Here is a 57,671-nt window from a genome sequence, read left to right on the forward strand (position 1 = left end):
CCTAGAGCTACCTACTGGGCAATTGGAATCATCAGCGGTTTGTTCGCTGTGGTTTCCTTCGCCATGGTTACTGGCATGGGCGCTGGTGCAATCATCGACCAGGTTGTCGAGCGCTCAAGCGGACTAAAAGACCCTTCTGCTGTTTTGTTTAGCTTGGCAGCCGAGTACGTGTCACCTGAAATTGTTTTGGTAATGGCACTGCTTGTTGTCACCAGCTTGTTCGCCGGACTATTGGCGTTCCAGAACGCTGCAGCAAGGTACTTCTTTGCTATGGGCCGCGGTGGCGTTATGCCTTCAGCGTTGGGTAAAACCAACGATGCTGGCGCGCCACAAAATGGAGCACTTCTAACCTCTGCAATTGCAGCAGCTGTGATCATTGCATTTGCCGTAGCTGGGTTAGATCCATTCCTAAACTTGTTTAGCTGGATGAGTGGTGTCGCAGTTATCGCTGTGGTGGCCGTTGAGATCATGGTTTCAATCGCAGTAATTGCCTTCTTCCAGAAGGACGGTAGTGGTAACCTGTGGAACTCCAAGATCGCACCTGGACTATCCATCGTGCTTCTTATCGCAGGTCTTTACATGCTGATGGCCCGATTCAACTTGCTGGCTGGAACTGCTGCAGATGGAGTAGACCCATCGCTACCAGAGTCTGGTTGGGCGTTGAGCGGACTGGGCTGGTTCCTAGTGCTGTCCCCATTCATTGCATTTGTTGTTGGCTTCGTGGTGTCATCCACCAAGAAGTCCAAGAACGCTGCTTTGATCAAGGACTTCGCTTAAGAAACAAACTAGAAGCGATCAACTGGGGGCCAATACAAAAATTGGCCCCCAGTTACTTCCAGAAAGGGTTTTCGTGGACAACGAGTTTGACCTTGACGTCACATTTGATGAGCAAGCCGATGAGTCGCTGATTGCTTCTCTAAGCCCTGGGAAGTTATCTAAACTCATCGAGAATCTTCCTCAAGATCTAGTTGAGGCAGCAACCGGAATTCTTATGCAACGCAGAACTTACTCGGATGTTTCCCAGGAGCTTGGCATAAGGCAGTCAGAGTTGGTTAGAGCAGTTCATCGCGCAAAAGTAATGATCAGTGAGTTCCAGAACTAAATTGAGTAAGCCACTAATTGGACTAACCACATACCGCCAGCGAGGCCAATCCGGCATCTGGGATACCGAGATGGCTTTTATTCCAAGTTTCTATATCGATGCCGTTGAAAAATCCGGAGGAGTAGCGGTACTGCTTCCACCTCAAAGACTTTCTCCCCTAGAGGCTTGGGAGACCCTGCAGAACCTTGATGGACTTGTTGTCACCGGCGGAAGGGATCTTAATCCCGCCAGGTACGGCCAGGAATCTGCGCCTCTTACCGATGAACCAGACCTTCTTCGAGACGAGACAGAAGCAACCTTGCTCAAAGCCGCAATTGACAACAATTTCCCATTCCTAGGTATCTGTCGCGGAGCACAACTGCTCAACGTAGTTATGGGCGGAACTTTGATTCAGCATCTGCCCGATGTAATTGGAACCGAGAAGTACCAGATTGAAAGGGGAGTTTTCAATCCAGTGCCGGTTCAGATAGAACCAGGCAACAAGTTGTTTGAGATGGTTGGCTCTGAAGTTAGCAATGCACTTATGTATCACCACCAGTCAGTAGACCAACTAGGTAAAGATCTTGTCGTAACAGCCAGAACCACCGATGGCGTCATCGAAGGCCTAGAACTTCCCAATCATCGCTTCGGTGTAGCAGTGCAGTGGCACCCAGAACAAGACCTAGAAGACTTACGAATTTTCACCTCGTTTATCAAAGCCACAAAGACAGTCTGAGAGAGCCCAAAGTGAGCTACACCCTGATCAACCCAACCACCGAAGAATCGATGGAAACAATTGAGCACCTTGATGTTGGTCAAACCGACCAGGCAATTGACAGGGCTGAAAAGGCTCAGCAAAAGTGGGAATCCTTATCGCCAGCAGATAGAGCAAAACTTCTGAGACGTTTTGCAATTGCAGTAGATCAAGACATTGAAAACCTCGCTCAACTGGAGGTTAGAAATTCTGGACACCCAATCGATCAGGCTCGCTACGAAGCCGCCAATGTTTGCGATGTTTTGGAATACTACTCCGGTGCCCCAGAAAGACTAATGGGAAAACAAATTCCTGTGTCCGGCGGAATAGCAGTTACCTTCCACGAGCCAATCGGTGTGGTCGGAATGATCACACCTTGGAATTACCCAATGCCCATCGCGGGATGGGGATTTGCTCCAGCACTTGCAGCTGGTAATGCGGTGGTGCTAAAGCCGGCCGAGTGGACACCGCTAACTTCAATGCGCCTCGCAGAATTATCCCTCGAAGCAGGTCTTCCCGAGCACTTACTCCAGGTTGTAAACGGGAAAGGCCAAGTTGTTGGAAACCGATTGGTCACCAATGAGAAGGTCGGCAAGATAGTCTTCACCGGATCAACCGCAGTTGGCAAGAACATAATGAGCCAGGCCGCAGATCAGGTAAAGCGCATAACTTTAGAACTGGGAGGCAAAAGTGCAAATATCATTTTTGATGACGCAGACATTGCAAAAGCGGCCAAGAGTGCTCCCTACGCGGTATTCGAAAACGCCGGGCAGGATTGTTGTGCAAGATCAAGAATTTTGGTGCAGGCAAACGTGTTTGACAAATTCATGACCGCACTCGAACCAGCGGTTGCTGGCGTAAAGGTTGGAAACCCAAGTCTTTCAGGAACCGAAGTTGGACCGCTGGTAAGCAAAGAGCATCTCGAGACCGTCAAAGGCTTTCTAGATGGTGCTGACGTGGCCTTTAGAGGAAGCGCTCCATCGGGTAAGGGCTTCTTCTTTGCACCAACGGTAGTCGTAGCTAAATCCCTAAACGATCGTTGTATGGCCGAAGAAATCTTTGGCCCGGTTGTGACGGTATACAAGTTTGAAACCGAAGCCGAGGCAATTCAGATCGCCAACGCAACCGAGTATGGCTTATCAGGTTCTATTTGGACCAAGGACAGTGCTCGAGCAATCAGAGTCGCAAGATCTGTAAAGAGCGGCAACCTTTCTGTGAACTCTCACTCTTCTCTCAGATACAGCACACCATTCGGAGGAATGAAACAGTCAGGTATGGGACGAGAGCTTGGCCCAGATGCGCCGCACCACTTCACTGAAGAAAAAGTTGTCTTCTTTAGTCAAGAAGACTAATCACTTTGGCGAGAAGCTAAGCCGCTGGCCAGCTCCAAAACAGTTAGCGCACCAAGTCGAACAGTTCTGCCATCAGCACTATCTGCCATCGCGTCTATCTCGGTAATGTCGACAGATTTCACTTGCTTGGCTTTTCCAATTTCAAATGCGAATTGTCTTAGTTCATCTGCGGAAATTCCACCTGGCGCAGCAGCTGGGCACGCAGGAACAACAGAGCGGTCACAAACATCCATGTCAATATCAACATGCAGTTTCTTGTTGCCTAGAAAATCAAGTGCTTCGTTCAAGACACTTTCAACAGATCTGTTTCTTAGAGCAGATCTTGGAATTACATGAATTCCGTAATCCTTTGCTCGCTTGGCATAGTCAGCCGAATTCGAAAAATCATTTATGCCAATTTGAACAACGCTTGACCCTGGTAATCCTGCTTCAATCAATCGTCTTACAGGTGAACCGTTAGATACTCCATCACGAAGATCGTGATGGGCATCAAGTGTTATCAGCCCTGCAGAAGAAAGCTCTTCAGCAAAAACTCCTCGCATCACCGCATAGGTAATTGAGTTATCGCCGCCGAGCGCAATTGATAGATCTGTTTGCGTTGAAACTTTGTTTGCGAGAGCTCTGGTTCTTTCTTCACCGTCTTTTGAATCAGGAGTTTCTGAGTCACCAAAATCCAAAAACTTCAGCTGTCTAAGATCTTGGTTTTGGCTGTGACTAAAGGTTGAGTACCTGGCTAGTGCGACTCGAATTTCTGCTGGGGTGGCATTGGCTCCGGTAGCGGAAATGGATGTCTCGGAGGCTAGGACTCCAAATAGTCCTAGCTCAGCCCTCTCAGAGCCAGCTGGCTGGAGCCAGCTGGAGGCTCTTGGCCAGAGCGGATCTTCGGTCATTTCCGCTCCATTTCAGACTGGGTAATACTCGAATTGATTTGAGATTACCCTGTTATCAGGCACAAGAAAACATCAAAGTTGATGGAGGAACCAAATGACCCAAGCAACACGTGGCGCACTTCACGCAGCCACTGGCTCGACCATGACCGCGAAGGGTTGGGGTCAAGAAGCAGCTATTCGCATGCTTCACAACAACCTAGATCCAGCAGTTGCCGAGTATCCAGAAGAACTTATTGTTTATGGCGGTAGCGGTAAGGCAGCAAGAAACTGGGCCAGCTTTGATTCGATTGTTAAAACTCTCACCAACTTAGAAAACGACGAGACCATGCTGGTCCAGTCTGGAAAACCAGTTGGTGTTTTTAGGACTCACGAGTGGGCACCAAGAGTCTTGCTTGCAAACTCCAACTTGGTTGGTGACTGGGCTAACTGGCCAGAGTTCAGGCGTCTTGAGCATCTTGGACTAACTATGTATGGACAGATGACCGCGGGTTCTTGGATCTACATCGGAACCCAAGGAATCTTGCAGGGTACCTACGAAACTTTTGCAGCAGTTGCTGCAAAAAGATTTGGCGGCACTCTTGCTGGAACACTTACCCTAACTGGTGGTTGTGGCGGTATGGGTGGAGCACAGCCTCTTGCTGTGACCATGAACGAGGGAACCTGTTTGATTGTTGACGTTGACGAATCACGTCTTCGCAGAAGAATTCAAGATCGCTACCTAGATGAACTTGCAGACAACTTGGACGATGCAATCGAACGTGTAGTTAGGTACAAGTCTGAAAAGAAAGCGATATCAGTCGGTCTTGCTGGAAACGCAGCAACTATCTTCGCTGAGCTTCTAAAGCGCGATGTTCCAATCGATATCGTGACTGATCAAACCTCCGCTCACGATCCGCTCTATTACATTCCTGAGGGAATCAGTGTCGAAGAATCCCGTGCCTATGCGGAATCCAGCCCTGAGGAATTCACTCAGCGGGCTGAGGCTTCCATGGCTAAGCACGTAGAAGCCATGGTTGGCTTCATGGCTAAGGGTGCCGAAGTATTTGACTACGGAAACTCCATTAGAGATGAAGCTAGAAAGGGAGGCTATTCAAACGCCTTCAAGTTCCCTGGTTTCATCCCCGCATACATCAGACCGCTGTTCTGTGAAGGCAAGGGACCATTTAGATGGGTAGCGCTTTCTGGAGACAAGAAAGACATCTATCGCACCGACCAGGCCATCTTGGAACTCTTTCCTGAAAACGAACACTTACACCGCTGGATCAACATGGCCCAGGACCGGGTTCAGTTCCAAGGACTCCCTGCAAGAATTTGCTGGCTCGGTTATGGCGAAAGAGATAAAGCTGGAGCTGTTTTTAACGACCTAGTCAAAAAAGGCGAAGTGTCGGCTCCGATTGTTATCGGTCGTGACCACTTGGACTGTGGATCGGTAGCAAGCCCATACCGCGAATCAGAAGACATGCTAGATGGTTCAGATGCAATTGCTGACTGGCCACTACTAAACGCCATGATCAACATCGCTTCCGGTGCCTCATGGGTTTCCATTCACCACGGTGGTGGTGTTGGAATCGGAAGATCAATTCACGCAGGTCAAGTTTCCGTCGCTGACGGAACAGACCTTGCCGCTGAAAAACTAAACCGCGTTCTGACTAACGACCCAGGCATGGGTGTCATTAGACATGCCGATGCTGGTTACCCACAAGCAGAGAGTGTGGCAAGAGCAAAGCACGTGCACGTGCCTATGCTCGATACCGAATAGCTAAATGTCAACTGCAATAACAAACATTGGTTCTTTGGTCACCAACGATCAAACTCTTGGTCTCGGTATCCTCGGAGAAATCGAATACGCTGCCGTAGTTATTGAAAATGACAAAATCGCTTGGGTTGGCAGCACTAGTGATGTTCCTGACGCTGATCAGAAATTAGACGTCGCCCGCAAAGCTGTAATTCCAGGCTTTGTAGATTCCCATGCGCACTTACTTTTTGCAGGAGAAAGATCAAAAGAATTCCAAGCTCGCATGAAAGGCGAGAAGTATTCCGCTGGCGGAATCAAATCAACCGTTGCAGCCACCCGCGAAGCAACAGATGAAGCCCTAGAGCAAAACATGCTCAGGCTGGTTCGTGAAATGCAGAAATCAGGCATCACAACATTTGAAACCAAATCTGGTTACGGGCTAACTACCGCTGACGAAACAAGAGCACTAAAAATTGCTTCAAAGCACACGACAGAAACCACATTCCTTGGAGCGCACGTCGTTCCGAGTGAGTACTCGGGCAAGGAAGATAAGTACGTCGAACTTGTGTCCGGAGAAATGCTTGATTCGGTATTGCCTCACGCCAAGTGGATAGACGTGTTCTGCGATCAAGGAGCATTCGACGTCGATCAATCTAGGCAGATCTTGCAGGCCGGTAAAGACAAAGGCCTCTTGCCGCGCATTCACGCCAACCAGTTAACCCAAGGCGGGGGAGTTCAGCTGGCTGTTGAGCTGGATTGCGCTTCGGCTGATCACTGCACTCATCTTTCTGAAAGCGACATTGAAACCCTTGCGGGATCAAACACTGTGGCAACACTGGTTCCAGGAGCTGAGTTTTCAACAAGAGCAACCTATCCAAATGCAGCTAGATTATTTGACGCAGGCGTTACTGTTGCACTCGCTACAGATTGCAATCCGGGTTCTAGCTACACAACTTCGATGCCTTTTTGCGTCGCACTAGCAATTAGAGAAATGGGTTTTACCCCAGAGCAAGCTTTATGGTCGGCAACGATGGGTGGTGCCAAGGCCCTTCGCAGAAACGATGTCGGCTCCCTGTCTGTTGGCCAAAGCGCGGACCTAGTTGTCTTGAACGCACCAAGCTATTTGCACCTTGGCTACAGACCAGGTGTGGATCTGGTTAGTGGAGTGTTCAAATCAGGTAAATCTATCTATCAGGAGAAAAAGTGAGCGTAACTCTAAATTCAAGTGGCCTATCAATGGACGAGGTAGTTCGGGTAGCAAGACACGGTGAGAAGCTTGAGATCTCCAAAGAGGCACTTGAGAAGATGGCAGCTACCCGTGCGCACATCGAATCTTTGGCTGCTGCCGAAACTCCTGTCTATGGAATCTCTACCGGCTTTGGTGCACTCGCTAATAAGCACATCGCTCCAGAAGACCGAGTGCAATTACAAAAATCCTTGATTCGCTCCCATGCCGCAGGTATGGGTGATCCAGTTGAAAAAGAAGTTGTTCGTGCACTGATGCTTCTTCGAACAAAGACTCTAGCTAGCGGCAGAACTGGAGTTAGACCCGTTGTTGCCCAAACATATGTTGACCTACTGAACTCTGGAGTCACACCGATCGTTCACGAGTATGGCTCACTTGGTTGCAGTGGCGACCTTGCACCACTGGCTCACTGCGCGATGGTGTTGATGGACGAGGGAAGAGCAACTGGTAGTGACGGGGTAGAAAGAGATGTTCCAACTCTCTTGAAGGAAGCTGGCATCAAGCCAATCGAATTACAAGAGAAAGAAGGCCTCGCACTTATCAATGGAACAGATGGCATGCTTGGCATGCTGATTCTGGCATTGGCTGATCTAGAAAAACTCTGCGACCAGGCAGATGTAATTGCCGCGATGAGCGTAGAAGCCCAAATGGGAACCGATCAAGTCTTTAGGCCAGAACTACATGAAGCCCTAAGGCCTCATCCAGGTCAAGCGAAAAGTGCCGCAAACATGTTTGCTGCCCTTGCTGGTTCTGAGGTCGTTGCCTCTCACAGAGAAGGGGACGACAAGGTTCAAGATGCATATTCGCTTCGCTGTGCCCCGCAGGTCGCAGGAGCCGTTAGGGACACCGTCACTCACGCGAGTCTTGTTGCAACTAGGGAGCTTGCTTCAACAATCGATAACCCAGTGGTTCTGGAATCCGGGGAAGTTACTTCCAATGGAAACTTCCACGGGGCGCCAGTTGGTTACGTTCTTGACTTCCTTGCTATCGCAGCAACTGATCTTTCGTCTATTTCTGAGCGTAGAACGGATCGCATGCTCGACAAGTATCGCTCGAGCGGCCTAAGTCCTTTCTTGGCAGGAGATGCTGGTGTTGACTCAGGACTAATGATCGCTCAATACACCCAAGCTGCACTAGTTTCCGAAAACAAGAGACTCTCTGTTCCAGCAAGCGTTGATTCGATTCCTTCTTCTGCGATGCAAGAAGATCATGTATCCATGGGCTGGCATGCGGGAAGAAAACTTAGAAAAGTAGCGGACAACCTTCGTCGGGTTCTAGCCATAGAGCTTGTGACCGCAGCAAGATCGCTAGAGATGCGCGCTCCGCTAAAGCCTGCCAAGGTCACAGGTGAGATGTTGTCCAAGCTAAGAAAAGTAGTTCCAGGTGTTGGACCAGACAGGTTCTTGGCTCCCGAACTAGAAGCCGCTGAAAGCCTGCTTCGTTCCTAGTCGATATCTCTTCTCATGCTTGTAACGAGCGCAACTATTGAGAACACTGCTCCATAAGCAAGTAGCACCAAAATCGCTACGCCCGGAGTTAAGTAATCTGACGTATCGACTCCAATAGCAACAGACTCAAATTCAATCGCGAGCATGCCTGTTATTGCACCGGTAGGTAACCACTTACCAGCATCAACAAAGAGCAACAGAATGATTGGCTCAACAACAAACAGCCACACCAGAGTGGAAACAATTGCAATCAACTGGTTTCTAATTAGTGACCCAATTGCGACACCAACAACCCCAAGAACTGCACCGGAAAGTAGTGCTGCAAGGAACAGGTTTACAAAGACTGATTCGCCAGGTTCAGCAACATCTTCAAACAGGCTCAAGGTATACCAACCGGCGACAACGGCAATGCCAGCGGAAATGATCTGCATTAGGGCTCCAGCAAAGGCTGCAACTAGCAGCTTGGCTCCAAGAACCCGAGCTCGCTTAGGAGAGGCCAGGAAAGTAGCAACTGCAGTTCCGTGCCTGAACTCACCAGACATAATCAAGATTCCAAGAATGATTGCAAAAATGTATGAGCTAACGGCGTTCGCGTAAACGGCATCGACTATGGCCTGATCTTGTAATGACCCAAACAGTCCGGTTTCATCATCCACGATAACTAGTGGAGTTACCACAGTGCTAAGAACAGCAATAAAGATACTGGCAAGAGTCAAACCGTAGGTTGATTTTGAATAGCTGAGCTTTCTAAGCTCTGCGAAAACTAGCTTCATTTGTCTCCTCCAACAGCAAGCTTTAGAAACGCCTCTTCCAGAGTTCCAGCCCCAATAACTTCCCTTAAACTTCCCTGAACCATCAATTCACCATTGTTGATGATGATTACATCATCGACCGTGCTTTGCATCTCTGCTAACTGGTGCGATGAAACCAAAATTGTCTTACCTTGACTTGCTAGTTCCCTAAGGAATCCTCTCAACCAAGCAATACCAACTGGGTCCAAGCCATTTGCAGGCTCATCTAAAATCAACACCTTTGGGTTTCCAAGTAGTGCCCCTGCTAAACACAAACGCTGCTTCATTCCCAGCGAATACTTCTTGGCTGGTTTTTTCGCCGCGTCTTCGAGATCAACTAGTTTTAGGACCTCATCTACTCGCTCGTCTTGGATACCAGCTGCCGCTGCCATCACTTTCAAGTTTTGTCTTCCGGTTAGGCCTCCGTGAAAACCACGAGAGTCTAGAACTGCACCAATTTGGCTAAGCGGGTTTGTGAGCTGTTGATAAGTGCTACCAAGGATCTTGGTGCTTCCGGATGTCGGAGTAGCTAAGCCGAGTAGGCAGCGAAGGGCTGTTGACTTCCCGGCACCGTTCGGACCCAAGAGCCCAGTTATCTTCCCCGCGGCAACAGTGGCACTCAGATCGTTCACTGATGTGACTTTGCCGTAGCGCTTGACTAGGCCTACGAACTCAATTGCAGCCAACTCTTACCTCTTCTAATTTCGTGGTGGACTTCTTGTCAACCAATTAAGTCTATCTAACCCGCTTTTTCTCGCGCGCAGCGTTTTATCTCGTGCCAGAATAGAGCAATGACTACACATACACATGTTGCTTCAATCAAAACTAACCACGGCGAAATTAAGGTAAACCTTTTCGCCCTTCACGCGCCAAAGACAGTTGAGAACTTCGTAGGTCTCGCAACTGGAGCCAAGGACTGGGTTCACCCAAGTCGCGGTCCTCAGGCAAAAGGTACGCCGCTTTACAGCGGAGTAATCTTTCACCGCATAATTCCTGACTTTATGATTCAAGGTGGAGACCCAACCGGAACCGGAATGGGCGGCCCCGGCTACCAGTTCGGTGACGAGATTCACCCAGAACTTACCTTCAACGAGCCTTACAAGCTAGCCATGGCTAACGCCGGACCTGGCACCAACGGCTCACAGTTTTTTATCACCACTGCCCCAACGACTTGGCTCTACGGCAAGCACACCATCTTTGGTGATGTTGTTGACGAGGCTAGCCGCAAGGTAGTGGACAAGATTCAGGCTGTTGACACCAACGCGTCTGACAAGCCGCTTGATGATGTGGTGATTGAGTCCATCTCAATCGAAACCATCTAGAGCTTTCTCTTGGCAAGATTGAAATCTGCTCAGCCAAAAGTTACTGTTTGGCTGATCTCGATCAATCTGCTGATTTGGCTAGCTCAGGTCATTCCTGGCTCTGGTGTGACCAGCGCCTTGCTCTATGCGCCTCTTCTAACAACTGTCGAACCGTGGCGAATGCTTACGGCAGGCTTTGTTCACTCGCCGGATAGCCCTTGGCACATTTTGATTAACGCCTACTCGATCTACATCTTCGGTCGAGTGATAGAGCCGATGCTTGGGCCAGCAAGATTTTTGGCGCTCTATCTAATTTCCATCATTGGCGGATCGGCGATGGTTTTGTGGCTTGGAAGCCCTATTACTCCAGTTGTTGGAGCATCGGGTGCGTTCTTTGGACTAATGGGTGCGTACTTCATCATGCTGAAAACAATTGGGGATAAGAGCGGTCAGCTGCTTGGATTGATTGCCGTGAACTTAGCTTTTGGGTTTTTCTTCCCAAACATCTCTTGGCAGGGTCACCTGGGAGGTTTACTTGCCGGAATGGCAGTTACTGCCGTTTACGCCAGTACCAGATACAAGCCTGCGCTAACCCAAAAGATTCAAGTTTTGGGTGTGCTGGTTCTGATTCTTGCGTTTATCGCGGCTGGAGTATTTTTTCGGTTAGTACCGATGTTTTCCTAGAGCGTTACTTCCAGCGAGTCGACATCATGAAGCCGACCATGGCAATTCCAAAACCAATCAAGATGTTCCAGTTGGAGAGATTAAGTGGCGTTCCAGCTCCTAGCGGGTACTGCGCGCTGGTCACGTAGTAAGTGATGATCCAGAAAAGCCCGACAATCATGAAGCCAAACATCACAGGCTTGAACCAAACCGGGTTTAGGGCGTCTTCAGAATTCTTAGTCTTGGCCACTTTTTCAATCTTTGGCTTGCGCTTAGGAAGCTTTAGGGAACGTTTTTTTGGTAACGACGAGTCGTCTTCAGGGGTCGCAGTCAATTTAGGCATGGTCATAATTCTACAAGTAGGCTTTCAGTAAGATGACCAAGATTCTCGTGCTGGATAACTATGACAGCTTTGTGTATACGCTCAGTGGCTATTTACAGCAGCTTGGAGCCACAACCGACGTTGTGAGAAACGATGCCGTTAGCGCCAAAGAGCTTCCAGAACTAATGAAACAGTACGACGGAGTGTTAATTAGCCCAGGACCTGGAACCCCTAAGGACGCAGGACTCAGCATCGATGTTGTGAAGAATGCGCTGGAAACCAATCAGTCCGTTTTTGGAGTTTGCCTGGGTCATCAAGCAATCGCTGAGGCAATGGGCGCAACAGTTACCAGCGCTGAAGAGTTAATGCATGGAAAAACTAGCGAAGTTGAACACGACAACAGTCTGGTATTCAAAGATGTTCCTAAATCCTTTAGGGCTACCAGATATCACTCGCTGGCTGTAGTCGACGGAACAGTTCCTAAAGAATTGGTTGTAACTAGCCGAACCAAAGGCGGAGTAATCATGGGATTACAACATCTCACCAAACCGATTTATGGAGTGCAGTTTCATCCTGAGAGTGTGCTCACCGAAGGTGGGTACCAGATGCTTGGAAACTGGCTAGAGTCAATCGGCCTCAAGGGAGCAGCAGCTAAAGCTAAAGAGCTTTCGCCAATGATTAAGTTCTAAAAGCTACGGTGTTGGAGTAGGTGTTTCCGAAGGCGTAGGTGTTGGCGAAGGAGCAGGCGCTGGAGTGCACAGCAGCGTCAAAGTAACAGTTTGCTTTTGTTCTGCAAGACCTGCCGGCACCGACTGGAAAGCAATAACTGAACCAACGGTTCCTGTGCAGCCCGCAGGAGACTCAATGACAACTGTGAACCCAACGTCAGGACCTTCCATTGCGCGTCTTGCCTCAGCCGCTCCCAGGGTCAGTACCGATGGAACCTGCACTTTGCCGTCTGAGACCAGAAGCTTCACAGCAGTTCCCTCTTTGACCCCTGCGTTTGCCTCTGGCAAGGATTCAATAACAGCTCCCTTGGCAATAGTTGCGGAGTTAGCAGATGTTATTCCACCAAGAACTAATCCAGCATCCTCCAAAGCTTCCTTAGCTTCAGTTTCTGTCAAACCTTCCAGGAACGGAACAGAAGTTTCTGGTTGACCGGAAGATACATAAATTTCGATGGTTGAACGAGCTGCAAGTTTTGTTCCGGCTGGCGGGTCAGTCTTTATTACGACACCTTCTTCAACCGTGTCGCTTGTCTCCAAAATTCTTAGGACCAAGAAACCTTGATCCTCCAGGACCTTGCTACCGTCTTCATACAAGGCGCCGCTAATGTCGGTTACCTCAATGCTGCCAGTGTTATTTGGATCCACTGGGGTGAAGGCTCCACCCAAAGCGATAAGCCAAATAATCAGTCCTACGAGTGTTACAGCAACTCCAGAACCAATACCCCAAAGCAACTTAGCCGAAGGCTGATCCTTCGATGGGCGATCACGTAACTTGATGGAAGTTGTTGGTTCACCGGTTGTGTATTCAACACCAATTTCTTTGAAGAAATCTTCTGGATCAATATTGCCAATAACTTCGGTTGGAGATGCTTCTTGTAAAGGCGCAACTGTGGTTTTTGGTGTGAAACCAGTTTTGGGAAGTGACTCGCCACGAACTGCTGCCATAAGGTGCTCTCGGAACTCCTCAGCGGTCTGGAAACGCTCTTCGCGATCTTTAGCCAGTGCGTTTAGAACGACCTGGTCTAGTTCGGGGCTTATTTCTGGATTGTGCTCTGAAGGAAGTGACACCTGCTCGCTGACATGCTGGTACGCAACTGAAACAGCAGTGTCACCTTTGAAAGGCGGCCTTCCCGCCAACATCTCAAACAACAACACACCCATTGAATAAAGGTCAGTTCGAGAATCAACTGTTTCGCCTCGAGCTTGCTCGGGAGAGAAGTACTGAGCGGTTCCAACAATTCCGGCGGTGTGTGCCTGAGTCTCTGAAGAATCAGAGATTGCTCTAGCAATACCAAAGTCCATTACCTTTACTTGACCCTCTGTGGTAATCATGATGTTGGAAGCTTTGATGTCGCGATGAATTATTCCGGCCTTGTGTGAAATCTCAAGGGCTGTAAGGACACCCTTGGCAAAGTCAACGGCTTCTTTTAGTGTCAACTTCTTTTCGTGCATCAGATCACGTAGGAGTTTTCCATTTACGTACTCCATGATGATAAATGGAGTCTTGATTTGGTTACCGTTACTGTCAGTGGAAAGCTCTTCACCGGCATCGTAGATACGAACAATGGTCGGGTGAGTCATCTTGGCAGAGGCCTGAGCCTCTTTGGCAAAACGCGACTCGAAAGCGTCATCGCTAGCTAGATCGGATTTTAGAAGTTTGATAGCAACCTTGCGCCCAAGGCGCAGATCGACACCTTCAAACACATCGGCCATACCCCCACGACCGATTAGCTCGCCCACTTGATAGCGGCCAGCTAGGACGCGTTCTTGCTCAGACAATGATTTCTCCCCAGTTCTCTACCTCTAATAATACCAATCGCATATGAGCTAATCTCCGTTCGAAGTCGGCGAAGGGCTCACCGAACCAGTAGGTGTTGGGGTCACACTAGGAGTAGGTGAAGGGGTAACAGTTGCTGTCGGAGTTGGAGTCGGCTGTGCTTCCCCCTGGATGTAGTAGAAGATCCTGACAACTGAACCAACAGGCACTTGTCCTAGGCCTTCGGCCTGATAAACATCAAGAATCCTCGAATCACTTGGGTCAAGTGCCTCGCCAGGAATTGCTTCCACAACCAATCCCTTTTGAGTCAGGATCACGGAAGCATCGGCAACCTTTTTACCAACGACGTCAGTCAAGAACACGCTTACAGTCCTATCCTGTCTTTGGTCTGGAGGAACCGAGGGTTGCTTGGAAACAGCAATCGAAGGCGTTGGGCTTGGGGATGACTCTGAAACCAAACTCACCACGATCGCAATCATCACTCCAGCTGCCGCCACAACCAGCACTCCGATAAGCGCAAGCCAGGGCCAAACAACCGGAAGCTTTGTCAAGGGTTCTGTTTCAGGGGTTGATTCCAAATCGTTGACCCTTGTGACGGGAGCACTTTCTGGATCAAAAACCTCTGTTGCTGAAATACCTTCTAGCTGTAATCTCAGGGCCCTTGCTCTGTTTGATAGATCAAGAGCGGTACCAGGTCGCTGGTTTGGTTTCTTAGCCAGGCAGGACATCACAAGTTCTTGAACTCGCTTGTCTATGTCATCTCCAAATGGTGGCGGCTTGTCGTTGATTTGAGCCATGGCAATAATCATTTGTGATTCACCAGTGAACGGTCGTCTTCCGGTCAGCGCCTCATAGGCGACGATGCCGAGTGAGTAAATGTCTGTGGAGGGAGTCGCGGGTTTTCCAGTTGCCTGCTCGGGAGCCAGATACTGAACTGTTCCCATAACCTGACCAGCTGCGGTTAGGGCAACTTGGTCAGCAACCCTAGCAATACCAAAGTCGGTAATCTTCACTTTGCCCGACGGGGTAATCAGCAAATTTCCTGGCTTGATGTCCCTGTGAACAAGGCCATCCTCGTGAGCTGCGTGCAGGGCCTTGGCAGTTTGCTCAATAATGCTAAGGACTTCTACCTCGGTAAGCCTGATTCGCTTTTCAATAATGCGTGCCAGTGAATCACCGGCAACAATTTCCATAACCAGATAAGCAGAGCCAGAACCCTCACCGTAGTCGTAGACATCTGCAATACCAACGTGGTCAACCCTGGCTGCGTGACGAGCTTCGACTCGGAATCTTTCAAGGAAACCAGGGTCTCCCATGAACTCAGGCTTCAAGATCTTGATGGCAACATCTCTCAAGATCACTTCATCGTGCGCTCGCCAAACTTCTCCCATACCGCCAATAGCTATGCGATCAACTAGTCGGTAACGGTTTCCGTAAATCTGTCCAGCTTCTGGCTTCATGGACCAAGCACCGCCTTGAAAAATGACCTTGCAACAGGGGCGGCAGTTGCGTTTCCACCTGATCCACTGTCTCTACCGCCACCATCTTCGATCACAACGGCAATTACAAACCTTGGATTTACTGATGGCGCGAATCCGGTGAACCAAAGTGTTGGGCGGACACCCTCACCGTTCTCGGCTGTTCCGGTCTTACCAGCCACCTCGATGGTCTCAAGCTCTGCGTTAGAAGCGACACCGTTTTTGACTGACTCGACCATCATCAACCTGATGCTCTCGGCGGTTGCTGCTGTTATTGGTTGCGAGAGAACGCTGGGTTGTGGAGCATCGATTACAGAAAGATTTGGGCTGATGACACTTTCGATAAGGTTAGGCTTCATAACCACACCCCCGTTAGCAACCGCTGCCGAGACCAGAGCCATCTGGAGCGGGGTTACTCTCACGTCGTACTGACCAAAAGAGCTCAAACCCAATTGAGCATCATCTAGATTTGCTGGGAAGGTACTAGGTGTCACAACCATTGGCACTCTAAGTTCTTTACCGAAGCCGAACAATTCCGCCTGAGCTCGCAAGCGATCTTGACCAAGAGCTAGTCCAAGCTCAACAAAAGGCACATTGCAACTAAGCGACAAGGCATCAATCAGTGAAACCGTTGGTGCTGTTCCTCCGCAGGGACGCTCGGTTGAATTAAAAACCTCCGCAGTTGAGCCAGGGAGCTGAACGGAAACTGGGTTCTGGAAAGTGGATTCGTTTGTGTAAAGGCCAGACTCTAAAGCCGCCGCCGCCACCACAAGTTTGAATACTGAACCGGGGTGATACAAGTCACCAGAGATTGTTTTATTTATTAGAGGATTGTTGGGGTCTTGTTCTAACCTGGCGTAGTTATCGGCAACAGATTGATTGTCGTGACCGGCAATCTCGTTGGCATCAAAACTTGATTTGGAAACCATGGCCAGAATATTTCCAGTTACCGGGTCAAGTACCACGACCGATCCTTGAAGATCCCCCAGAGCATCCCAGGCAGCCTGCTGCATTAGTGGGTCGATTGTTAGCTCAACCGCTGCACCCGATACTGGGTTTCCAGATAGCACTGCGTTGAACTTTTCAAAAAACTGCGATGAGCTTTGACCCGACAGGTAGGAATTCAGCGCAGCTTCGACTCCAGTTGCGCCGCGGAAGACAGAAAAGTAGCCGGTGACAGCTGAATACATGTCATCTTCGTATACACGCAGGTATCGGTACGCGTCATCCGATTCCACCGAGGTTGCTATGGCCTTACCGTCAACAAGAATCGGACCGCGCAGGGTTTTGTAGCTTTCGTAAAGGTTTCTAACATTTCTTGGATCCTCAGCTAGGGCCTCACCATCCAAAGCTTGAATGGCTGATGCCGAGATAAACAGCGACAAAAACATTGCAGCTACCACCAACGAAACTCGCCTGAGTTCTTTAGTCATCGGATCACCAACTTAGATGCATGATCTGTTGTGGAGTCAGAAAGTCTTAGCAGCATCGCAATTATTACCCAGTTGGCCAAAAGTGATGAACCACCAGCTGCAAGTAGCGGTGTTGTAAGTCCAGTTAGTGGCAAGATTCTGGTAACCCCACCGATAACAACGAATACTTGCAAAGCGATTACGAATGCAAAGCCCACAGCAAGCAGCTTGGCAAATTCATCTTTGTGACTGAAGCCAATTTTTAGTCCTCTTGCTACCAAAAGGAAATACAGAGCCAAGATCGCAAAGAACCCAATGAGACCAAGTTCTTCAGCGAGGCTAGAAATAATGAAGTCGCTTTCGGCTAGTGGAACAAGTTGCGGGACACCGCCACCTAACCCAGAGCCAAAGATGCTTCCGTTGGACATGCCAAAGATTCCCTGAACGGTTTGGTAGCTTCCGCCGACCGCGTTGTAGTTTTCTTCATCAAATGGGTTCAGCCAAGTCTCGAATCTTCGTGCCACGTAGTCCAATACCCTAGATGCCACTAGCCCCCCGGTTACCAACATCGCAATACCGATACCGGCGTAGAAAGCTCTTCCGGTGGCGACGTAGATCATCACTAGAAATAATCCGAAGTACAAAATGCTGGTTCCAAGATCGCGTTGCAAAACTAGAACGCCGATACTGGCAAGCCAAATCAAGAGAATTGGGCCAAGGTCTCGTCCTCTAGGGATTCTTACTCCCGAAATCTTTCTTCCAACTACCGCGAGAGAGTCTTTGTGATTTACGAGGTACCCGGCAAAGAAAATAATTAGAGCCACCTTGGCAAGCTCACCTGGTTGAAAAGTGATTCCGAATATAGAAATCCAAAGACTTGCACCATTGATGGTGGTTCCAATCACCGGAAGCATCGGCAACAGAAGCAGCACAATTCCAATAAACATCGCGGTGTATACGTAACGTCGCAAAAACAGTTGTGACGGTATGAAGTAGATAACTAGTGCGGCAATTGCCATCGCCAGCGCCGTCCACATCACCTGCCTGGATGCAAATAGCTCAGTACCACCAGAAGCAAGAGTTGCCAGATCTAATCGGTAAATCATCGCGATACCCAAACCATTTAGGACAAAGGCAATTGGCAAAATCAGCGGATCTGATTCTGAAGCTTTCCTGCGCAAGATAAAGTGCACAACCAAAACAAAGATCACAGGCGGTAGCCAGTAAGTAAAGAGGTCAACTGTCATCTTTTCCAGAATTGAAAGTTGAATCTGGGCTAGCTCAAACGCATTTAGACCAGCTGCAAAAAACAGAAGCAACGCTTCTAGATTTCTACTTCTAGGAACAATCTTGATCAGCTTGGATATCTGCAGTGAGCCAGTAAATGAACTCATTTACTCACCACCAAGCTGAGAAACGATTCTTTCCGCTTCCTCTACAGACTCTGCTGAAATTGAGCGCTCGAGCGCTTCGCGCTGGAAGTCGGTCAGTGAATCAACCGAAACGTTGGTGACCTCGTAAACGCTGGAGAACTTGAAGGGACCCAGCTCTTCTTTGATGCCCTTGTAGATAACTACATAACCTTCATCGATTCCTACGAAGTAGCGGGTTTGGGTGTAGTCGATTGCAAGAGATACTCCATAACCAGCTATACCTATTAGCAAAAGATAAGTTGCGATCTGTCTAAATCTTCTAGCCCTGACTCTTCCCTTAGTTTCTTTCAAAATCTTTTCGAGTAGCTCTTCGGATTCCGGGGCAAAGCGCACGGGGTCTTCAGGCTTTTGCAGAAGTTCAAGTAGTGTCAGCGGGTTTAGTAACCTCAGCACCTGCATACCCTTGCGCTGTTCGATAACCACGTCGTTAGCTGCGGAACCAACAAGGTTTCGAGTAGGAGAAAAATCGATCTCGTCTTTGGCGTCGACCACGTCTACCAAAACAACAGTGACGTTATCAGGAGCTCCAAACTCCAAAGCTTCACCAACTAATAATTGACAAGCTTCTTGAGCGTCAACCTTGCTAAGCAAAATGTTGTTCATGAGTTGATTTGGAACTACACCTGAGAGCCCATCACTGCAAGCCATCCATCGATCGCCTGGCTTGGTCTCGTAGGTGTCGATGTCTACCTCTGGGAATTTTTCGATATCTCCCAGCACCCTCATCAAAACACTTCTGCGCGGGTGAGTGAGGGCTTCCTCCTCGGTGATTCGTCCAGTATCAACAAGTCTTTGAACAAAAGTGTGGTCGGAGGTGATCTGCTTCACAACACCATCGCGTGCGAGATAAATTCTTGAGTCACCGATGTGAGCGATTGTTACCTTGGTGCCCGTCACCATTAAAGCCGAAAGGGTTGTCCCCATTCCTGCAATTGCAGGGTGCTGCTTGACGCTGGCGTCAATTTTTTGCTTGGCTTGGTAAATGTAGTCAATAAGCTTTTGCTCAGCCTCTGCATTAGTTCCTAGTGGTTCATCAGCCAGTGCGAGATGTTGGGAGGCAATTGCGGAAGCGATGTCTCCTCCGGCATGACCACCCATACCGTCGGCTACAAAAAACAGATTCACACCGGCGTAGCCTGAGTCTTGGTTTGACGACCTAACTCGACCGATGTCGCTGGCAGCAAATGAAACTGTTTTTATAGCCAAGAGTTAGGCCCTTAGCTCGAAGGATGTTTGGCCCACTCGGACCTGAGTGTTCATTGGAACTACCGAGGTTGTTCCAACTTTCTTGCCATCAAGCAAAGTTCCGTTAGTCGAGTCAAGATCTTGTATCAACCAGTCTCCGTTGATAAATACCAACTTGGCGTGATGGGTGGAAGTGAATTCATCGTCAACAACTAGGTCGCTGTCTCCAGCGCGGCCGATGGTTAGCTGTCTTCCGGCAAGGGCAATTTCGGTTCCAGTTTTTTCACCAGCTGTTACAACAAGCTTGGTGGCTTTTTGCTCGGCCGGCTTTGCGCTTCCTGGCACAGAGCCGGCTGCTGCAACAAAAGTGTTTGGAAGATTTGCCGAAGCGACCTTAGAAACCACTTTTTGCCCGAAGAGATCGGCTCGAATCACCGAGATAATGCTGAAAATGAATATCCACAAAAGTGCCAGAAAACCCGTTCTAACCAGAAACAGAGCTAATTCACTCACTTGGCCCTCGCTATAACGTTGAACAGAAAGTCAGTTCTTCCTGCTGAAAAAGTGGTCCCGTTTTGGAGAACCACTTGGTCAATCTTCCTACCGTTTATCTTTACTCCGTTGGTGGACCCTAAATCTCGCAACACCGCGCTGGAGCCATCCCAAAGGATTTCAAAGTGCTTTCTACTTAGACCATTGTCCCCGATTTGGATGTCTGCCGTGGAATCTCTACCAACAGTGGTTTTTGAAGAAACCAGGGAATGGGCTACTCCCGCTACCTCAAGAACTGGCACCCAGGCTATATCCAATTTCTTGCTGCTGGAAACTACAGATAGCTGGCCCAAGGCCAAGGAAGCATCTGGGGTAAGGGAAAGCTCAAGAACTTCACCGAACTGGAATCTTTGGTTCTTAGCGTGCTCTGAACAAAGCCTAGTTAGCTCGTCAATAAGCGCTTCACCCAAATCGCTTAGCCGTTCATGGTCTTGGGGGCTCAGCTGAACCAAGTAGCTATTGGGCACCAGGATGCGATCGCGGCTAAGGATGGATGCCTTGGCATCCATATCTTGCTTGATGGCCGATGCTATCTCTACTGGCTCTAGGCTTGACTTGAAAGTTTTGGAAAACAGTCCAGTGACTTTCTTTTCAAGACCTTTCTCGAACTTATCTAAGAATCCCAAGACATTCCCTTGTTCGGCGGTAAGTGTTCAGTTTACCAACATCACCAGTGATCGACTGGTAAAAAATTAGCCACAACACCTAATAACTGCCCGAAACGCGCTTACTTGATTGATTTAGGATTCTCTACATGAAGAAAATACTGATTTTTCTGGATGAAGTACGATCCGCAATCCGTGAGGGAACGTATCGGCAAAACATGAAGATTTATTTTCTACACAGAATCGCAAAAGTAACAGTCAGCATTCTTGCCTTGGCTTCCAAGCTACCGGGAATTTCTGGGCTCCTTAAATTCCAGCCTGGAAAGTTCGGTTTTTTTGTCAGAGACACTTACTTTCTTACATACAACGCAGGACTAATGTCTTGCAGCACAACTGCTTTGTCTGACATCACCGCATCAGGTAGAAAAGTGACAAAAATCAAATCAAACTTTGGTATGAGTCTTTACAAGAAATGGCTACTGAGAAACAATTGGAAAAGTTTTTTTCAAACGCCCACACAGGAGAACTCTCCTGAATTTGTGTTACCCGAGGGTAAAACCTACCCCAAAGACATTCATGACTGGTGGGGTAGGGACTACGCGGGTGTTCCATTCAAAGATGTGCTGGACGCTGTCGGTTTGATTTTTCGTCTTTCGCCAAAGGTTGTGAAACTATCTGATGGCTTTGTCGAAAAATACGGGATCAACTTGGAAGAAACCATCGGTGTGCACTACCGAGGCACTGATAAGCAAACTGAGATAGAAACCCCAAGCCTCGCCGAATTCATTTCTCAAACAAGGCAGTTCATGCAGCAAATGACTAACCCTAAGATTTTGCTGCTAACCGATGAGCCTGCTGTCGCCATCGGCTTCGAAGCCGCTTTCCCAAAAGCTGTAATTACGATCACTGAACTTGCAACGCCGGGTGGTTCAATTGGCGCCCACATACTTGATTCGAAAAATCCTGAAGTCCAAGGTCAGATATTTCTTGCGATCTTGTCTTTGGTTTCTAAATGCAAAAAGGTAGTCACTCACACTGGAAACGGAGCACTCTGGGAAGTGCTGTTTAGGGAAAGTACCGAAGGTCTAAAGCAGGTTAGGACCTAAAAGCCTTAACAGCAAAAAAGTTGCCGGTGGAAGCTTTACTATCCAACCGTTGCGCCAATGCGCTTACCCCTGGTGTGTGAGGGGCTGCAGGCTAGATTTTCAGGAACTTGCACGCAATCGTCACATAGCAATATTAAATCTCTACAGGCCAGAGAAGAGCAGTCACGGAATTTCTTGGTTGGCCCATCACACGCTTCACACTTACCAATTACCTTGGCATCTGACGAGAAGTCGATGTCCATGCGGTCATCAAAAACATAGAGTGAACCTTCCCAAAGTCCTTTGTCCCCAAAAGCTTCTCCGTAACGAACGATTCCACCCTTGATTTGATAGACCTCCTGAAAGCCACGGTTTTTCATAGCAACAGAAAGAATTTCGCAGCGGATACCGCCGGTGCAGTACGTGACAACAGGCCTGTCTTTCAGGTGATCAAACTTTCCTGATTCGATTTCCTTTACAAAGTCATGGGTAGTTTCAACATCTGGCACCACAGCATTTTTGAACTTTCCAATTTTTGACTCAAATGCATTTCGGCCATCAAAGAAGACGACTTCGTCGCCGCGTTCTTGAACTAGTTGATTTACCTCTTCTGGCTTTAGGTGTTTACCGCCGCCTATAACTCCACGGGGTCCAACTTGAAGCTCCTCGGGAGCTCCGAATGCGACCAGTTCTGTTCTTGATCGAACGCGAAGCCTTGGAAAGTCGTTACCCGTGCCATCGGACCACTTGAAATCGATGCGGTTAAATCCCGGGTACTCCTTGGTGGCTCTGGCGTACTTCTTTAGTGCGGCCATGTCTCCACCCAAGGTGCCATTGATACCGTGCTTGGATATAAGAATTCGACCCTTGAGGCCTAGAGATTCACACAGGGTCCGCTGCCAAAGCTTCATGGCCTCAGGGTCGGGCACCGGAGCAAAGCCGTAGTAGAGGATTATTTTCTGGAGTTCCACATGAAAAAGCCTAGCCTCTAGAACCTTCTAGGATGAAGTAATGAAATTGACTCCAGGCATTGACACCAAAGCACTAAATCCCGCAACTAGACCCCAAGATGACCTTTTTAGGCACGTCAACGGCAAGTGGTTGGACACTACTGAGATTCCAGAGGACAAGGCCATCTATGGGTCCTTTCATATGCTTGCCGATGCATCCGAGGAAGCAGTCAAGCTGATCCTGGAAGAGGCATCGGCAAATCCTGCCCCGGGAGTCAGTCAGCAAATCGGAGATCTTTACGCATCGTTTTTGGATGAGGACAAAGCAAACGCTCTAGGCGCAAAGCCAATCGAGGCAGATCTTGCTCGTATCAAAGGCCTGAACAATCTTTCACAGGTAACCACGATGCTCGGTGAGTTTGAGAGAACCGAAGTTAGTGGTCTGTTTGGAATGTATGTCGATAATGACCCAAACGATCCAACCCGTTACTTGGTGAACCTATACCAAGGTGGCCTTGGACTTCCTGACGAAGCGTATTACCGCGAGGAAAAGCACGAGAGCATTCGCGAGGCTTACGTAGTTCATATTCAAAAGATGCTTGAGCTAGCTGGCTGGGACCAAGCTGCAGCTAAACAAGCAGCAGCAACCATCTTTGAGTTTGAAACCAAGCTGGCTTCAAATCACTGGAACAACGTTGAAACCAGAGATGCCGAGAAAACCAACAACCTCACCGATTTTGATTCTCTTAAGAAACTCACCTCAACTTTCGATTGGAACCTGTGGTTCGAGGGCGGAAAGATTAGCCCGAAAGTTCTAAACGAGTCGATTGTCATGATGCCTTCATTCTTTGAATCATTGAAAGAAACTTTCTCCGAAGCAAACCTAGAGGCCATCAAGGCGTGGATGAGCTGGAAACTAATTAGCCAAGCAGCGGCCTATCTGTCTCAAGATTTTGTAGATGAGAGATTTAGCTTCTATGGAACCACATTGACAGGAGCACCGGTAAATCGCGCTCGCTGGAAACGAGCGGTGAGCCTAGTTGAAGGATCTCTTGGTGAGGCTGTTGGAAAAATCTACGTCGAGAAGTATTTCCCACTTGAAGCCAAAAAGCGCATGGACGAGTTGGTTCAGTATCTGATTGACGCATACAAAGACAGTATCGAGAATCTCTCTTGGATGAGCGATGAGACCAAGAAGAAAGCCCTTGTCAAGCTAACCAAGTTCACACCAAAAATTGGTTACCCGGTGAAGTGGAAGGACTACTCGAGCATCAAAATCGATCGCAACGATTTGATCTCTAATGTCAAAAACGTAACTTCTTGGAATCTAGATCGCGAGATGAAGAAAATTGGCTCGCCACTTGATCGTGATGAGTGGTTCATGACACCACAAACTGTAAACGCCTATTACAACCCTGGTTTCAACGAGATTGTTTTCCCAGCAGCTATTTTGCAGCCACCGTTTTTCTCTTTGGAAGCTGACGACGCGGTGAACTTTGGTGCCATTGGTGCAGTAATTGGCCACGAGATTGGTCACGGCTTTGATGACCAGGGATCAAAGTATGACGGCGATGGGGCACTCATTAGCTGGTGGAGTGATGAAGACAGGTCAGCTTTTGAGAAACTAACCTCTAGTTTGATTTCTCAGTTCAATGAACTTTCTCCTGAGCAACTATCTGATGACAACAAAGTTAATGGTGAGCTCACAATCGGTGAGAACATCGGAGATCTAGGTGGCCTGGGGATTGCATATAAGGCTTACCTGATGTCACTGGGAGGAAAAGAACCCGAGCTAATCGATGGACTAACTGGCAAGCAAAGACTATTTCTGTCTTGGGCACAAGCTTGGCGCACCAAGGGACGAGATGAGATGGTTTTGCAGCGCCTAGCTACCGACCCACACTCACCGCCAGAGTTTAGGTGTAATCAGATTGTTCGAAACATTGATGCTTTCTATGAAGCATTCGAACTGTCTTCTTCTGACAAACTTTGGTTAGAAGAGTCCAAGCGAGTGAGTATTTGGTAAATGAAACTTTGGCTAAGAGTTATCTTCCAGCTAATGAGCTGGAGATTTAGAGCAAAGATTAACATCGATGAAGTAGCTATTCGCCGCTTTAGAGTTTGGCCAACAGATCTAGATATTTACGCCCATATGAATAACGGTGTTTTTCTCACAATTATGGATTTAGGTCGCTATGACCACGGTAAGAGAACCGGTATTTGGAATAAGTGGAACAAAATCGGTTGGTATCCAGTGGTGGTGGCAGAGAATATCACCTTTAGAAAATCTCTCCAGCTTGGGCAAACTTTTGATCTGGAATCAAAAGTTATCGGTTGGACCGACGAAGCTTTTTATTTTGAGCAAAGATTTGTGGTTGGCAAAGAAATCTACGCGAGGGCAGTAGTTCGCATCAGATTCCTCAAAAGATCCCGAGGCATCGTTACTCCTAAGGAAATCTTGGAATACACACCCTGGAATGGACCGCTGCCGATTTTGCCTCAGTGGGTAGCCAACTGGTCAGCAGCATCCTCGTTACCTAAGGGTAGAGAACCCGCACCTAGCGAGTGGGACTCATAAAGAATATGAACCGGCAGTCACTTTCCAAGCAATCTGTTGAACTCGTTCAGACCTGGCTGAAAGACGCCAAGGGGAACGCTGAGTCATCGGCGGCTGAAGCAAGACTGTCAGCCTTACTCAAAGATCCAAATGGCCTTGAATTCACTCTTGCGTTCGTGGACAGGGTCATTAGACCAGAGAACATCAGGGTTGCAGCTAGAGAGCTCAGAAAACTCACCAAGATTGTTCCAGCGGCGTTGCCACCGCTTGATCGCTTTGCAATCAAGTTAGGTGGCTTCCTAGCCCCTTATTTTCCTTTTCCAGTTATTCCCATCGCGAGATTTGTGCTTCGCTCATTGGTTTCGCACCTAATTGCAGACGCAAGGCCAGGCAAGCTAACAAAGCACTTATCAAGGGTTAGAGCAGATGGTGTACAGCTGAACCTCAATTTGTTGGGCGAAGCAGTTCTTGGAGAAGCAGAGGCAAGCAACCGACTTGCAAAAACCTTCGAACTTTTGCAAAGACCCGATGTTGACTACGTTTCAGTCAAGGTTTCTTCGGTTGTTTCGCAATTGTCGATGTGGGGATACGAAGACAGTATCGCGAGAGTAATCGATCGGCTTGAGCCTCTCTATAACTACGCGAACCGCGAGAAGAAGTTTATAAACCTAGATATGGAAGAGTATCGAGACCTTTGGCTCACCATTGAGATCTATAAGCAAATGCTTTCCAAGCCAAAGCTAAAAAACCTTAGATCCGGAATCGTGATCCAGGCTTACCTTCCTGACTCCTACATTGCCCTAAAAGACCTAATTGCGTTCTCCCAGAAGAGAGTGCGCGCAGGTGGGGCGCCAATCAAGATCAGATTGGTAAAAGGCGCAAACCTAGCCATGGAGCAAGTAGACGCCAAGTGGCATGGTTTCGAATTAGCCACCTACAACTCAAAAGTTGAGTCAGATGCCAACTACAAGCGCCTGTTAGAGATCCTGTTGGATCCAAAGGTAGCGAAGTCTGTAAGGACCGGAGTCGCCGGCCACAACCTGTTTGATGTGGCTTACGCATACCTACTGGCAAAGAAAAACGGTGTGCTGGACCGAATTGACTTTGAAATGCTCAAAGGCATGGCTGTTGCTCTTTCAGCAAGTGTGAAGAAAACCGTTGGAAATCTTCTTCTTTACACCCCAGTTGTCTCCCCTAAAGAGTTTGAAGTGGCAATTGCCTACCTAACCAGAAGGCTGGAAGAAAACGCCTCTCCTGACAACTTCATGTCTGGTGTCTTTGAACTCACCACAAACAAGAAAATCTTTGAGCGCGAGAAAGAGCGCTTCCTAAACTCCGTCAAATTGATTAGCAAACTCGGTACCGAGCCAAACCGCAAGGCCAACAATTCGGCAGCTGCGGCTAAAGCCGCCAGTAGGGGAGAGTTTGTAAACCAGCCAGATAGTGATCCAGCGATTGTTTCGGTTAGAGAAAACGCCAAGAAGATTCAGAAACTTTCAGAATCTCTTTCCAAGCAGATTGCAAAAACCAAAAACGCAGGCCTACCTCTTCTTGATTCCCGAATTGAAATCGACAAGCTGGTCAAAAAATCACTCACCGCGGCACCCGCTTGGGGCAAAGAGCACAAGAAGCGTCAGCAGCTACTGGTTAAGGCTGCCAACGAAATTGAGAACGCTAGGTCCGAACTGATTGCAGTGATGATGGCAGAAGCTGGAAAGACAATTGCCGAGGCTGATGTAGAAGTTTCAGAGGCCGCCGATTTTGCTAGGTACTACGCATCTTTGATTCCAGAACTAGTAAATAACAAAGATGCTAAGTTCACGCCCGACAAATTGACTCTTGTAGTTCCGCCTTGGAATTTTCCAGTGGCCATTCCAATCGGAGGAGTACTGGCAGCACTTGCTGCCGGCAGCACTGTGATTTTAAAGCCAGCACCAGAGGTTAGAAACTGCGGTGTTGCTGTATCCAATGCTTTGTACAAGGCAGGCATCAGCAAATCTGTTTTGCAAGTGGTTGCTGTTCCAGACAACGAAGTAGGACTGCACCTAGTCGGGCACCAATCTGTTGACAGCGTGATTCTGACAGGTGCTTTTGAAACCGCGGAGCTATTCAAGAAGCACAAACCTTCGATTCGTTTGGCAGCTGAGACAAGCGGAAAAAATGCCCTGATCATTACTCCTTTTGCTGATTTGGATCTGGCCGCGGCAGATCTAGCCAAAAGTGCGTTTGGTCACGCCGGTCAGAAATGTTCTGCAGCGAGCCTTGCAATTCTGGTGGGACCAGTTTATAAATCTGAAAAGTTTAGCCGCCAATTGGTGGATGCAGCCAAATCCATGAAGGTGGACTGGCCTGGCAATCTTGCAGCTTCTATCGGGCCAGTCATTCAAAAGCCAACCGGCAAGCTAGAGCGAGCTTTGACAACCCTGGAAGCTGAGGAGAGTTGGCTACTGGTGCCAAAGCAGCTTGATTCAACCGGAAGGCTTTGGAGCCCTGGAATAAAAATAGGCGTCAGGCCAGGATCGTTTTTTCATACGACCGAGGTCTTTGGTCCAGTACTTGGAATTATGAGAGCAAATGATTTGCCAGAAGCGATAAAGCTTCAGAACGGTCCGGATTACGGCTTGACTGCCGGAATTCATTCTCTTGATAATCAAGAAGTGCTTACTTGGATTGAAGGCGTGAAAAGTGGAAATCTTTATGTGAATAGAGGTATCACTGGTGCAATCGTGAATCGTCAGCCATTTGGAGGCTTCAAGCGCTCTTCAGTTGGTTCAGGACTAAAAGCCGGGGGTTCGAGCTATCTAACCCAGTTTGGAACATGGTCAAATACAGCAAAGGTCAATAAGCTAACTCCCTCAGCATTCTTGAAAGCTGCGAAGGCTTCGGACGAGATTGCTTGGAAAGAGATTTACTCTCCAAAGGAGCTAGACGGTGGAGAGCTGGAAGTAGAAGGTAACTACAGAAGGTATCTTCCAGCGAACCTAATTGTTCGCGTCGGATCAACAGCCACACAAAAAGAAGTTGACCGAGTACTGATGGTCGTGAAGCGCTCAGGATTCAAGGTTCCGGTGAGCGTAGCACCAGGGTTTATTGGCAAGCTAAGCCATGAATTTGTCCAGACCGAGAACAGCAGTGATTTTGAAAAGCGAGTAGTCAACGAACCAAGTTTGGGACTTAGAATTTGGCAGCTCGGGTCCAATGAGGGCTGGGTTAGAAAAGCTAGAACCAAGCCTGATATTCACGTAATCACCGGTGAGGTCCTAGTGTGCGGGCGCCTTATGGGGTTGAATCTGGTGCGCGAACAAGCGGTATCAATTACTCAACACCGGTTTGGTGCGTTGCAGAAGAAGCTTCTCTAGAAGCAACTTTTGGTGAAGCAGTCTTGTCCCGCAGGATCTAATAACTCTGTTGGCGGCCACCAGTAAAGGACTGTTTCCATAACTCGATTTGATCTAGGCATAATTGCAGAGCTGGCTTGTCTTGTGACAGGAAGGCTTTGTACCAAGAGGCTGTTTTCTCAATTACTTCAGCTGTATCCCAGCTTGGATGCCACCCAAATGTCTTTATGGCGAGGTCGCTATTTAGCCCGAGCTTCCCAGCCTCATGCAGCTCTGACTTATCCTCTTTGACCTTCACGCCAATTAGATAATTTGACATGAGCTTTAGAACAGAAGCCACAGAAAATGACTCCGCTTCGATTGGTCCAAGATTGAAAGCACGGTCAAACTTCATAGCTTCTGGCCCAAGCATGCCAGAAAGAATCGTCAAATAGCCATCGACAAGAGATAACACGTGTTGCCAAGGTCTTGTAGAAGAAGGAAAGCGAATTTCCATTTCTTTATTTGATTCGTAGGCCCTCACATAATCAGGAATTAGACGATCCTCAGACCAATCGCCGCCACCGATAATGTTTCCTCCTCGCGCAACCGCTATAACCGGAAAGACTGTGCCCGTCCCTCCAAATGAAGAGCGATAACTTGCGATTATCAACTCGGCTGCGGCTTTAGAAGCTGAGTAAGGGTCTTGGCCCCCAAGTTCATCTGTTTCGACATACTGACGGTCTGTTTCAAGGTTCTTATAAACCTTGTCGGTGGTTATGCACAAGACACCTTTGATCGAGTCAACTCCTCGAATTGCTTCAAGGACATTGGCGGTTCCTTGTGCGTTTACCTCGAATGTTTCCCTAGGAATTCGATAGCTTCGCCTTACTAATGGCTGTGCAGCCAAGTGAAGAACCAAATCCGGTTGAAATGTGACTATCTCGTCTCGAAGGTTTTCAAAATTGCGAATGTCCGCGATTTTTCCATCAATTATTTTCCCAACCTCAGCCTCTCCAAACAAGTTTGGAGAGGTCTCTGGTTCTAAGGAATAGCCAAAGACTTCGCAACCCAGTTGATTTAACCAAATGCAGGCCCAGGATCCTGTAAAACCGGTGTGCCCTGTGACAAAAACTTTCTTGCCTTTGAGCGAGTTAAAGCGGTCGCTCACGTTAGCCCTTGTTGACATATTCAGCTATTGACTCAGCGACGAAGTCGAGCATTTCGTTAGTTAGTCCCGGGTAGGTTCCAACCCAAAAAGTTTTATTCATCACGATGTCGGTATTTTTCAGGTCTCCGATGATGCGGAAATCCACACCCTTGTACGCGGGTTGTTTAAGAAGATTTCCAGCAAACAATAACCTTGTACCGATTTTTCTCGAGTCTAGAAACTTCAATAATCCAGCCCTGTCGACAGAACTTTCTGGGTCAAGTGTTATGGGGAAACCAAACCAAGACGGATCAGATTTCGGCGTAGCCACGGGGAGAATCAGTCCCGGGACGTCCTTAAGTTTTTTGAATAGGTAACTGAAATTAGCTTTGCGAGCGGCTGTAAATGCGTCAATTTTCTTCAATTGTGATAGACCTAAAGCCGCCTGCATGTCCGTTGCTTTTAGGTTGTAACCGATATGGCTATAAATGTATTTATGGTCATAACCAAGAGGAAGATCACCAAGTTGCCATTCAAAGCGTTTGTGGCAAGTGTCGTCATGACCAGTCTCGCAATAGCAATCCCTGCCCCAGTCCCTGAATGACTCGACTTGCTTTCTAACAAGTGGGGATTTAACAAATACAGCCCCGCCTTCACCAGTAGTAATGTGATGCGCTGGATAGAAACTCAAAGTTGCTGTGTCTCCAAAACTTCCAGTCTTTTTCCCGTCATAGGTTGAACCCAAAGAGTCACATGCATCCTCAACCAACCAAAGACCGTGTTCTTTGCACAATTCACTGACGGTGTCCAAGTCGAAAGGATTGCCAAGAGTATGCGCCATCATAATAGCTTTAGTTTTTGGGCCAACCGCTTCTCGAAGTTGATCGGCAATCGCATCATATGTTCCAAGCTCTATGTCGACCACAACTGGCTTAAGACCATTTTGAATGATTGGATTGACAGTGGTTGGGAATCCTGCAGCGACTGTAATAACTTCGTCGCCGGGAAGGAGTCTTTTCTTTCCAAGCTTCGGGCTAGTTAGGGCACTTAGAGCCACTAGGTTGGCACTTGATCCACTATTGACAAATACTGCGTTTCTGGCCCCGACATACTTAGAAAGTGCCCTCTGAAAGAGATCGTGGAACCTGCCTGCGGTTAGCCATCCATCCAAAGAGGCATCGACTAAAGCTGCGTAGTCGTCAGGGAACAACACTTTCCCCGAGACTGGGACCGCGGACTCTCCCCGGACAAAGGGAGCCCGTTCTAGCTGGGTCTCAGCAAAACGAGAGACGTCTGAAAGGATGGCGCTGCGGAATTGGTCTTGGTTCACGGTTCCCCTTTTAAGGCTTCAATTGTTCAATAGTAGAGCAAAGCCTTCAATAGACTGGGGGCTTACAGGCAATAGCTGGGGAGTGGAAGTTCAGATATGAAGGCAGTTTTGTTGGCGGGCGGTCTCGGAACCCGCATGAGAGAAGAAACTGAGTTCCGGCCAAAACCCATGGTTGAAGTCGGCGGTCGCCCGGTTTTGTGGCACATCATGAAAGTCCTTGGCTCCCAAGGGATTACTGATTTCATCATTTGCACTGGATACAAAAGTGAGTACATAAAGAACTACTTCTACAACTACGGCGCTTCAAATCTTGATTTTACCGTCAGATTAGGCGACCAAAGCAGCACTGTTTTCCATGGATCGCATGACGAGTTCGACTGGAAAGTGACGGTAGCGGACACGGGTTTAAGCACCATGACCGGCGGAAGAATTAAGCAGGTTGAAAAGTACCTGGATGGAGAGCCCTTTCTAGCCACTTATGGCGATGGTTTGGCAGATATAGATCTTCGAGCCCTTCAGGATTTTCATAGCCAGCATGGCAAAACAGCCACAATGACAACCACTCAAGCTGTAAGTCGATTCGGCGTGGTTGATATTGAGCCAAACGGTCTAGTGTCTCAATTTAGAGAAAAACCTAAAGTTAGCGACTGGATCAACATTGGCTACTTCATATTTCAGCCTGAGATTTTCAAGTATCTTGACACAAACTCAGTCTTAGAAGAAGAGCCGCTACGAAAACTGGCTCAAGAGGATCAAATTGGAGCATATAAACACAGCGGTTTTTGGCAACCTATGGACACCTTTAGGGAATCGCAGATGCTGAACGAAATTTGGGACTCAGGCAAGGCCCCTTGGAAGGTCTGGTAAAAACCTTGGGTAAAAAATTAATTTCAATCGTGATTCCTGCATACAACGAATCCGATTGTGTTGATGAGCTATTTCATAGGCTAAAGAACATTTTTGAATCCGAGTCACAATACGATTTCGAGTGCGTTTTGGTTGAAAATGGCTCCGAAGACGACACATTTGAAAAACTAGAGAGAATTCATAAAACAGATTCCCGATTTAAAGTTCTTCAACTCGCACGAAATTTCAGAATGGACGGCGGACTAACAGCAGGACTAAGTGTAATTAAGGGTGACGCTTGCGTCTTAATGACAGCTGATCTCCAGGATCCACCAGAACTAATTCCAGAATTCATCAGACTCTGGGAGCAAGGGTTTGAGAATATTTATGGGGTGGTTACACGGCGTGACGGCATTAGTTGGATTAGAGCTATGAACTCCAAATTGTTTTACTGGTTTGCTGGAAAGCTCACCTCTGGAAGAATTACAAAGAATGCAAGTGACTTTAGGCTTGTTGATAGGAAAGTCTATGAAGCTGTGAACAAGATGACGGAACGGAATCGTTTTGTAAGAGGGCTGTTCGCGTGGGTCGGGTTTAGGTCTACTGGTGTTGAAATGATTCGCCCCCCTAGATTTGGCGGAGTATCTAACGCTCATACCTTCAAGGTTCTAGATTTAGCTTTCAAGGGCATTTTTGCTCACTCAAACCTTCCCCTCAGATTCATAACCGTTTCAGGTTTCGCGCTATCTGCCATCGCAGTTGTAACACTTGGGATTTATGTCGTATCGGCAATTCTATATGGGGTACCTTTTAACGGATTTGGAACACTGGTTTCCATTTCCCTAGCTGGACTTGCCATAACTACGTTGCTTCTTGGGGTAATCGGTGAATATTTAGGCTTAGTGTATGAAGAGGTTAAGCAAAGACCGAATTACGTTATTTCAAAGAGAATTGGCATCGATTAAAACCTGAATCCAAAGCTTTGGGGTGCATCGGTCAACTCGGACCAAGATTCCTTAATTATTTGATATATCGCAAAACTTTTTTCTCAAGTTCCTCGGGCAGATCTGGGGTCATGCGGTGAAGTGGGTTAGAGACCATAGTTCCATCTGCATTAACAGAACTGGTTATCTTTGGATAGTAAGTTTGCTCGGGGTCAATAGGAACCAAATATGCCTGTGGGCCAGGGTTCTGAAGAGAAGTCAATACATCTTCGGAGAAAGGGTTGTCTGGGTTTAGTTGAGCCACTGGAATTGAGAATGCATCAAATAGTTTTTTCCAGTCGGGTAAACCTAATCCCGTGGATGGGTCGCAACCCACATAATGACCGTCGAAGTAGCTTTTTTGAGTCATCCGAATAGACGCGTAACCGTTATTGGAAAGAATAAAGGTCTTTATATTCAAATCATTTGCTCGGACCGTACCCATCTCTTGGAGGTTCTGAGCAAAACCCCCATCTCCCTCGATGTGAATAACTCGATTTGGGCCGGAAAAAGCCAGCCCAATTGCCCCACCAAGTCCGTAGCCCATACTAGCCAAGCCTTTGGTTGTAATGACGGTCGCATTAGAGGGTTGAAGCAGAGCTTGCATTGCCACGGTCTCAGATGCACCACTACTAGAGGGCACAACAGCATCACCCTTTTGGACGATTGCCGATAGCTGAACGTAAAAATCGTAAGAGTTTATGAAGCCAGCTCGAGTGTGGTTCACAGATTCTGATAGCGGAAGGGCATTCTTGACCTCATTCGCAAACTCGATCCACTCGCGCCAATCCGGTGAGCTAAGTCTGTGAATTTGAGGAAGCAGCTTTTCTATGAAGTCATTTGCGTCGCCCTTGACCTTGAATTTAGCGTTAGGATGAGGCTTTTCTAGTTCGGCGCCATCAATCTCGACATGGACTACTTCTCCATTAGGCACGAATTCTTGCCAATTGAATCCAGTTTGCTGAAGCCCTAATCTAGTCCCCAACGCGATCAACAGATCGGATTGCTGCATTACTAAATTCGCATATCTTTGACCCCAAGTATTGGGTCTTCCGAAGTACGAAGGTGCTCTGGAATCCATTCTGTCTGCGGCGTTCCAAGTCGTCATTACGGGAATAGGGAGGTTTTCAAGCTCGCTTTCTAGTGATCTAGCCTTTTGCCTAGACACCCCACCTCCAATTAACAGCGCTGGACGCTTTGCCGTGGTCAGAGCTTGCAGAATCTCCTCTGAGACTAGACTCCCTGAATCAACAATCGCCTTACCAAACTCCGCCTTAGGAAAAGCCACAGGGTCAATTGGGCTACCTTGAGCATCCAAACAAAAATCAATAAACACGGGACCCTTTTTTGGCCTAAGCCCTCGGATAACGACATCCACAATTTCTTGGTCTGGAACTGGCTTTCGAATCTGAAGTTGAGCAACAGTAATTGACTTTGTCAGCTCCATTCCGTTGATTTCTTGGATCCCCGTTTGCCTAATTCCTTCAGGGCTCAAGTCGGAGCTTTTGACCTGGCCACCAACAACCAACAAATCTCTGCTCTCCAAATAGGCCCCGGCCATGGCAGTGATGATATTCGTCAAACCTGGCCCCGCAGTCACTAAAGCAAAGGCCTTGGAACCATTTAGAGCATCACTTTCGTTGAAAAATTCTGCTGCTATGCCAGCGGTAACTTCATGGACTACTGGGACACAGGTAAAAACGTGACTTGCTGACTCAAGCAAATGCATGATGTTTCCGCCAGCTACGTAAAAGCAATGGGTGTAACCCAAGTCCTTGAGCACACCTACAAAGTGATCAGAATACTTCAATTAGCGCTCCCAAGATCGGCTCGTGCAATTAGTGATTTCAAACTACCATTCAGTTCTGCAATAGAGCCAAAAGTTTCGAACGCACCAGCAAGCCTTAACTCCTCCTCAGAGAAATTGGACTGAGCAACCCCTATAGATAGCAAACCAGCGGAATTTCCAGCTACAACGTCTTCCACTCTATCTCCCACCATAAATCCACATGCCACCCCGAGCGCAGACATACAACGAATAACTACCTCAGGATTAGGCTTAGGCGGGAAACCATCCGTGCCTTGAATGTGTCTGACGTGATTATTCAAATCTGAATTTTCCACGACCAATTTGGCAAGACGAACAGGCTTTGATGTAGCAACCCCAACAGCAAACCCAAGACCATTGACTTGACTCAAAAGACTTTTACTCTCTGGATAAGTCAAGTTTTCCTGACCTATTTCAGTCTCCAAGTTGTTCCTAAATAAGGAAACAGCTTCCGACAACTCCTTCTGATTAAGGTCAATGGTAGCGAATAACTCCTCAGCCCTAAGTCCGATCAACTTTGATACCTCGTTAAAACTGATTGAGGGCATGCCTTGTTCAATTCTTGTGACGCAAAGTGCCCTGTAAATTTGTGCAGAAGAATCAAAAAGAGTTCCGTCTAAATCGAAGATAAAAGCTGCTGGTTTATTCAAGATTTCACGCACCAAAGAACCAATTCAACCTGAAGTTTTTCATCGTCAAGACACCTCAATAATAGATCCCAATAACTTGCCCCTCGTTACTTCAGCGGATTCACTGCGGGATAAACGTGGCGTAGGACCAAGATTGGATAGATTCTACCAGCGCAGAGTGCATTCCTCTAGCTTCCAAGCTACAATCGGATTTGGAACCTACGAATAGGGGGAGACGAGTGAACAAAACCGAAAAACAAATGAGAGATATTCTCACGCGTGGCCGAGAGGAATTCGGAGTCGTAAGCGTTAAGGCCGAATTTGAGGCAGAGGGAACTCGAATTGACGAATTACTTAGACTTGTAGACATATCAAGATCCGCAGGACTACCTTTGACTGTAAAAATAGGGGGTTGTGAGGCCATCAGGGACCTACTTGAGTCTAAGCAAATTGGAGTCAGATACATAGTTGCTCCAATGGTCGAAACACCGTATGCCTTAACTAAGTATGTTGCTGCAAAAAACCTTACTTTCACTGAAGACGAGCAACAAGATACAGATTTTCTCTTCAACCTAGAAACAATAACCGGATTTGAAAACCTTGATGCAATGGTTTCCGAAGCTTCTAAGCCAAACGGAGCTTCAGGTCTGGTTTTTGGTAGAGTCGATTTTGCAGGATCTCTAGGATTGACTAGGGATTCAATAAATTCACCCGAAGTTACTCAATATGTCTTGACCGCATCAAAAGCCGCAAAAGACAACAATCTTGATTTTGTAATGGGAGGTGCTGTTTCTAGCGACTCTTTAGATGTAATCCGTCAAGTTGCTGCAACTCATCTCACGAGATTCGAAACCCGAAAAGTAGTCTTTAGTGGTGCTGCCACAACCATGAATAATATCGAGCAGGGACTTGTGAATGCCGTGCATTTTGAAATGTTGTGGCTACTGAACAAGCGTGATTACTACGGTCGAATCACGGCGGAGGATGCAAAACGCATTGAGATGCTCGAAACTCGCTGGAAGCTACTTAGCAAATAACGAACTAGCTCACCTACGCATGACTCTGGCTACTAGAACCATCAATGCTTGGTGAACTGAATTATTTAGTAAAAGAAGAATTCATGGTTTCCTTGCTACCACGTAAGTAAGCCCCCAAAGGATTGCTATTTTGAGCCCTGAGATTAGAGGACGGCCAAAAATCCTGACGGTTACCCTGTCCCCCAACCTTGTGGGGAGAAGTAAAGCGACGAAATGGGAAAATGCTGCGACTAGGGGGGACAGTGATCCAAAATGCATCTTCCCAGCAAAAACAATCTCTAAGCCGTGATCCTGGAGAATTTGAGACAATCTCCTTGGGGTAGTGGGGTATCCGTGCGACCAATCAGAATCCCAGAAGTAAGTCCCGTAATCCTGGGCATCGGGTGTGCAAATTAGAATATTGCCTCCGGGGCGAACAATACGTTTCATTTCCTTGACCCAAGCCCAGGCGTCTAAGTGAGTAGAGGCATGCTCGAGAACATGAACAGAGAATATAGCATCCATGGAACCAGATTCAATTGAAACCAAATCAGGTAAAGAATCCTCAACCACCTCATGCCCGTAACGCTCTCGACTAAACTTCGCGAGAGCTTGGGCTGGTTCAACCCCTGTGTATTTGGTAAAAGCCATTTGATTGGCAATTAGACCTCCGGTCCCACGACCAGAGCCAATCTCCAGTAATTTGACTTCTCTAGGGGTGAGTTTGGCTACCCGTATAAAGGTTTTGAGGATTCTCTTGTGAACCCAGGTGAGCAAGCCCGCTGAGTATTTCCAATTAGTCCGCTCAAGGTACTCGTCATACTGTCCCATGTTTACAATGTCCCCTAGTTCAAGTTATTAGGATCAGACTACAGAGTAAATATGTCACGAGTCTTCAAAAGGCAACCATTTGAAATGTGCTAGAAGATACCTACTTTAATAGACTGAGACTATGACTAGTCTTCCCATCCAACGAGCCCTCAAAGGTTCATTTGGCGTAGACATTGTCTTCTATGAATGGCCAGTAGCTGACCCTAAAGCAATTGTTCAAATAGCTCACGGACTAGGCGAGCATGCCAGAAGGTATGACCAGATGGCTATGGTTCTAAACAGGGCAGGCTTTAGCGTTTACGCCGACGATCACAGAGGTCATGGTCAAACAGGCCTTGGCCAAATAGAGCGAAAGCAAATAAAGAAACTTGGAAATCTGGGACAAGGTGGCATGGACGCCACATTCAAGCAGGTCCTAGATTTTTCGAAGCTTATAAAATCAGAAAACCCAGGTAAGCCACTTGTATTTCTTGGGCATAGTTGGGGCTCATTTATTGCACAAAAAGTCATAAACAATGCATCAGATTTGTATGACGCGGTCGTGCTCTCAGGTAGTGCTCTAACAATGCCTGGTTATCTAGCAACAGGTGATTTCAATAAGGTTTGGAAGAAGCTTCCGGGCTCAACCGGTTACGAGTGGCTATCAAGGGATGTTGAAGTTCAAAAGAAATTTGTTGCTGATCCACTAACATTCTTGGCTGCAGCTATGCAGGTTTTTGGTGTTGCCAACTCTTTGAAATTGTTTGGGACTCCATCAAAGAACGTCAGAAGCGATCTTCCAATTCTTGTTCAGGTGGGTGAAGCCGACCCGATCGGCGGTGAGTATTCAAATAAAGCCCTGGTAGAGGCATATCGAAAGAAAGCCGGCATTCAGGATATTGAGTTATTTGTATATCACGATGCCAGGCATGAGATTTACAACGAGCTAAACAAAGACGATATTCTCCAAGACTTAATCAAGTGGATAAATATCCGGATTGGTAAGTTGGCTTAACTCCTAGGAAGCCTGCAGGCAGCCACAGCCTCTTCAATCGAACCCTTCAGAAAGTCATGGGTTTCGGGATGACGTTGCATGTAAGTGACTACATAAGAGCACACTGGAACAACTTTGTCAGTGGAGTTTTGACGCATGTCTAAAAATGCCTCACGAAGCAAGATGGCAGCGTAGTTTTTACCTTGGTGCTCAGGGTTTACTTCGGTGTGGACAAAATGTCTCTCACCGGGCATGCGGCTGTAATCAGCTAGACCAACCCGAGCATCTCCTAGCCAAAGCTCATAGCGGTTAGCTTGCTCGTTGTGTATAACTTTTGGTTCCATGGCTGTTAATCTACTTCCTATGGCCACTTTAGAAAACACCCTTTACTTCGGTGACAATCTAACTGTTTTGAAGCTAATCCCTGACTCTTCTGTTCAACTTGTTTACATCGACCCCCCGTTCAATACCGGCCGCGAACAACAGAGATCTAAAGTAACCACCAGGAGGAGTAACGAAGGCAACCGAATTGGTTTTAAAGGAGAGCGCTACGAGACGGTCAAGTCAACTGTGTTGTCCTACGACGATCAGTTCGCTAACTACTGGGAGTTTCTAGAGCCCAGAATTGAAGAGGCTTTTCGGGTCCTAAACAACTCAGGGACGTTGTATTTGCACCTCGATTATCGTGAAGCTCATTACGCCAAAGTCCTACTGGACGCTCTATTTGGACCAGAGTGCTTTTTGAACGAAATCATTTGGGCCTACGACTACGGAGGAAAGTCCAAGAGTCGATGGCCCGCCAAGCACGACACTATTTTGGTTTTCGTGAAAGACCCAAAGAACTACTACTTCAACTCCGAGGAAGTAGATCGCGAGCCCTACATGGCTCCGGGACTTGTTACGCCAGAAAAGATTGAAAGAGGAAAACTACCCACAGACGTCTGGTGGCACACAATTGTCTCCCCTACAGGTAAAGAGAAGACCGGCTATCCAACCCAAAAGCCAGTTGGAATTCTAAGAAGAATCATTCAAGCAAGTAGTAAACCAGGGGACGTTGTCTTGGACTTCTTTGCAGGTTCTGGAACCACAGGGTTTGTAGCTAATGAACTTGGCAGAAGATTTGTCCTGGTAGATCAAAACCCTGAATCAATTCAGGTAATTAAAGACCGCCTACCTAAAGGCAGTTTTCAGTTTTTGGACTGAATGTACCAATCGTCAAAATCCGACAAATCTGCTTGAACCTGCTGGTATCCGTTCGCCAACAGAAGGCTATTGATTTTTTCACGAGTGTCTGCAAAGTTGTGCTCCACGCAAATCGCACCAAATTGATAGCTTTGGAAGTCAAAGTTTTTTAGAATCTCAAACTCGCTGCCTTCAGTGTCAATTGAAAGAAATTCGATGTATTTAGGAGCACCGTGTGACACCAGTAGATCTTGAAGTGAAATCGTCTCTACTTCGTAAGAAGAAGTAGTTCTTTTTAGTAGCCCGTGACTATTCGGTTCCGCATACTCACTAATTGCTGATAACTCGCCTAGATAATTTTCTGAAAAGCTAATCTTCTGGCCAGAGGCCGAGTAAACACAACGAGTGTCAATTGCGCAGTTTCTATTTTTCCTAAGGGCTTGATGCCAACTTTTACTTGGCTCACAAAGAATTCCAGACCAACCAAAATGTTTTTCCAGAATATGACTGTTACTCAGTGCTGCTCCGTCTGAAGCTCCAAACTCAACAAAGAAACCAGGATTCTTGAAGCCCGTGACAGACAGGGCAAGAATGTCTTGCCCAAGTTGACTCTTGGAGTGTCGAAGAAGCTTGTTTGCCTGAGCCCTTGAGATTTCCTGACCAGACTTCCAAATTCTTTGAATCAGAGTCTTCTTGGTCTTGGAGCTTATGGAATAGCCAAGTGCTAAAAGGACCTTGGCAGCAAGTTCTTTGATTATCGGCACCAGAAGAATCTACCAGCCCCGGCTAATCAACATAGGCCTTAGGCCGACAGCTTCTCCTTCGGAACTCTAGAGACTAAATACACAACAACGGCGCTTAGGAGAATCAAGATCGCCGATACCGCCATTGCCATTCCGTAGTTCTGATCCCCGGGCCGAGAAATCAACCTAAATAGCAAAGTTGGAATTGTTGCCTGCGAACCGTTAGCTAGAAAACTGCTGGCACCAAACTCCCCAATCGAGATTATTGCTGCAAAGCCAAGAGACGTTAGAAGTACACCACGAATCATTTTGGATTCGATAAATCGCCAACTCTGCCAGCTTGTTGCCCCATCTAACTGGGCTTGCTCAATTGGTTCTCTACCAATTGAAACAAGAGCTGGATGAACCAACCGGATGACCATGGGAAGGGCGATAAGCGCTTGAGCTAGAGGAACAATTAGCCAGCTTGAGCGTAAAGGAAACCAGGAAGCATCGAAGGAAACCAAAAAACCAAAGCCCAACACAACACTTGAAACACCAAGTGGAAGTAGAAATACAAAATCTAGGAAGCGGAATCGGGTTCGAGTAAGTAACCAGGATATGAGTGCTCCTAACACAAAAGCAATCAAAGCGGCAACGGCCATATTCCTTAATGAGTTCATGGCTGCATCAACAAAAGTGATGTTGAGAAGATCTCTTGCGCCTCGCGTTCCAAGATTCACAAAATTCTCAAAACCAAAGTTTCCACGAACATCAAAAGCTCTAACTAGCACCAGAATCAAGGGCATTGCTAATAAGCCCACCCAGATGGCAACGCTAAATACAAGAGCCAACGAATCTCTGCGGTCAACCTTTGGCCTTCGTGATCCCTCAAAAACCTGCTCGAGCCCAAAGTTGCCTTTGGCAAGTTTGGTGCCGACCAAGAACGCCAGTGCAGTAATCAGAGTCTGAACCAAGACCAAGGCGGAAGCTAGCTCAAGATCTAGTCTTTGGGTTGCGGCAAAGAAGATTGCTGTTTCAATGGTTTGGACTTGCCCGCCTCCTAGAACCAGAACAATCCCAAAAGATGTTGCTGAAAAAAGAAGAATCAAAGCCGATGCTGAGTAGATTGCTGGTTTGAGTTGAGGTAGGGAAATCAAAAGGAGTGTTCTGAGTCTTCCAGCCCCATCCAGTTCTGCGGCTGCTTCAGTGTCAGCATCCATAGTTGCCCAGACTCCACCTATGGTCTTGACGGCTATCGAGTAGTTCACAAATACGTGGGCCGCAATAATCCAATAGACCGGATCTGCCAAGAAAGTAAGCCCCAGTCCCTGGTAAAACTCGTGGACACTTCGAAACACCGTGAACCCAACGGCTACAACAATGCTTGGGAGCACAAAAGGCACTGTTATAAGAGCCCTAACAAGTTGTTGCCCCGGAAAAGATCTTCTGTATAAGAGGTATGCGCCAGGAATCGCAATGAGTACCGTCACGACCGTCGACAAAGCCGCCTGCCAGATAGTGACCCAAACGATCTCTACGATCTTTGGCTCAATAAGTCGCGATAACCAGTCCCCGGATACTCCAAGCAAGGCAACTTGTGTGACCGGCCAGTAGAAAACTAGCCCGACAAATAATAGGGGTACCAGCCACAGTATTTTTCTAGTCAAAAATTACAGACCACTTGTCCTGCCAGCTAACTCTGTTATTTGCAATATCCAAACTTTCACCAATCGTGGATTTAGCTGGTGGCCCAAACTGCGCCCACTCGGCAGGCACAACTGCTTCGGGATTGACCGGATACACATACATCAGTCCCGGCATAGTTGACTGAAAAGAATCAGATAGTAAAAACTCAACGAGTTCTTTTGCTCCCGCAGGATTGCTTGCACCTTGCAAGATGCCAACATACTCAATTTGCCTGAAGCACTCATCTAGAAGCGGCACCGTTTGAGACATTCCATCTTCTCTAATCTCTGCAGCTGGCGATGAACTATAGCTAAGAACTACCGGGTAGTTTCCTTTACCTGCGGAACCAGAGAATTCCGTGAAGTAAGCCTCTTCCCAACCAGTTGCAACTTTTAAGTTGTTATCTTTTAGCTGTTGCCAGAAACTTTCGAAACCGTCTTCCCCAAAAGCGGCAACCGTGGTTGCCAGAAAGGCAAGACCCGGGGAAGAGGTAAGGGGATTACTAACTACCGTCAGACCCTCATAGGCGGGCAAAGTTAGATCTCTCCAGCTACTTGGTGGAGTTAGATTGTTTTCTTCAAACCAGATCTTGTCGTAATTGAAGCAAACATCCGAATAGGTAACTTCGGAAAGAGACCCGTCAATGAGGTTGTTTTCATCGGCTATACCCCGGAAAGTGTTGTCGATTCCGAACACCACATCTCCAATAGGAGAGTCTTTGGTCAAAACAAGTCGGTTAGTGACGCTTCCTGCGTCCCCGGCTCTCACAATCTCGAGCTTGAAGCCTGACTGCTGTTCAAACTCTGCGATTGACTGATCCGAGATAGCAAATGAGTCATGGGCCACCAGAGTCACAACTTGAGCCTGCGTGGTTGGTGCGCAGCCGGTGAGAATTAAGGCTGCGGTAACTGCGAGTAGTGCGATTCTTTTCATTTCGTGCCCCTTACGTGTAACTAGTTGGGCACGGGATTTATGAGTGTCCTCCCTGCGCTGGCATTACCCAAGATCAGGTTCGACGGTCGAAGACTATAAAGTCTCCCTCTCAGTCTGGTTTCACCAAACTCCCGTGTTGTCTCTAATTCTAGAGACATTTTTGCTCGCGGTAGCTTTTTTTCCGCAGCGACCTACCCAAGGCGGTGCTTGGGGATTAACCTTTATACATGTCACCTGAGCGCAACAAGCAACCAGCGAAAGTTTCCTATACCTTCCTTGGACCAGCGGGAACCTTCACCGAGATAGCGCTTTCTCAGATAAAGCAGGCTAAAGGCGCAAAGCAGGTTCCTGTGAACCATGTTGCTGAAGCGATTGAACTTGTGCTGTCTGGAAAAGTAACTAGAGCGGTTGTTCCAGTTGAGAACTCGATTGAGGGTGGGGTTTCAGCAACTCTTGACGCCCTGGCCGGAACAGAACTGATTCGTATCTATGGAGAGTATCTAGTCCCAGTTACCTTCAACCTGGTAGCCAGGCCGGGAACAAAACTTTCGAGCGTAAAAACCGTAGCAACCCACCCGGTTGCTTATGCGCAAAGCAGAAAGTGGTTGCTGGATAAACTTCCAGGTCACGTGCACCTTCCAACAACATCCACTGCTTCTGCAGCTAAAGATCTTATGGAGAGCTCCTACGCGGATGCGGCAATAGCCGCGCCAACAATCACGAACCATTTCAAGCTCATTACTCTTGCCAAGAACATCGGTGAGAATAAGCAGGCACAGACCAGGTTCATTCAAATTGGCCTTGTGGGGGATTTGTCTAAACCAACTGGAGCTGACAAGACATCGGTAATTGTTGAGCTACCGACCGATAGACCAGGATCGCTTCTTGAGATGCTAGAGCAATTTGCCACGAGGGGTGTCAACCTAACGCGAATCGAATCACGCCCAATTGGCGACAGGCTAGGTCGTTACCGTTTCAACATCGATGCTGAAGGACACGTGTTGGATGATTCAGTCGGGGAAGCTTTGGCTGGTCTTCACAGATTCAGCCCTAAAGTCAGTTTCTTAGGGTCTTACCCCAGAGCAGACAAACAGCAGACCGCTCCATCTGGCAATAACTCAAATGGACAATACGGTGAAGCTAAGAAGTGGCTGGAAGCCATTCGCAAAGCTCGTTAGTCACGCAACCTAAACTCGCTTTGCTCCTTGCCTTGTATTCTTGAAGGATGATCGACCTAAATCTCCTTAGAGAATCCCCAGATGCCGTAAAGGCATCTCAGCGTGCCAGAGGTAGACAAGAGTCACTAGTTGACCAAGCGGTCGATGCAGACACCAAGCGCCGGAAGGCGCTCGCGGAATTTGAAACCCTAAGGGCTGAACAAAACACTCACTCAAAGCTCGTTTCCACCGCCCCTAAAGATCAAAAAGCTGAATTAGTTGCAGCCGCTCAAGACTTAGCTAGCAAAGTGAAGGCTGCTAATGAGTTAGCAAATACTGCCTCTGAAGAGTTAGATGTGATTTTGTGGAAAATCGAAAACGTAGTTAGTGAAGGTGTTCCTTCCGGGGGCGAGAAAGACTTTTTTGTTCTGAAAGAAGTAGGAACAAAACCCTCTTTTGATTTTGAACCTAGAGACCATGTTGCCCTTGGTGAACTACTGGATGTGATCGACATTGAACGAGGCGCAAAGATCTCGGGATCTAGGTTTTATTTCCTAAAAGGCATGGGTGCGAGGCTTGAACTTGCTCTAATGAACTTGGCCTTAGATCTTGCAACCAAGGCTGGCTTTACCGCGCTGATTACCCCCACTCTTGTTAGACCTGAGATCATGGCGGGGACTGGTTTTCTTGGCGAGCACGCGGACGAAATCTATTATCTTCCGGCCGATGATCTATACCTCACCGGAACTAGTGAGGTAGCTCTTGCTGGATATCACCGAGATGAGATTGTTGATCTAAACAACGGACCTCTTAGATATGCAGGTTGGTCAACTTGCTATAGAAGAGAAGCTGGTAGTCACGGAAAAGACACCAGAGGAATTCTCAGGGTTCACCAATTCAACAAGCTTGAAATGTTTAGCTACATCAAGCCAGAACAAGCTGAGCAAGAGCATCAAAAACTCTTGGCTTTTCAAGAACAGATGCTTCAAGCTTGCGAGCTGCCTTATCGAATAATTGATACTGCAGCCGGCGACCTAGGTTCATCCGCAGCAAGAAAGTACGATGCAGAAGCTTGGGTACCAACTCAAAATGATTTCCGTGAGTTAACATCCACCTCAAACTGCACCACCTATCAAGCAAGGCGCCTAAACGTTCGCTATAGAACTGAAGATGGCAAGACAGCCATCGCTGCAACCTTAAATGGAACCCTTGCCACAACCCGGTGGCTAGTCGCAATCCTAGAAAATCACCAGCTCGCTGATGGTTCGGTTAAGATCCCTGCCGCTTTGAGGCCATACCTTGGTGGAGAAGAACTAATCCTTCCCAAGAACGCATAATAGAACTCAACAACGAATCCAACATGCCAAATCTTTCCCCAAGTGACCGATGGCTAATCGGTCTAGACATTGACGGGACACTAGTTCATGACGATGGGTATCTATCTCCAGAGGTTGCCAAAGAGGTAAGTCGGGTCAAGGACCTAGGCCATGAAGTCATTGTTGCAACTGGCCGCTCCGCTCCAAACGCCGTCCCAGTAGTTAGAGATCTTGGGATTAAACAAGGCTTCGTCGTAAGTTCAAATGGAGCAGTGACAGTAGAGCTAGATAACCTGCACCCAAGAGGATTCAAGATAGCCGACGTGATTACCTTTGAACCCGCGGAAGTGCTGACACAGCTGATTGAATATTTACCTCAGGCCCACTTCGCCGTAGAAGATGTCGATGGAAGCTACCGCTTTCATCGACCTTTTCCCTCGTATGCCCTTGGTGATCAAAACTTTGAGACACCGCTTGATGAGCTGATGCATCATCCGGTTAGCAGAGTTGTTGTGTTGTCTCCAGAGCACGACGTTGATGAATTTTTAGGACTGATTTCAAATATCGGATTGTCATCTGTAAGTTACGCCATTGGCTATACCGCTTGGTTGGATATTTCCCCACAAGGTGTCACGAAGGCAAGTGCTTTGGAAGTGCAGCGATCTCGATTAGGAATCGAAAAAAATCAGGTCCTAGTAATGGGAGATGGAAGAAATGACATCGAGATGTTTGAGTGGGCGAAGAATTCTGGTGGACTAGCTTTTGCCATGGGTCAAGCCCCCAAGGAAGTCCAATTGGCTGCAACAGATGTGACCGCATCAGTTACTGACGATGGGGTTGCGCAAGTCCTGGCAGGCCTCGAGGGCTTTTTGTTTTCTAGAGGGAGCTAGTAGGAAGCAATTGCTATAAACTCCTTTACGGAGGTCTGTCCGAGCGGCCGATGGAGCTGGTCTTGAAAACCAGTGAACAGCAATGTTTCGTGGGTTCGAATCCCACGGCCTCCGCCATAAAAGCTGAGAGTTTCCAGAGCTTGACCGATAAAGTTTTGCTTTTGAATAGACTGGAAACTTAGATATAGCTCGGGATGGGAAGTTAGTTGTCGGATAATTTACCAAACTTCGCTTCGCGCAGAGTAATCAGACCTCCTGCGGATCCCAAGAAATTTCCACCCAGACACGGAGATCAGAAGCCACCCGCCCCAGGCAGAAAGTATTTCCGCTGGGCATTAAAGGGATTGGCGGTTGTCGCAGGAGCCGCAGTAGCGGCTGCGGGAATTTCGGCTTTCGACATTTACAACAAACTAAACCAAGACAACATTGTTTTATCTACCGGCGCTGAAGTCGACCTCGATGGCCCAATCAATTTTTTACTCATCGGATCTGATACCCGAGACGGCCAAGGTGAAGAATATGGCGAAGGACTAGTAACCTCCGAACTAGCAGATGTGATCATCTTGCTACACATCACAAAGGACAGAGAGGACGCAACTGTAGTTTCGTTCCCAAGAGATCTATTGGTTTCCGTACCTGAATGCCCGAATCCAGAGGGAGGGGTTTTCCCCGCAATCGAACGTCAGCAAATCAACAGCACTATTTCTCGGGGCGGAGTAGCCTGCACTCACCTTACGATTCAAAAACTTACTGGGCTGGAAATACCGTTTTTAGCAATGATTGACTTCAACGGCGTTATTGAAATGTCAAACGCTGTTGGTGGCGTAGAAGTCACCATTGATCAGGATATTTCTGATGACTACTCCCAGTTTTACATTGAAGCCGGTACTCACACCTTGAAGGGCAAAGAAGCCCTTGGATTCTTAAGAACAAGACACGGTTTCGGGGATGGCTCGGACCTTGGTCGAATCTCAAATCAACAAATGTTCCTAATGTCCCTATTCGACAAGATAAAGCAAGATGGAGTTCTCAACAACCCGATCGCCCTCTACAGTCTTGCTAGTTCGGCTGCACGAAACATGAAGCTATCCGAATCGATTACTGAACTCGACACAATGGTTACTTTGGCCGGGGCGCTCAGGCAGGTTGACACTTCGCGAATGATTTTTACTGCAGTACCGACTTATGCGCTTGAGGGTGCAGATGCAGGCCGCCTAGGCTTAGTCCCGGATGAGGCAGCTGCACTATTTGATCAAATTCAGAATGATCTGCCAGTAGTCAATAATGCAACCACTACTCCGTAGAGGGTTGGCTCAACTTCTCACCACGGGACTCGATAGTAAATTGAGCTAAACTCAATACGTTCTCGGAGACGTCGCATAGCCCGGTCGAGTGCGCCTCACTGCTAATGAGGTAGGGGTGTTAAAGCCCCTCGGAGGTTCAAATCCTCTCGTCTCCGCTCACCATCGAAGTCCCAACATTCGAAACCCCCTTAGGATTTAGATGTGTTGAAAGCAATAAAACTAAGTTTTGCTTTTATGACTGTTTTTGAGAGAGCGGTCTGGATTGCAATTGTGGCCCTTCGGTCAGCTCTTGCATTGCTTGACATTGCTGGAATTATGGCAATTGGATACCTTGCAACATCAACCGTGGCACTAATCTCTGGCGGAAGCGAAACTGGGCCAAGTTTTGAATTATTGGGGTTTTCAGTACCCGCAGTAAATATTGAAACTATCCCACTAATTGCTGGAGTAATACTTGCTCTATTCCTCAGTAAAGCAGTTCTGTCCGTGGCACTAACGAGATGGGCAGCATTCTTTGTTGCGAGTATTGAAGCAAGAGCCGCCAAGACAATATCTGAGATTAGATTCGGTGGGAATCTAATCGGTATAAGAAAATACTCTTTAGAAGAGATGATGTATGCGGTTCAAGGCGGAACAGCCAACGCTTTTGGAGGGCTCTTAAACAGCTTTAACACTCTCGTTTCCGAAGGCTTTCTATTCATTGTTGTTATCGCCATGGGCTTCTTTTTTGTGGACGCTATCGCAACCTTGGCCGCTATATTTTACTTCGGATTAATTGCTTTTATTATTCAATTCTTTATTGGGTCACTAATGAGTAGGGCTCAAGAAGTCAACTACGACAGCTCAATCAGAGTAGCTAGCTCAGTAAACAACTTAATTTCGGTGTTCAGAGAATTGTCAGTTTCGGGCAAGCGAGAAAAGTACATCGACGACATCTACAAAGCCAAAAAAGATTTTGCTAACAGCAATGCGAAAACTTTCTATCTGGGCGGTATGCCTAGGTACATTATTGAAGCTGCTTTACTCGTTGGGTTAGCGCTGTTTTTCTTATCTCAGCTGCTGTCGGGGGACATCTCAAGCTCAGCTGGCAAAGTCGGAATCTTTATTGCAGGTGGCTTCCGGCTCACGGCTGCTTTGCTACCTCTTCAATCTGCACTGCTTTCGATCAAGTCCGCGATTCCTGGTGCGAAGATCGCTCATGACATTCTTGCGGGGGCACCTGAGCTACTGAAGGCCGCAGCTGTTCCAGCTGATGCTAATAAGCAGAACATTGTTGTAGGCAAGCCAATCGGAGTTGTATTTGAGGACGTTTCTTTCTCGTATCCAGATTCGTCTTCTCCTGCAATTACAAATGTGAATTTCACTGTTGAGCCTGGATCACAAACTGCTTTGATGGGAGCGTCTGGTGCAGGTAAATCCACCATCGCAGATATTCTCTGCTTGCTTCTCACTCCTACCTCGGGACGCGTTTATCGAAACACCAACCTTTACGACAAACTGGGTGAAATTGGGGGCCGTGTCAGTTACGTTCCACAAAAACCCGGCATGGTTTCAGGCACAATTTTAGAAAACGTCGCTTTGGGAGAAGAAGTTGAAACTGTCGATCGCGAGGAAGTCATCGCAGCTCTTCAGGCAGCGCACCTTGGCAACTTGATATTGGACCTACCTCAAGGAATCGACACTCCGTTGGGTAAGTTAAAGGACAGCTTGTCCGGAGGACAAATGCAGCGGTTAGGTCTAGCTCGGGCAATTTATTCGAAGCCGAGTTTGTTGGTGATGGATGAAGCAACCTCGGCACTCGACGCTGAGTCTGAAGCGGAAATACAAAAGACACTTGAAGAGATGCGGGGTCAAGTGACCGTAGTAGTTATAGCCCACCGACTGAACACGATTCAGCACGCCGACAAGGTCATATTGCTTCAAGACGGTAAAGTCCATGATGCCGGGACCTTCAAAGAGCTGATTGCACGCAATCCGTCTGTTGAAAAAGGTGTCGAGCTAATGAAGATCGAAGAAAACTAGCTAGACAAACTTCGGTACATCGACCACGTGAGAGTTCTCAGTGACACTCTCGATATCATGTTTTACCATCAGGCTGGCTAAGCCGGCGACGTCTAGAGTGTGCTTCCAATCAAGTTTCTTTTGAGCCTTTGAAGCTTCACCGATTAGTGAGTCAACTTCTGTCGGGCGAACATAACGGTCGTCGAATTTGACGTACTTTTGCCAATCCAAACCTGCTTCCTGGAATGCAAATTCTAGGAAATCTTTTACCGTTGCTGAAGCACCTGTTGCAATCACAAAATCCTCAGGGGTATCTGCTTGAAGCATGAGCCACATCGCTCTTACATACTCGGGTGCGTAGCCCCAGTCCCTCACGGCGTCCAGGTTTCCTAGGTAAAGATCCTTTTGGATACCAAGCTTGATCTTTGCAACCGCACGGGAGATTTTTCTTGTTACGAAGGTCTCACCTCTTCGTGGCGACTCGTGATTAAAGAGGATCCCGTTTACTGCGAACAATCCATAAGCTTCTCTGTAGTTTCGGGTCATCCAGTACGAATAGAGTTTGGCAGCGCCGTATGGGCTTCTGGGGTAGAACTCAGTAGTTTCGCTCTGAGGCGGCGGTGTCGCCCCAAACATTTCTGAGCTCGACGCCTGGTAGAACTTGGTTTCCGGGCAAGCGAGCCTTATACCTTCGAGCAGGCGAGTGGTGGCCAATCCAGTGACGTCGCCGGTAAATTCTGGTTGATCAAATGAAACACGAACGTGTGACTGTGCAGCTAGGTGGTAAACCTCATCTGGTCTAATCGAAAAAAGAAGCGTTGTGAGCCTAGAAGCATCAGAGAGATCTGCGAAGTGAAGAAATAGAGAGCGATTCTCTTCATGAACATCCTCAAAGAGATGGTCAATCCGTTGGGTGTTGAGGTTGGATGCTCTTCGCACTAAGCCGTGGACCTCGTAGCCTTTGGAGAGTAAAAACTCGGCTAAGTAAGAACCATCTTGACCCGTGATACCAGTGATAAGCGCTTTTCTCTTCATGCGGACAAAGTTAGCAGATTTGGGCGCCTAACTTAGTGAACTGCGGTTCAATCCTGGCTACGAAATAAATCCAAGGGACAAAGCTAGATAAATTGCACATAAATCAGGCCGTAGAACTCAATACAGCTGACTATCAAACTCGGTTTCAAATTAGACTAAACGTAATCATTCAGCAATGAGACATAAAAGTCGCAATTGCCTTGGCCGAAAAAAAGAAAGAAATCATGAAAATACTTCTTGTCGGAATGGCAGACAGTATTCATCTTTCGCGCTGGATATCCCAATTTGATTCAAGTGATTTGATATTTGAGGTTGTCTCCGCTTCTCCACATAGAAGAGTTCAGAAGGGCATATCTGAGCGCGCACGAAAATCAAACCGAGTCTCAATTACCTGGTTTTCAAGAGTTTTCTCATTACCTATGTGGATAGCCGATAGGTTTCTTTCCGACTGGGTTCGGGGTGCATACATCGCCTGGAGGATTCGGCGGTTTAATCCAGAGATCGTTCATATCCATGAGCTGCAAAATGCGGGATACGCAACCCGAAGAGCCTTTCAACTTCTTAAGAAAAAACCAAAACTTATAGTTACTAACTATGGAAGCGAAATTGTCTGGTTCTCAAAGTTTCCTAAGCACAAAGCAAAGATAAAGGCGTTACTTGACATAGCTGATGGTTTCAGCGCAGAGTGCACCCGGGATTACAACCTCGCCGCACAGATTTCTTCTGGCTACCAAACGCTTCCACTTATGCCGGTTGCTGGAGGTCTGGCCAGATTCACTGGACCCGAAGGGGTTCGGAACAAGATAGCAATCAAGGGATATGAAAACCATTGGGGTAAAGCCATCGTGGCTCTGGAAACCGTTGCAGGTTTGGGGGCCAAGCTCGGCAATCTTGAGATTGTTTTATACAGTTGCAACGCTCCTGTGCTTAGAGCTGCAAAGAAACTTTCCAAGTCCACTGGAATGAAAATTACCACTCATAAAAAAGGTGCTCTTTCTCACAGCCAAGTAATGGATCTATTCAAATCCTCTTTGATTTACGTAGGACATTCGCTTTCCGATGGGATTTCAACATCAATGGTTGAGGCAATGGCCATGGGGGCAATTCCGGTCCAAACAAACACTTCTTGTGCCCAGGAGTGGTTAGTTGACAAGAAAACAGGCTTTATCTTTACCCCGAATGATTTAGACGCTCTTCGCTCTGCGGTTCTGGACATAATCGAAGGCAAGTTTGACTCTGAAGCAGCAAGGGCTGAGAACTATGCTGTTATTGATTCAAGGTATAACCCAGACAAGCTTTCTTTAATCGCGGCCGGGTATTACCAGAGTCTTACTGCAAGTGCTTGAAGAACTAGAAGGACAAAACATGGATCAGGTCCCCAAGCTAATAGTTGGCGCGAGGCATGTGGATGAGCGAGGATCCTTACTTTTCAACAATGAATTGAACATTCTGAACTTCAGACGAATGTACATAATCAATAATTCAGATAGCCAACCATTTCGTGGTTGGCACGGCCACGAGTTTGAGTCGAAAATATTCATCACGTTGTCAGGACGAATTAGATTTGGCGCTGTCAGAGTCAAGGATTGGTCCAATCCTGACAAATCAGCAGTACCTCAGGTCGAAGACCTTAAAGCCGATTCTCTCGATGCATTCTTTGTTCCCGGGGGTTACGCAAATGGCATTCTTTCACTAGAGCCAGGTTCTCAGGCTCTAGTTATCTCCTCGTCAACGTTGAGCGATAGCTTGGTCGATGATTACAGGATTGAATCAACATTCTGGAAAATCTAGACTTCCTTCAAATCGGACTATATTTGAAGAATTATGTCGAGACATTCAGCAGGGGCGGGTATCAGTAATGGCTAAGACAGAGAGCCCAAAGACCAACCCACTTAAGGCTGCAGACCCCAAAAAAGGATTCTCAAACAAAATCGTCCGCTGGACAAGCATCTCGATTGTTTCGGCCATCATGACTTTGGGTGCTTGGGCGTTTGCATCCCCCATCGGCTCCACTCCAGATGATGACTACCACCTGGTCAGCATTTGGTGTGGGCAGGGCTTCCGGGACGGCATCTGTGAGGAAGGTTCTGAACCCCGTGAAGTAGTAGTGCGTGAAACATTGATGGAGTACTCATTTTGTTATGCATTTAACCCAGACGACACTGCTACGTGTAGGCAAACAGATACGTTTGCACCAACAACAAGAAGTAATGGGGGAGAGAACCCCCGAATTTTCTATTGGGTAATGAGTTGGTTTGCCAGCGATGATTTGACGGCTTCTGTAATTTCAATCCGTTTTTTCAATTCAATACTTATAGTGCTTGGCTTCGCTGCTGTAACTTTTGCCCTGCCTAGACATTTGCGCCGAGTACCGGTTGTAAGCGCAGTTTCCATCGCGGTTCCGCTTGGCTTGTTTATTCTTCCAAGTACCAACCCCTCTGCTTGGGGTGTCTATGCGGTGGTGCTTTTCTTCTCAGCTTTGCTTGGTTTTGTCATAACGAAGGATCGAAGATCCCGCTGGATTTTGGGGCCAATCGCTTTGGCTACTCTTCTGATGTCAGCTGGAAGTCGACCCGACTCGGCTCTCTATACTTTGGTCGCCATTGCTGCGGTAGTTATCATTACCTTCACCCGCAAAATGATCACCCCGGTCAACATTTCAATAGCGGCTGCACTTTTGTTGATGGGAGCAATATTCCTGTTTGGCTCCGCCAACACTTCGGCAACGCTCACCGGTGCGCCAGGCGGCGGTCTAACTACCTTTACGGGTGGACAGCTTTACGCCAACATAATCAATTTGCCCACCCTCTGGGTTGGCGGCTTTGGCGTTTGGGGCCTTGGGTGGCTCGATACCGCGATGTCTCCAATTGTTTGGGTGGTCGGTTGGGGAGTATTTCTCAGCTTGCTTTTCTCAGCGATTATGTATTTCAACGTTCAACAAGGGTTGTCAGTTACTCTAATTTTTGCTGCGCTGATCCTTGTTCCCCTGCTAGCACTTAGCGCGAGTGGATTGCTTGTTGGACAGTTCGTCCAACCTCGTTACTTGACGGGGTTGCTCGGAATGCTGATTGCTGCTGCAATGTTTCGAACCTCAATGAACTCGGGTCCGCTCATGTCTCGCGCTCAAGTTTGGATACTTGGGTTCGCCTTGGTGTTTGCACACATCGTTGCCCTTAGAACCAATATGGGTCGCTACCTAACTGGAATGAGTGAGGTGGCAGAAAATCTCGACTATGGCTTTGAGTGGTGGTGGGTTGGTAGACCAGCTAGCGGTGAATTGTTCTGGTTCTCACCGAACTTGGTCTGGATTACTGGATCGGTAGCCTTTGCCGTATTTTTGGTTTCCCTTTGGAAACTCAGGGCAGAACTTGGCCTTCCAGGTTATAACGAATGGAATAAAGAAACTGCATCAGTTGATTCGTCAGTAACGGCTACTAAAACAGTAACTAAGAAGAGAAAGACCAGTGCCCCTAAAAAAGTACTAGTTGCCAAAAAAGCAAAGCCTCGGAAGAAAACATGAAAATCTATGTGGCGGGCCACCGTGGCCTAGTTGGCTCAGCAACCGTTCGGGAAATTGAAAAAGACTCCAAACACGTCTTTATTGGGCAAACAAGGGCTGAGCTCGACCTGTTGGACAGAGCTGCGGTATTTGCTTACCTAGCTAAGGAAAAGCCAGATGCGGTCATTATTGCTGCTGCCAAGGTCGGTGGTATTCAGGCCAACAACACTTATCCTGTGGAGTTTTTGTCTCAAAACTTGCAGATTGAAACCAACCTTCTAGATGGGGCTCATGCTGCAGGAATTGAGAGAGTTCTTTTCCTAGGTTCTTCTTGTGTTTATCCAAAGTTTGCCCAGCAACCGATTCGGGAAGAGTACCTGCTAACTGGAGAGCTTGAGAAGACTAACGAGGCTTATGCCCTGGCCAAGATCTCTGGACTCAAGCTTGTTCAGGCCTATAGAGCTCAATACGGCCACCGTTGGATATCTGCGATGCCCACCAACATGTATGGCCCAGGTGACAACTTTGATCTTGAGAACTCGCATGTTTTGCCGGCCCTTATAAGAAAGTTCGATGACGCTAAAACCAGTGGAGCTAAATCGGTTACCCTCTGGGGATCTGGGTCACCGAGGCGAGAGTTCTTGCACGCGGATGATTTGGGTAGCGCTTGTATTTTTCTGTTGGAAAACTATGACGACGACATCGCCATCAACGTTGGAGTTGGAGAAGATGTCTCAATCAAGGAGCTAGCCGAAACCATCAAGCGAATTGTCGGCTTCGAAGGATCTATTGAATGGGACTCATCAAAGCCAGATGGAACTCCAAGAAAACTCCTAGATGTTTCGAGACTTACCGATTTGGGCTGGAAAGCAAAGATTTCCTTAGAAGATGGAATCCGCTCTACCTACGAGTGGTACAAAGCAAACCAAAAGGGCTAATCAGCCAATCGTTTCCAAAACTGCCATGGCTGCGTTGTGACCTGCAATGCCGCTAACCGCGCCACCTCGTCTTGCACCTGCGCCACAAACCAGCAAGTTCTCTCTTTTGGTTTCCACTCCCCACTTTTGGGATGCGGTGGATTGTGATTCGTGGTCTTCAAGAAAGGGCCAGGCAAGTGCTCCGTGGAAGATGTTTCCTCCTGGAAGCCTGAGAACATCTTCAAGATCTTGAGTGGTCTTTACTTCTATACAGAGCTCACCATTGGCGTCTTTCATCAGAAGATCTTCGATGTTCTCTGCAAGAACTGAATTCAAAGAGGCGAGCACCGCCTGCTTGAGTTTTTCTCGCATTTCGTCTTGGTCTTTGCCATCAAGTAAAGCGTGTGGGGTGTGTAGGGCAAAGACCGTTAGGGTCTGAACCCCTTGCTCCTGTAGTGCCTTGGAGAGAATGCTTGGGTCAGTCAGTGAGTGGCAATAGATCTCACAAGGCAGGGGATTAGGTATCTCACCCTTGGAGGCTTGCTCAAAAGCACTCTGTAGCTGGCTGTAGTTTTCGTTGATGTGAAATGTTCCACCGAAGGCAGCTACCGGATCCAAGAACTGGTCCTTGAGTTTTGGTAAGCGCTTCAGTAACAGATTCACTTTTACCTGGGCGCCATCCATCTTGGTGGCCGCGGGGACTATGTCTTCTAGACCGGTTAGTTTCTCTAACTCCGTCGGGGAAACATTAGCCAGCACATACTTTCCTTGGATAGAGCGCTGGTCTCCTTGCTGGCTGTAGACAATCGTGTTGTCTTCACCTATGGAGCTAACATCGCAATCAGCCAGCAAAGTAACCCCAAGTTGCTTTGCTACTTTGTAAAGCGAGTCTGTGACCCGGCCCATACCGCCGATAGGGATGTTCCAGTCTCCTGTTTCATTACCAATCACGTGATACAAAAAGCACTTGTTGACATCTAGGTTTGGATCCAGATTGGAACCAAAGGTTCCAATCAGACCGTCTGTGAGAACAACCCCTCTAACTAGATCCGATTCAAAGCTTTCTTCAATAACCTTGCCTACCGGTTGCTCTATGAACTCTTCCCAGATCTGGTCACTACCTGAAAGCTCTCTTAGTTTTGCCTTGGCTTCCGATCTGGTGGGAAGTGGATCAAGCACTGTTGGAAACAATGCTTTAGCTAGCAAGGTGGTCTTTCTATAAAACTCATGCCAAGCTTCTGCGTCTTTGGTTGTCCCGATTGATTCAAATGACGAAGAAGTAGCTAGCTTGTCTTGGTTGTCTACCAGCAGACCTTTATTGGTTCCAGGTTGGGGTGTATAAGAGGAGTAGCGTCTGGGAGCTAGTTGGATATCTAGCTTTAGGTCTTCAATGATCTTTTTTGGAAGAAGTGAAACTAGATAGGAGTATCTCGAAAGCTTGGCCTCTACTCCAGCAAAGGTTTGCTCAGACACCGCTGCTCCACCGAAGGTGGAGAGCCTCTCAAGCACAGTGACTTTTAGTCCGGCTTTGGCAAGATAGCAGGCTGCGGTTAGGCCGTTGTGCCCCCCACCTACCACTACGACGTCTGTACTCATTCTCCAATTATGCGGTACCCACAAAAGGCCAGTTATACGGGTTTTCGGGTTCCTCGACGCATTGCGGAAATGCTTTGGATTGCTGCCAGCATGGGCTCAAACCTTTGGTTTGACTTGGATTTTGGGCCACGGGGTGATTGTTATCAACCCGTTACTGTGACAACGCAAGGGCTTTGTAATGCTGGGCTAGATTACTTGAGAGCCGTGATTACGGTTGGGGGCTCAAGCCTCCTTCAATTGAAAGGAACACCATATATGTCAGTTATGCGTAGACGTAGTACTGCTTTTGCAGGACTCGCAATCGCTTCTGCCCTAGTGCTGAGCGGCTGTGCCGCTACAGACGAAGGCAGTGGATCAGCCAGCTGTGACGTAGTCACAGAGGTTACATGGCTAAACACAATCAAGATCGAAATCCAGGAGCAGTTCATCGAAGCTGTTGACGAGTACAACGCTGTCAACACCGACTGTGTCAAGATTTCCATCATTGAGTACCCACAGGGAGAACCATTCTTCTCTGTAGCTACACCTCTATACGAAGCTGGTAACGCTCCAGTTGTTATGACCATTCTTCAGGAGCTTCCTGACATGGCAGAGCGCGTTATGGACTGGACCGGAACCGACCTAGCTGCACTTGCAGCTGACGGAACTCTTGATGGTGCAAACATCGATGGCAAGCAGGTAGGTATTCCTGTTACTGCTGAAGCTTTCGGTTTGCTATACAACAAGGCAGTTTTGGACGAAGCCGGTGTTGACCCATCAACAATCGCAACTCGCGATGACCTAGAGGCTGCTTTCGAAGCAGTTGAAGCAACTGGTGTTTCTGCAGTTCACTTCTCAGGTCTATGGTGGTCACTTGGTGCTCACTTCACAAACATCTACCACACAACAGCTGCAGAAGATCAGGCTGGCCGTCTAGGCGTTCTTGATGGTCTAAAGGCTGGAGATGTGTCACTTCTAGACGACCCACGTTTCGTGGACTGGCTAGATACCTTCGACCTAATGAAGGACTACTCAATCGACTCAGCTTCCATTGCTGACACCGACTACGACCAGGGTGTAGAGAACCTAGCTACTGGTGAAGTTGGTTTCTGGTTCATGGGTAACTGGGCAGAGCCTAACTTGCTAACCACCGACCCTGAGGGTTCATACGGTGTAATGCCAGTTCCAACCAGCAACACTGCT

The 57,671-nt window shown here is 47.7% G+C and carries 52 protein-coding genes and 2 tRNA genes (1 of these 54 running past the window's edge); 31 read left to right on the forward strand and 23 right to left on the reverse strand.

Going from position 1 to position 57,671, the window contains the following annotated elements:
- The 4 genes from AC9UFE_RS01465 to AC9UFE_RS01480 form a co-directional block, all read left to right on the forward strand.
- The coding region (locus AC9UFE_RS01465; protein WP_509545116.1) for an APC family permease at window positions 1-777 on the forward strand (777 nt) is incomplete at its 5' end.
- Between the two features lie 73 nt (window positions 778-850).
- Window positions 851-1,102: a hypothetical protein gene (locus tag AC9UFE_RS01470; protein WP_509545119.1), complete on the forward strand. Its 252-nt coding sequence runs from the start codon at window positions 851-853 to the stop codon at window positions 1,100-1,102.
- A 1-nt stretch (window position 1,103) separates the two neighbouring features.
- The gene (locus AC9UFE_RS01475) at window positions 1,104-1,817 is read left to right on the forward strand and encodes a gamma-glutamyl-gamma-aminobutyrate hydrolase family protein (RefSeq protein ID WP_509545122.1); all 714 of its coding nucleotides are present in this window, start codon (window positions 1,104-1,106) and stop codon (window positions 1,815-1,817) included.
- Between the two features lie 11 nt (window positions 1,818-1,828).
- Window positions 1,829-3,187 (forward strand): aldehyde dehydrogenase family protein, encoded by a 1,359-nt coding sequence (locus tag AC9UFE_RS01480; RefSeq protein ID WP_509545125.1) that lies wholly within the window; start codon window positions 1,829-1,831, stop codon window positions 3,185-3,187.
- Here the strand turns inward: AC9UFE_RS01480 and AC9UFE_RS01485 are convergent.
- Complete coding sequence (locus AC9UFE_RS01485) at window positions 3,184-4,077, reverse strand: arginase family protein (RefSeq protein ID WP_509545127.1); 894 nt, start codon at window positions 4,075-4,077, stop codon at window positions 3,184-3,186. The two genes, AC9UFE_RS01480 and AC9UFE_RS01485, sit on opposite strands and share 4 nt — an antisense overlap.
- Window positions 4,078-4,171: 94 nt before the next feature.
- Here AC9UFE_RS01485 and hutU point away from each other — a divergent pair, with 94 nt between their 5' ends.
- The 3 genes from hutU to hutH are packed head-to-tail and all read left to right on the forward strand — an operon-like array spanning window position 4,172 to window position 8,506.
- Complete coding sequence (gene hutU / locus AC9UFE_RS01490) at window positions 4,172-5,836, forward strand: urocanate hydratase (protein ID WP_509545130.1); 1,665 nt, start codon at window positions 4,172-4,174, stop codon at window positions 5,834-5,836.
- 4 nt (window positions 5,837-5,840) lie between these two features.
- Window positions 5,841-7,019 (forward strand): imidazolonepropionase, encoded by a 1,179-nt coding sequence (gene hutI / locus AC9UFE_RS01495; protein ID WP_509545133.1) that lies wholly within the window; start codon window positions 5,841-5,843, stop codon window positions 7,017-7,019.
- Window positions 7,020-7,048: 29 nt separating this feature from the next.
- Complete coding sequence (gene hutH / locus AC9UFE_RS01500) at window positions 7,049-8,506, forward strand: histidine ammonia-lyase (protein ID WP_509545314.1); 1,458 nt, start codon at window positions 7,049-7,051, stop codon at window positions 8,504-8,506.
- Here the strand turns inward: hutH and AC9UFE_RS01505 are convergent.
- The gene (locus AC9UFE_RS01505; protein ID WP_509545135.1) at window positions 8,503-9,279 is read right to left on the reverse strand and encodes an ABC transporter permease; all 777 of its coding nucleotides are present in this window, start codon (window positions 9,277-9,279) and stop codon (window positions 8,503-8,505) included. The genes hutH and AC9UFE_RS01505 overlap by 4 nt on opposite strands.
- A complete protein-coding gene (locus AC9UFE_RS01510) occupies window positions 9,276-9,983 on the reverse strand; it encodes an ABC transporter ATP-binding protein (protein ID WP_509545137.1) in 708 nt (235 codons plus the stop codon). Before AC9UFE_RS01510 ends, AC9UFE_RS01505 begins: the two co-directional genes overlap by 4 nt.
- Before the next feature lie 105 nt (window positions 9,984-10,088).
- On the opposite strand from AC9UFE_RS01510, the gene AC9UFE_RS01515 reads away from it, so the two are divergent.
- Both AC9UFE_RS01515 and AC9UFE_RS01520 read left to right on the forward strand, forming a co-directional pair.
- Window positions 10,089-10,619: a peptidylprolyl isomerase gene (locus tag AC9UFE_RS01515; RefSeq protein ID WP_509545140.1), complete on the forward strand. Its 531-nt coding sequence runs from the start codon at window positions 10,089-10,091 to the stop codon at window positions 10,617-10,619.
- A 9-nt stretch (window positions 10,620-10,628) separates the two neighbouring features.
- Window positions 10,629-11,282, forward strand: a complete 654-nt coding sequence (locus tag AC9UFE_RS01520; protein ID WP_509545142.1) for a rhomboid family intramembrane serine protease — start codon at window positions 10,629-10,631, stop codon at window positions 11,280-11,282.
- A 4-nt stretch (window positions 11,283-11,286) separates the two neighbouring features.
- On the opposite strand, the gene AC9UFE_RS01525 is transcribed toward AC9UFE_RS01520, so the two are convergent.
- Window positions 11,287-11,604, reverse strand: a complete 318-nt coding sequence (locus AC9UFE_RS01525) for a cell division protein CrgA (RefSeq protein ID WP_509545144.1) — start codon at window positions 11,602-11,604, stop codon at window positions 11,287-11,289.
- A gap of 32 nt (window positions 11,605-11,636) precedes the next feature.
- Here AC9UFE_RS01525 and AC9UFE_RS01530 point away from each other — a divergent pair, with 32 nt between their 5' ends.
- A complete protein-coding gene (locus AC9UFE_RS01530; RefSeq protein ID WP_509545145.1) occupies window positions 11,637-12,272 on the forward strand; it encodes an anthranilate synthase component II in 636 nt (211 codons plus the stop codon).
- 3 nt (window positions 12,273-12,275) lie between these two features.
- Here the strand turns inward: AC9UFE_RS01530 and pknB are convergent, their stop codons facing one another.
- The 7 genes from pknB to AC9UFE_RS01565 are packed head-to-tail and all read right to left on the reverse strand — an operon-like array spanning window position 12,276 to window position 20,774.
- On the reverse strand, window positions 12,276-14,090 hold the full coding sequence (gene pknB, locus AC9UFE_RS01535) for a Stk1 family PASTA domain-containing Ser/Thr kinase (RefSeq protein WP_509545147.1): 1,815 nt from the start codon (window positions 14,088-14,090) through the stop codon (window positions 12,276-12,278).
- Window positions 14,091-14,138: 48 nt separating this feature from the next.
- A complete protein-coding gene (locus AC9UFE_RS01540; RefSeq protein WP_509545149.1) occupies window positions 14,139-15,548 on the reverse strand; it encodes a protein kinase domain-containing protein in 1,410 nt (469 codons plus the stop codon).
- Entirely contained in the window at window positions 15,545-16,999 is a 1,455-nt protein-coding gene (locus AC9UFE_RS01545; RefSeq protein ID WP_509545150.1) for a peptidoglycan D,D-transpeptidase FtsI family protein, read from the reverse strand. The genes AC9UFE_RS01540 and AC9UFE_RS01545 overlap by 4 nt, the downstream gene beginning before the upstream one ends.
- The gene (locus tag AC9UFE_RS01550) at window positions 16,996-18,372 is read right to left on the reverse strand and encodes an FtsW/RodA/SpoVE family cell cycle protein (RefSeq protein ID WP_509545152.1); all 1,377 of its coding nucleotides are present in this window, start codon (window positions 18,370-18,372) and stop codon (window positions 16,996-16,998) included. Before AC9UFE_RS01550 ends, AC9UFE_RS01545 begins: the two co-directional genes overlap by 4 nt.
- Window positions 18,373-19,617, reverse strand: coding sequence for a PP2C family protein-serine/threonine phosphatase (locus tag AC9UFE_RS01555; RefSeq protein ID WP_509545154.1), 1,245 nt, complete (start codon window positions 19,615-19,617; stop codon window positions 18,373-18,375).
- A gap of 3 nt (window positions 19,618-19,620) precedes the next feature.
- Window positions 19,621-20,109, reverse strand: a complete 489-nt coding sequence (locus AC9UFE_RS01560) for an FHA domain-containing protein FhaB/FipA (RefSeq protein WP_509545156.1) — start codon at window positions 20,107-20,109, stop codon at window positions 19,621-19,623.
- Window positions 20,106-20,774 (reverse strand): DUF3662 and FHA domain-containing protein, encoded by a 669-nt coding sequence (locus AC9UFE_RS01565; protein ID WP_509545157.1) that lies wholly within the window; start codon window positions 20,772-20,774, stop codon window positions 20,106-20,108. Before AC9UFE_RS01565 ends, AC9UFE_RS01560 begins: the two co-directional genes overlap by 4 nt.
- A 128-nt stretch (window positions 20,775-20,902) precedes the next feature.
- Here AC9UFE_RS01565 and AC9UFE_RS01570 point away from each other — a divergent pair, with 128 nt between their 5' ends.
- Window positions 20,903-21,859: an O-fucosyltransferase family protein gene (locus AC9UFE_RS01570; protein WP_509545158.1), complete on the forward strand. Its 957-nt coding sequence runs from the start codon at window positions 20,903-20,905 to the stop codon at window positions 21,857-21,859.
- A 38-nt stretch (window positions 21,860-21,897) separates the two neighbouring features.
- Here AC9UFE_RS01570 and trhO read toward each other — a convergent pair whose 3' ends face one another.
- Complete coding sequence (gene trhO / locus AC9UFE_RS01575) at window positions 21,898-22,809, reverse strand: oxygen-dependent tRNA uridine(34) hydroxylase TrhO (RefSeq protein WP_509545159.1); 912 nt, start codon at window positions 22,807-22,809, stop codon at window positions 21,898-21,900.
- Window positions 22,810-22,849: 40 nt separating this feature from the next.
- Between trhO and AC9UFE_RS01580 the strand changes: the two genes are divergently transcribed.
- The 3 genes from AC9UFE_RS01580 to AC9UFE_RS01590 are packed head-to-tail and all read left to right on the forward strand — an operon-like array spanning window position 22,850 to window position 28,704.
- Window positions 22,850-24,814 (forward strand): M13 family metallopeptidase, encoded by a 1,965-nt coding sequence (locus AC9UFE_RS01580; RefSeq protein ID WP_509545160.1) that lies wholly within the window; start codon window positions 22,850-22,852, stop codon window positions 24,812-24,814.
- The gene (locus AC9UFE_RS01585) at window positions 24,815-25,366 is read left to right on the forward strand and encodes an acyl-CoA thioesterase (RefSeq protein ID WP_509545162.1); all 552 of its coding nucleotides are present in this window, start codon (window positions 24,815-24,817) and stop codon (window positions 25,364-25,366) included.
- A gap of 5 nt (window positions 25,367-25,371) precedes the next feature.
- On the forward strand, window positions 25,372-28,704 hold the full coding sequence (locus AC9UFE_RS01590) for a proline dehydrogenase family protein (protein WP_509545164.1): 3,333 nt from the start codon (window positions 25,372-25,374) through the stop codon (window positions 28,702-28,704).
- A gap of 37 nt (window positions 28,705-28,741) precedes the next feature.
- Here AC9UFE_RS01590 and rfbG read toward each other — a convergent pair whose 3' ends face one another.
- Both rfbG and rfbH read right to left on the reverse strand, forming a co-directional pair.
- A complete protein-coding gene (rfbG, locus tag AC9UFE_RS01595) occupies window positions 28,742-29,833 on the reverse strand; it encodes a CDP-glucose 4,6-dehydratase (RefSeq protein WP_509545166.1) in 1,092 nt (363 codons plus the stop codon).
- A gap of 1 nt (window position 29,834) precedes the next feature.
- Window positions 29,835-31,142, reverse strand: a complete 1,308-nt coding sequence (gene rfbH, locus AC9UFE_RS01600) for a lipopolysaccharide biosynthesis protein RfbH (RefSeq protein ID WP_509545168.1) — start codon at window positions 31,140-31,142, stop codon at window positions 29,835-29,837.
- A 96-nt stretch (window positions 31,143-31,238) separates the two neighbouring features.
- Here rfbH and rfbF point away from each other — a divergent pair, with 96 nt between their 5' ends.
- Together rfbF and AC9UFE_RS01610 are read left to right on the forward strand one after the other, a co-directional pair.
- Entirely contained in the window at window positions 31,239-32,009 is a 771-nt protein-coding gene (rfbF, locus tag AC9UFE_RS01605) for a glucose-1-phosphate cytidylyltransferase (RefSeq protein ID WP_509545170.1), read from the forward strand.
- A gap of 5 nt (window positions 32,010-32,014) precedes the next feature.
- Window positions 32,015-32,953, forward strand: coding sequence for a glycosyltransferase family 2 protein (locus AC9UFE_RS01610; RefSeq protein WP_509545171.1), 939 nt, complete (start codon window positions 32,015-32,017; stop codon window positions 32,951-32,953).
- A 55-nt stretch (window positions 32,954-33,008) separates the two neighbouring features.
- Here the strand turns inward: AC9UFE_RS01610 and AC9UFE_RS01615 are convergent, their stop codons facing one another.
- On the reverse strand, window positions 33,009-34,781 hold the full coding sequence (locus AC9UFE_RS01615) for a thiamine pyrophosphate-binding protein (protein WP_509545173.1): 1,773 nt from the start codon (window positions 34,779-34,781) through the stop codon (window positions 33,009-33,011).
- A complete protein-coding gene (locus tag AC9UFE_RS01620; RefSeq protein ID WP_509545175.1) occupies window positions 34,778-35,461 on the reverse strand; it encodes an HAD family hydrolase in 684 nt (227 codons plus the stop codon). Before AC9UFE_RS01620 ends, AC9UFE_RS01615 begins: the two co-directional genes overlap by 4 nt.
- A 206-nt stretch (window positions 35,462-35,667) precedes the next feature.
- Between AC9UFE_RS01620 and AC9UFE_RS01625 the strand changes: the two genes are divergently transcribed.
- Window positions 35,668-36,465, forward strand: a complete 798-nt coding sequence (locus AC9UFE_RS01625; protein WP_509545177.1) for an aldolase/citrate lyase family protein — start codon at window positions 35,668-35,670, stop codon at window positions 36,463-36,465.
- A gap of 81 nt (window positions 36,466-36,546) precedes the next feature.
- Here AC9UFE_RS01625 and AC9UFE_RS01630 read toward each other — a convergent pair whose 3' ends face one another.
- The gene (locus AC9UFE_RS01630; protein ID WP_509545179.1) at window positions 36,547-37,275 is read right to left on the reverse strand and encodes a class I SAM-dependent methyltransferase; all 729 of its coding nucleotides are present in this window, start codon (window positions 37,273-37,275) and stop codon (window positions 36,547-36,549) included.
- Between the two features lie 121 nt (window positions 37,276-37,396).
- Here AC9UFE_RS01630 and AC9UFE_RS01635 point away from each other — a divergent pair, with 121 nt between their 5' ends.
- Window positions 37,397-38,269 carry an alpha/beta fold hydrolase gene (locus AC9UFE_RS01635; RefSeq protein ID WP_509545181.1) on the forward strand — a complete coding sequence of 291 codons (873 nt, stop codon included), beginning with the start codon at window positions 37,397-37,399 and terminating at the stop codon, window positions 38,267-38,269.
- On the opposite strand, the gene AC9UFE_RS01640 is transcribed toward AC9UFE_RS01635, so the two are convergent.
- Window positions 38,266-38,592: a GNAT family N-acetyltransferase gene (locus tag AC9UFE_RS01640; RefSeq protein WP_509545183.1), complete on the reverse strand. Its 327-nt coding sequence runs from the start codon at window positions 38,590-38,592 to the stop codon at window positions 38,266-38,268. The genes AC9UFE_RS01635 and AC9UFE_RS01640 overlap by 4 nt on opposite strands.
- Between AC9UFE_RS01640 and AC9UFE_RS01645 the strand changes: the two genes are divergently transcribed.
- Complete coding sequence (locus tag AC9UFE_RS01645; protein ID WP_509545185.1) at window positions 38,591-39,451, forward strand: DNA-methyltransferase; 861 nt, start codon at window positions 38,591-38,593, stop codon at window positions 39,449-39,451. The two genes, AC9UFE_RS01640 and AC9UFE_RS01645, sit on opposite strands and share 2 nt — an antisense overlap.
- Here the strand turns inward: AC9UFE_RS01645 and AC9UFE_RS01650 are convergent.
- From AC9UFE_RS01650 to AC9UFE_RS01660, 3 genes are read right to left on the reverse strand one after another with little or no spacing between them, the layout of a single operon-like run.
- On the reverse strand, window positions 39,436-40,194 hold the full coding sequence (locus tag AC9UFE_RS01650; RefSeq protein WP_509545187.1) for an FkbM family methyltransferase: 759 nt from the start codon (window positions 40,192-40,194) through the stop codon (window positions 39,436-39,438). The two genes, AC9UFE_RS01645 and AC9UFE_RS01650, sit on opposite strands and share 16 nt — an antisense overlap.
- Window positions 40,195-40,232: 38 nt before the next feature.
- Window positions 40,233-41,822, reverse strand: coding sequence for an ABC transporter permease (locus AC9UFE_RS01655; RefSeq protein WP_509545189.1), 1,590 nt, complete (start codon window positions 41,820-41,822; stop codon window positions 40,233-40,235).
- Entirely contained in the window at window positions 41,815-42,774 is a 960-nt protein-coding gene (locus AC9UFE_RS01660; protein WP_509545191.1) for a thiamine ABC transporter substrate-binding protein, read from the reverse strand. Before AC9UFE_RS01660 ends, AC9UFE_RS01655 begins: the two co-directional genes overlap by 8 nt.
- Window positions 42,775-43,001: 227 nt before the next feature.
- Between AC9UFE_RS01660 and pheA the strand changes: the two genes are divergently transcribed.
- From pheA to AC9UFE_RS01695, 7 genes are all read left to right on the forward strand, one after another.
- Window positions 43,002-43,952, forward strand: a complete 951-nt coding sequence (pheA, locus tag AC9UFE_RS01665; protein WP_509545193.1) for a prephenate dehydratase — start codon at window positions 43,002-43,004, stop codon at window positions 43,950-43,952.
- Window positions 43,953-43,999: 47 nt separating this feature from the next.
- Window positions 44,000-45,268 (forward strand): serine--tRNA ligase, encoded by a 1,269-nt coding sequence (gene serS, locus AC9UFE_RS01670; RefSeq protein ID WP_509545195.1) that lies wholly within the window; start codon window positions 44,000-44,002, stop codon window positions 45,266-45,268.
- A 23-nt stretch (window positions 45,269-45,291) separates the two neighbouring features.
- A complete protein-coding gene (locus AC9UFE_RS01675) occupies window positions 45,292-46,137 on the forward strand; it encodes an HAD family hydrolase (protein ID WP_509545197.1) in 846 nt (281 codons plus the stop codon).
- Between the two features lie 29 nt (window positions 46,138-46,166).
- Window positions 46,167-46,254: transfer RNA gene (locus AC9UFE_RS01680), tRNA-Ser, on the forward strand.
- Window positions 46,255-46,343: 89 nt separating this feature from the next.
- Entirely contained in the window at window positions 46,344-47,441 is a 1,098-nt protein-coding gene (locus AC9UFE_RS01685) for an LCP family protein (RefSeq protein WP_509545199.1), read from the forward strand.
- Between the two features lie 64 nt (window positions 47,442-47,505).
- Window positions 47,506-47,596 (forward strand) — tRNA-Ser (locus AC9UFE_RS01690).
- A gap of 46 nt (window positions 47,597-47,642) precedes the next feature.
- Window positions 47,643-49,463, forward strand: coding sequence for an ABC transporter ATP-binding protein (locus AC9UFE_RS01695; protein WP_509545200.1), 1,821 nt, complete (start codon window positions 47,643-47,645; stop codon window positions 49,461-49,463).
- On the opposite strand, the gene gmd is transcribed toward AC9UFE_RS01695, so the two are convergent.
- A complete protein-coding gene (gmd, locus tag AC9UFE_RS01700) occupies window positions 49,464-50,477 on the reverse strand; it encodes a GDP-mannose 4,6-dehydratase (RefSeq protein WP_509545201.1) in 1,014 nt (337 codons plus the stop codon). It abuts the gene before it with no gap.
- A 224-nt stretch (window positions 50,478-50,701) separates the two neighbouring features.
- Here gmd and AC9UFE_RS01705 point away from each other — a divergent pair, with 224 nt between their 5' ends.
- The 4 genes from AC9UFE_RS01705 (at window position 50,702) to AC9UFE_RS01720 (ending at window position 54,914) form a co-directional block, all read left to right on the forward strand.
- The gene (locus tag AC9UFE_RS01705) at window positions 50,702-51,823 is read left to right on the forward strand and encodes a glycosyltransferase (RefSeq protein WP_509545203.1); all 1,122 of its coding nucleotides are present in this window, start codon (window positions 50,702-50,704) and stop codon (window positions 51,821-51,823) included.
- A complete protein-coding gene (locus AC9UFE_RS01710; RefSeq protein WP_509545205.1) occupies window positions 51,816-52,268 on the forward strand; it encodes a WxcM-like domain-containing protein in 453 nt (150 codons plus the stop codon). The genes AC9UFE_RS01705 and AC9UFE_RS01710 overlap by 8 nt, the downstream gene beginning before the upstream one ends.
- A gap of 67 nt (window positions 52,269-52,335) precedes the next feature.
- Window positions 52,336-53,997 (forward strand): DUF2142 domain-containing protein, encoded by a 1,662-nt coding sequence (locus AC9UFE_RS01715; protein WP_509545207.1) that lies wholly within the window; start codon window positions 52,336-52,338, stop codon window positions 53,995-53,997.
- The gene (locus AC9UFE_RS01720; protein WP_509545208.1) at window positions 53,994-54,914 is read left to right on the forward strand and encodes a GDP-L-fucose synthase family protein; all 921 of its coding nucleotides are present in this window, start codon (window positions 53,994-53,996) and stop codon (window positions 54,912-54,914) included. Before AC9UFE_RS01715 ends, AC9UFE_RS01720 begins: the two co-directional genes overlap by 4 nt.
- Here the strand turns inward: AC9UFE_RS01720 and AC9UFE_RS01725 are convergent, their stop codons facing one another.
- Entirely contained in the window at window positions 54,915-56,489 is a 1,575-nt protein-coding gene (locus AC9UFE_RS01725; protein WP_509545210.1) for a phytoene desaturase family protein, read from the reverse strand. It abuts the gene before it with no gap.
- Between the two features lie 264 nt (window positions 56,490-56,753).
- Between AC9UFE_RS01725 and AC9UFE_RS01730 the strand changes: the two genes are divergently transcribed.
- Window positions 56,754-57,671, forward strand: the 5' portion of a protein-coding gene (locus AC9UFE_RS01730) for an ABC transporter substrate-binding protein (protein WP_509545212.1). It continues 393 nt past the right edge of the window; 918 of the gene's 1,311 nt are visible here — the first part of the coding sequence; its start codon is at window positions 56,754-56,756; the stop codon falls past the right edge of the window.

This window comes from Rhodoluna sp., assembly GCF_044239955.1.
In the GTDB taxonomy this organism is placed as follows: domain Bacteria; phylum Actinomycetota; class Actinomycetes; order Actinomycetales; family Microbacteriaceae; genus Rhodoluna.

Excerpts from the sequence above, each read along its gene's own strand:
- AC9UFE_RS01485 (WP_509545127.1), bottom strand. The coding sequence starts at position 4,077 with ATGACCGAAGATCCGCTCTGGCCAAGAGCCTCCAGCTGGCTCCAGCCA.
- hutU (WP_509545130.1), top strand. The coding sequence starts at position 4,172 with ATGACCCAAGCAACACGTGGCGCACTTCACGCAGCCACTGGCTCGACC.
- hutI (WP_509545133.1), top strand. The coding sequence starts at position 5,841 with ATGTCAACTGCAATAACAAACATTGGTTCTTTGGTCACCAACGATCAA.
- hutH (WP_509545314.1), top strand. The coding sequence starts at position 7,049 with ATGGACGAGGTAGTTCGGGTAGCAAGACACGGTGAGAAGCTTGAGATC.
- AC9UFE_RS01505 (WP_509545135.1), bottom strand. The coding sequence starts at position 9,279 with ATGAAGCTAGTTTTCGCAGAGCTTAGAAAGCTCAGCTATTCAAAATCA.
- AC9UFE_RS01515 (WP_509545140.1), top strand. The coding sequence starts at position 10,089 with ATGACTACACATACACATGTTGCTTCAATCAAAACTAACCACGGCGAA.
- AC9UFE_RS01525 (WP_509545144.1), bottom strand. The coding sequence starts at position 11,604 with ATGCCTAAATTGACTGCGACCCCTGAAGACGACTCGTCGTTACCAAAA.
- AC9UFE_RS01530 (WP_509545145.1), top strand. The coding sequence starts at position 11,637 with ATGACCAAGATTCTCGTGCTGGATAACTATGACAGCTTTGTGTATACG.
- AC9UFE_RS01540 (WP_509545149.1), bottom strand. The coding sequence starts at position 15,548 with ATGAAGCCAGAAGCTGGACAGATTTACGGAAACCGTTACCGACTAGTT.
- AC9UFE_RS01545 (WP_509545150.1), bottom strand. The coding sequence starts at position 16,999 with ATGACTAAAGAACTCAGGCGAGTTTCGTTGGTGGTAGCTGCAATGTTT.
- AC9UFE_RS01550 (WP_509545152.1), bottom strand. The coding sequence starts at position 18,372 with ATGAGTTCATTTACTGGCTCACTGCAGATATCCAAGCTGATCAAGATT.
- AC9UFE_RS01570 (WP_509545158.1), top strand. The coding sequence starts at position 20,903 with ATGAAGAAAATACTGATTTTTCTGGATGAAGTACGATCCGCAATCCGT.
- AC9UFE_RS01580 (WP_509545160.1), top strand. The coding sequence starts at position 22,850 with ATGAAATTGACTCCAGGCATTGACACCAAAGCACTAAATCCCGCAACT.
- AC9UFE_RS01585 (WP_509545162.1), top strand. The coding sequence starts at position 24,815 with ATGAAACTTTGGCTAAGAGTTATCTTCCAGCTAATGAGCTGGAGATTT.
- AC9UFE_RS01590 (WP_509545164.1), top strand. The coding sequence starts at position 25,372 with ATGAACCGGCAGTCACTTTCCAAGCAATCTGTTGAACTCGTTCAGACC.
- rfbF (WP_509545170.1), top strand. The coding sequence starts at position 31,239 with ATGAAGGCAGTTTTGTTGGCGGGCGGTCTCGGAACCCGCATGAGAGAA.
- AC9UFE_RS01630 (WP_509545179.1), bottom strand. The coding sequence starts at position 37,275 with ATGGGACAGTATGACGAGTACCTTGAGCGGACTAATTGGAAATACTCA.
- AC9UFE_RS01635 (WP_509545181.1), top strand. The coding sequence starts at position 37,397 with ATGACTAGTCTTCCCATCCAACGAGCCCTCAAAGGTTCATTTGGCGTA.
- AC9UFE_RS01645 (WP_509545185.1), top strand. The coding sequence starts at position 38,591 with ATGGCTGTTAATCTACTTCCTATGGCCACTTTAGAAAACACCCTTTAC.
- AC9UFE_RS01640 (WP_509545183.1), bottom strand. The coding sequence starts at position 38,592 with ATGGAACCAAAAGTTATACACAACGAGCAAGCTAACCGCTATGAGCTT.
- AC9UFE_RS01660 (WP_509545191.1), bottom strand. The coding sequence starts at position 42,774 with ATGAAAAGAATCGCACTACTCGCAGTTACCGCAGCCTTAATTCTCACC.
- pheA (WP_509545193.1), top strand. The coding sequence starts at position 43,002 with ATGTCACCTGAGCGCAACAAGCAACCAGCGAAAGTTTCCTATACCTTC.
- serS (WP_509545195.1), top strand. The coding sequence starts at position 44,000 with ATGATCGACCTAAATCTCCTTAGAGAATCCCCAGATGCCGTAAAGGCA.
- AC9UFE_RS01675 (WP_509545197.1), top strand. The coding sequence starts at position 45,292 with ATGCCAAATCTTTCCCCAAGTGACCGATGGCTAATCGGTCTAGACATT.
- gmd (WP_509545201.1), bottom strand. The coding sequence starts at position 50,477 with ATGAAGAGAAAAGCGCTTATCACTGGTATCACGGGTCAAGATGGTTCT.
- AC9UFE_RS01705 (WP_509545203.1), top strand. The coding sequence starts at position 50,702 with ATGAAAATACTTCTTGTCGGAATGGCAGACAGTATTCATCTTTCGCGC.
- AC9UFE_RS01715 (WP_509545207.1), top strand. The coding sequence starts at position 52,336 with ATGGCTAAGACAGAGAGCCCAAAGACCAACCCACTTAAGGCTGCAGAC.
- AC9UFE_RS01720 (WP_509545208.1), top strand. The coding sequence starts at position 53,994 with ATGAAAATCTATGTGGCGGGCCACCGTGGCCTAGTTGGCTCAGCAACC.
- AC9UFE_RS01725 (WP_509545210.1), bottom strand. The coding sequence starts at position 56,489 with ATGAGTACAGACGTCGTAGTGGTAGGTGGGGGGCACAACGGCCTAACC.